Here is a 55,150-nt window from a genome sequence, read left to right as displayed (position 1 = left end):
CTTTTCCATGTCCAGATTGTCGTCCGGCTTGATCTGGATGGTGATCTCGCGGGAAATCTGGCTCTCCCAGCTTGCCGCCGTCGAGCGCACCATGCTGACGCCGCCGAGCGTCAGGCAGGCGAGAAAGGCCATGATCGATATGACCACCATCAGGGCATTGCCCTGGATGTTGGAGGGCGGCAGGATCGGCGCGGTCGGCCGCACCCGCATTTCCGGCCGCTTTGGCTCAGCCTTGGCTGGCGCCGTTTCCTTGTTTCTGGACGGGGGCTCAGTCATAGATATCGAGGTGCCCCCCCGAAAGGATCATGCGGCGGGCTTCCACCTGCTCCATCAGCGCCAGGTCGTGGGTGGCGATCACCACGGCGGTGCCGAGCCGGTTCAGCTCGAGGAAAAGATTGAGCAGGCGTCTCGCCATCGGCGGATCGACATTGCCGGTGGGTTCGTCGGCCAACAGGACTTCCGGCCGGTCCATCAGGGCGCGGGCGATGGCGGCGCGCTGCTTCTCGCCGCCGGAAAGGACGGGCGGCAGCACGTTGATGCGTTCGCCGAGGCCGACCCATTTCAACAGTTCCAGGACGTCGGTCTTGTAGGAGCTTTCCTCCTTGCCGCGCACGCGTAAGGGCAGGGCGACATTTTCATAGGTGGTGAGATGGTCGAGGAGACGGAAATCCTGGAAGACGATGCCGACGCGGCGGCGCAGCAGCGGTAATTCGGGACGGGGGATTTCGGAAATATCGCGCCCGAACATGCGGATCAGGCCGCGTGTCGGCTGCAGCGACATGAAAAGCAGCCGCAGAAGCGAGGTCTTACCGGCGCCCGACGGGCCTGTGAGGAACTGAAAGGATTTCTTCGGAATGTCGAAGGTCAGGTCCCGGAGGATTTCCGGGCCCATGCCATAGCGCAAACCGACATTCTCGAAGTGGATCAACGGGCAGCTCAGTCTGTTCTTGGTTTCACCGCATGACTTGTTAACCAACACCGTTAACAGCCGGTAAATTTTGCCGGAAAGACGCCCGTTTGATGGCAATCTTTGCGAAGCATTAACCATTAAAATTTACGACTGAGGAGGATTCGTTTCAATGCCAAGATTGCTTGCGGCATCGAAACCATGTGGACATCTGCGAGGCAGCCACCATGGAAGCATCCTCCTTCAGCCGCCGGACACCGGGCCAAGCCTATGATTTCCTGCCGCCGGAGCCCGCACGCCGCCAGTATCGCTCGGCACGTCCTGCCGATATTTCCGACGCGGAATTCGTGACGGTGGGCAAAGCCTGGCCGAAGGAATTCAGTGCCAGGGTCCATAACGACAACCGCAGGCGCATGGCCGCCGCACCCCCGCCGCTCCCGTTGGCGATCGCTGCTTCCGCTCTGCGGACGGCGGAATCCTGGCTGCAGCGCGCTTCGCTGCGCAGCTTCGCGATACTGGTGCTGGCGCTCGCCGTGCTCGTCTTCGGCCTCACGGGCGGCTTTTCCGGCCTTTCCGCCGAGGGAGCCTCGTCGGGAGCGCCGCTGCATTTCACGCATGTGACCGTGACGCCGCGGGATGCGAACGGCATGCGCGTGCTCGTCATCAACGGCATCATCGAAAACGAAAGCGGCACCACGCAGACGGTGCATCCGATCCGCGCCGATCTCGTGACCGACGAACGGCTGACGGCAAGCATCGTCATCGATGCGCCCGCCGACGTCGTCTATGCCGGCCAAAGCCGAGGCTTCTCGGCCCGTGTCCAGCATGCCGGCGGAAAGATGCCGGAGGTCCGGCTGTCCTTCCTGCCCTAGCGCATCGGGCCGAGTGACGGCCGGCTTTCGCGCCACAGGCTGCATCAATCGCGTTAATTTCATGCCCGGCGAGGCTGTTTCAGGTCCGCATATGTGCTAACGGCTTACCCTTCTTTTCATGGAGCAAGCCCCTATGCCTGTCGTGCGCGGAAAAAACATCGAGCCGCTCTTCACCGCCGAGCAGATCGCCGAGCGCAATCATTCGATGGCGCGGGAGATCGCCAACGGTCCGACCAAGGACCTGCTCGTCATCGCCGTGCTGAAGGGCTCCTTCATCTTCGCCGCCGACCTGATCCGCGCCCTGCATGACACCGGGCTTGCCCCGGAGGTCGAGTTCATCACGCTGTCGAGCTATGGTATCGGCACGGTTTCGCAGGGCGTGCGCATCGTCAAGGATATCGACAGCGACGTGCATGGCCGCGACGTCCTGTTGATCGACGATATCCTCGAATCCGGCCGGACGCTGCTTTTTGCCAAGGAACTGCTCTTCGAGCGCGGCGCACGCAACGTCACGATCGCCGTGCTGCTCGACAAGCGCGTCAAGCGCAAGGAAAAGCTGGAGGCTGACTATGTCGGCTTCGAATGCCCGGACTATTTCGTCGTCGGCTACGGCATGGATGTCGCTTATGCCTTCCGCGAACTGCCCTTCGTCGGCGTCGTTACGGGCGACGCCTGACCATTGGTGATCAAGACGGGTTGTTAACCATCCCGTCCATCGCTTCGTCATCTTTACCGATCGAAAAGGAAAGTCTGGTGATTTCCGTCGCGGGGCTGAAGACGGAGCAATGCACATATGGCAAGAATTCTGATTACGGAAGACGAGGACTCCCTGCGGTCTTTCGTAGCCCGGGCCTTGCGGCTCGACGGTCATGAGACCGATGAAGCGGCCGACGGCGCCGAGGGGCTGGAGAAGCTGAAGGACGGGGTCTACGATCTCCTGCTTTCGGATATCCGTATGCCCGTGATGGACGGCATCGAGCTCGCCCATCAGGCAAAAGACGCTTTCCCGAGCCTGAAGATCCTGCTGATGACCGGCTATGCCGAACAGCGCGAGCGGGCCGACGATCTGGCAGAAAAAATCATCGACGTCGTCGCCAAGCCATTCGCGCTTCCCGATATACGCAAGGCTGTCGCCCGCGCGCTCGTCGCTTAAAGCAACGCTCTCACCACTGCACGGCGGTACGAGGCCTACTGGATGTCCAGGAGCCGTTCGAGATACCGCCGTTCCATTTCCTGCGGCGGATTGTTGCCGAGCTTCTCGCGGATCGCATCGAGGATTTCGCGCGCGCGCTGAACGTCGATTTCATCGGGCACCTTGACGCCGTCGTCTTCGAGCGGCCCCGTGGTCCGCCGCAGCCGGCCGAGCGGGTCGCGACCGGTCTGGTCGCCTTGGCCCACCTGCCCGCCCGGGCCTTGTCCCTGCTGGCCGCGTTGCGCCTGCATCATCTGGTTCATCATGTCGCGGGCGCCCTGGCGAAGGGCTTCCAGCGCGCGGCCCTGGTTCTCGACGGCCGTGTCGCCGCGGCCCTGGCCGAGCTCGCGGCCGGCGCCGTCCATCTCACGCCGGGCCTGGCCGAAGCCCGGGCCGGGCTTCATGCCCATTTCGCCGAGTTTCTTCTGCAATTCGCCGAGTTGCTTGCCGAGCGCATCCTGCTGGGCGCGCAACTGCTTCAGCGCTTCCCTGAGCTGCTCAGCCGTCATCTGGTCGGAGGGTTGCTCGCCCTGGCGCTGCTGCCCTTGCTGCTGGTCCTGCGGCTCGCCGTTCTCTCCCGGCGTCATCTCGTCGAGCAGCGGATCGTTTTCGCCCATATCGGATTCGCCGCGCTGCATGCGGTCCTTGAGCTGCTGATCGAGGCGGAAGGTCTCTTCCATCAGCTTCTGCTGGTCGCGCAGGATCTCGCCGAGCTTGTCGATCTGCTTGCGGGCTTCGCTGTTCTCCTGGCCCTGCTGACCCCGCTGCGGGCGGCCCGCCTGCAGGTTGTTCATCATACGCTGCAATTCCGAGAGCATCTGCTGGGCCGCGTCGCGATTGCCGGAGCGGGCGAGATTTTCGATCTGGTCCATCATCCTTTCCAGATCCTGCTGGCGCAGGATGTTCTGCGCATTCTGGTTCGGCTGCATCATCGGCGCGTTTTGCATGCGCTGGGCGAGCTCGGTCAGGTACTCCTGCATCGCCTTGCGCAGTTCGTCCATCAGCTTCTTGATCTCCTCGTCGGGCGCGTTTCGGTTCAACGCGTCGGCAAGCTTCTGCTGGGCTTCACGCAGCTTGCGCTCGGCGAGCGAAAGATCGCCGTCCTCCATGCCAAGCGCAATCTCCCAGAGATACTGGGCCGTATCCTTCAGCGCGTCCTCGCCCTTTGCGAGCTTCATGCGCGCCAAGGCCGATTCCAGCAGCAGGTAGTTGGTGAGCTTGGGGATCGTCTCCTCGGGACGGATGGTCAGCGCCTCGTTCAGCGCGATCGCCTGCGGCATCTTGCGTGTATCGAGCGCGAAAACCTGCCGTTCCTCGGCGACGGCTGCGGCAAGCGGCTCGTTGAAGGGCCGCGAGGGCAATATCATTTCATAGGGCGGGCTGCGGCCGGTCTGGCCGGCGGCATCCTTGGCGACGAGGGTGATGCGCACGCGCTTGCCGGCAAGCGGATGTTCGGTCAGGTTCCGGCTGGTCACGCCCTTGGCATCACGGGCGTTGCGGCGCGGGATATCCAGCCGGTATTCCGGCAGCGGATAGAGCGGCGTCGCCGCCGGATCGCTTTCCAGAGGAACGATCTCCGCATGGGCTTCCTGGACGCCGTAGTCGTCCTTGACGGTGAAACCGATTTCCAGCGCGCCGTTGATGCTCGGCTTCGGCATGCTGTCGAAGGCGATCTCAGGCGCCTTATCGGGCAGTACCTCGAAGCTCCAGCGGCGGCCGTTGACTTCGAGTGCGCCGTTTTCCTCAAGCTTCATCACATGCGTCTGCGCGACGAGGGCATTATTGGCAGGTGCGCCCGCCGCCGGCTGCTCGACTGTCGGCGCTGCCGCCTGCTGCGGTTTCGTGTCCGCCTGCACTGATATATCCTGCGCCTCGCCGTTCGCCTTGCGGAAGACCACTTTTTCGGCCGTCTTTCCGCCGCTGACGCGCACGGTGAGGCCTGAAAATTGCGGAATGCCGATCGGTGCCTGCTCGCTGCCGTCAGCGGTGAGATAGACGGGCGCACGGCCGGTATAGGGGGGCGGCGTCACCCAGGCATCGATGCGCACCGCCGGATCGACCGTCACCTGCTCGGGAGCTGACTGCAACGCATCACCAAGCGAGCCGCCGTTGATCGACAGGGAGTAGCCGAAAGCGGTGACGAGCAGCAGCGCGGGAATGGCGCGAAGAGCGAAGCGGTCATGGGCGGCGATGTCAGGCCTCGGCATGCCGGCATCGAGTGCCGCGATCTTCTCGGCCATGCGCGCCTGGTGCTCGCGCCAGAGCGCGCGGGCAAAGGGCGTATCGAAGGCCGGGTCGTCTTCCTGGACGGTAACCGGCTGGTGCGGCAGGCCGTTGCGCTCTTCCAGCATACGGTCGGCTTCGGCGGTTTTCGGCCAGCGCAGATGGCGGAAGGGGACGAGCGAGACGAGGAAGGCGGCGGCGAAGGCGATCAGCAGCAGGATGCGAAGCCAGTCCGGCACGCTGCGGAAGATGCCGAACCAGGAGGCGGAGAGATAGAAAGCAACGACGGAGAAAACAGGCATCAGCGGCGGCAGCAACTGCTCGAAAAAGAGCACGATGCGCGCCAGCAGGCGTTTCGTCGTTACCAGCCGGGCAAGCGAGGGGCGGAGCGCAAATGCACCTTTCTTCTGCCTCGAGGGGCTTGTCATCGGTCCGGTCTCCGCGATCTGGCGTTCTGGTACAGAGGGCGCTTCCGGCGATTGCAGGGCAATACGCTCATGATTGACAAGGATAACACTCTTTATGGCGAAGGCGAGGGCGAGCGGCCGGCAATACCGGCTTTTCACGTTCGTTCGCCAAAAAGTGATGGCTTTGTCAGTCGAGCCAAGCCGGAACCGAGTCGAGACCGATCAGTTCGGCATAGGTCCTGCGCGGGCGAATCACATGGAAATCGCTGCCCTTGACCAGAACCTCGGGCACCAGCAGGCGGCTGTTATAAGTGCCGGCCTGCACCGCGCCATAGGCGCCGGCGGTGCTGACGGCCATCAGATCGCCGGGCTTCGGCATCGCCATCTCGCGGTCGAGCGCCAGGTAATCGCCGGTCTCGCAAACGGGGCCGACCACGTCCGCACGGATGCGCGGGGCGTTGGCCGCCGAAATCGTCACCGGGCGGATCTCGTGATAGGCCTCGTAGAGGGTCGGGCGGATGAGATCGTTCATCGCGCCGTCGACGATGACGAAGGTCTTCTCGCCGCCGTCCTTCACGTAGAGCACTTCGGTCACCAGGATGCCGGCATTGCCGACGATCAGGCGGCCGGGCTCGGTGACGATCTTGCAATCCAGGCCGCGCAGCTGGTTCTTGACGATCGCCGCATAGGCATCCGGCAGCGGCGGCGGATTGTTGTCGTCCTTATAGGGAACGCCGAGGCCGCCGCCGATATCGACGTGATGGATGGTGTGGCCGTCGGCCCGCAGCGTCGCGACGAGATCGCGCAACAGCTTGAAGGCGTCGTCGAAGGGCTGCAGCTCGGTGATCTGGCTGCCGATATGCATGTCGATGCCGGTGGCTTCGATGCCCGGCAGCTTGGCGGCATGGGCATAGATGGCGCGGGCGCGTTCCCAGGAGATGCCGAACTTGTTTTCCTTCTTGCCGGTCGAAATCTTCGAATGCGTCTTCGCGTCGACATCCGGATTGATGCGGAAGGAGACCGGAGCTTTCTTGCCCGCGTTGACGGCGCGCTGGTTGAGGATCTCGAGCTCAGGCTCGGATTCGACGTTGAAGCAGTAGATGCCGGCCTCGAGCGCGAAATCCATTTCCTGCGGCGTCTTGCCGACGCCCGAAAACATGATGCGGCTTGCCGGAATGCCGGCGGCGAGCGCGCGGCGCAGTTCGCCTTCCGAGACGACGTCGATGCCGGCGCCGAGGCGGCCGAGCGTCTTCAGTACCGCCTGGTTCGAATTCGCCTTCATCGCGTAGCAGACCATGGAGTCGACATCGGCGAAGGCTTCCGAGAAGACGCGGTAATGGCGTTCCAGCGTCGCCGTGGAATAGACGTAGAAAGGCGTGCCGACCGCCTTGGCGATCTCGGGAACGGGGACATTCTCGGCGTGAAGGATGCCGTCGCGGTACTCGAAATGGTTCACGGGCTCATGCCTTAAAGAAGGGGATCGAGAAGGAAGGGCTTGTCGACGGTTCCGGGCTGTTTCGTCGGTTTGGAAACGTCGCCTTCCTTCGTTGCCGCAGCACTCGGCGGATCGAGATCGCCCTTGCGCCCGCATCCGGCAACGGCAAGGCCGATGACGGCGAGCACCGCCGTTAGGCGGATGAGGTGCGGCAAGCTCTTCTGCATGGATATCCTCTTGTGCGGCGTATGACTGACTTCATTTCGAACGATGGGCATCTTCATAGCGAAGTTTATCCGCCTTGTGCACCCTGATTGTTGGGCGGTCCTCCCGCGTCGGCGGGAAGGGTGAGGCGGGCTCACCCGCCCGCAATTTGTCAGTTACGGGCGCGCCAGAAGGCGATCTGCTTGCGCACTTCGGAGGGGGCGGTGCCGCCGAAGCTCTTGCGGCTGGCGACGGAGGCCTCCACCGTCAGCACGTCGTAAACCTTGTCGGTGATCGCGGAATGGATCGCCTGCAGATCGGAGAGCGGCAGCTCGGCAAGATCGCAGCCCTTGCTTTCGGCAAGCGCCACGGCGCGGCCGGTCACGTGATGGGCATCGCGGAAGGGCAGGCCCGCTTCGCGCACCAGCCAGTCGGCAAGGTCGGTCGCCGTCGAATAGCCGGAGCCGGCCGCAGCCTTCATGCGCGCGGTGTTGACGGTCAAGTCGCGCACCATGCCGGTCATGGCGGCGATCGCGAGTTCCAGGCTCTCTGCGGCGTCGAAGACCTGTTCCTTGTCTTCCTGCATGTCCTTGGAATAGGCGAGCGGCAGGCCCTTCATGATCGTCAGCAGTGCCACCAGCGAGCCGTTGATGCGGCCGGTCTTGGCGCGCACCAGCTCGGCCGCATCAGGGTTCTTCTTCTGCGGCATGATCGAGGAGCCTGTGGAGAAGGCGTCGGAGAGACGCACGAAGCCGAATTGGGGGGTCGACCAGATGACGATCTCCTCGGCCAGGCGCGACAGATGCATGCCCGTAATCGCGGCGATCGACAGAAATTCGATGGCGAAGTCGCGGTCGGAGACCGTGTCGATGGAATTGCGGGTCGGCTCACGGAAGCCGAGAGCCTTGGCCGTCATGTGGCGGTCGATCGGATAGCCGGTGCCGGCAAGGGCGGCAGCACCGATCGGGCTTTCGTCCAGGTGCTCGATGGCATGGCGCACGCGCGAGCGGTCGCGGCCGAACATTTCGACATAGGCCATGCAGTGATGGCCGAAGGTGACGGGCTGGGCGGTCTGCAGATGGGTGAAGCCCGGCATGACGCTTTCGGCATGTTCCTCGGCGCGGTCGAGGAAGGCCGCGATCAGGCCGGTCAGCATCTGTTCGGTCTTCTGCAGTTCTTCCTTCACCCAGAGGCGGAAATCGAGCGCCACCTGATCGTTGCGCGAGCGGGCGGTGTGCAGCCGTCCGGCTGCCGGGCCGATCAGCGTCGCCAGGCGCGCTTCGACATTCATGTGGATGTCTTCGAGCTGGCGGGAGAATTCGAAATTGCCGCTTTCGATTTCTGACAGGATCGTGTTTAGCCCGTGAACGATCTTGTCCTTATCGTCTGAAGAAATGATGCCCTGATGGGCAAGCATCGTCGCATGGGCGATCGAACCGCGGATATCCTGCGCGAATAGCTTCTTGTCGAAACCGATCGAGGCATTTATCTCCTCCATGATCGCGTCCGGGCCGGAGGCGAAGCGCCCACCCCACATCTGGTTGGAGGATTTGGTGTCCGTGTTGCTCTCGGCCATGGAAGATGCCCGTCCTGGAGAATGAAATGACGACGAAAAAACCTTTCGGCCTGCCGTCCGTAAAACTGATCGCAATCGCCGCCGTCGCAGGCGTCGTTGCCGGTGCGGCAGCGGTATACGTGAAGGAGACGGGGATTGGCAATGGTGCCGGCAATACGGCTTCGGCCGAATGCTCGCTGGCCAAGGAGCGCGCCGCCAATCTGACGCCGCTGATGAAGGGGCAGGTTGCCGCCATGGTTGCCGCCAATGAGCCGCGCAAGCTGACCGCGGTTTCCTTCAACGGAGCTGATGGTAAGCCGATGGCGCTCGATCATTTCGCCGGCAAGACCGTGCTTCTCAATCTCTGGGCGACATGGTGCGTTCCCTGCCGCGAGGAAATGCCGGCGCTGAACGCGCTGGAAAAGGAGATGGGCGGTGAAAAGTTTCAGGTCGTAACCGTCAATATCGACAGCGGCGACGACGAAAAGCCGAAGACTTTCCTCGCCGAGACCGGCGTCGACGCGCTGCAGCTCTACCGCGACAACACGATCGGCGTCTTCAACAGCCTGAAGAAGGAAGGCCTCGCCTTCGGTCTGCCGGTAACGCTGTTGCTCGACGACAAGGGATGCCTGATCTCCGCCATGAACGGCCCCGCCGCCTGGGACAGCGAAGATGCCAAGGCGCTGATCAAGGGTGCGATCGGATCGTAAGGATATCGCTCAGGAGTCCCCATCTCCCCTTATGAGGAAGACGCCCGCGATTCCAATCAGGACGCAGCATTGCAGCAGGAACATGGGTGTTTCGGTCGACATGGCGTTTCCTCCCGTTCACGGCAAGGAAAGCATTTCGCCGGCGTTTGTTCCATTCGCCTTTTTAGGCGATGACGTGCGTTAGCGCGTCGGAACCGGCACTTCGCCGCGATAGTCATAGAAGCCGCGGCCGGACTTGCGTCCGAGCCAGCCGGCTTCGACATATTTCACCAGCAGCGGGCAGGGGCGATATTTCGAGTCCGCCAGACCGTCATGCAGCACCTGCATGATCGAGAGACAGGTGTCGAGACCGATGAAATCGGCAAGCTGAAGCGGTCCCATCGGGTGGTTGGCACCGAGCTTCATCGCCGTGTCGATGGCATCGACCGTGCCGACGCCTTCGTAAAGCGTGTAGATCGCTTCGTTGATCATCGGCAGCAGGATACGGTTGACGATGAAGGCGGGGAAATCCTCGGCGACAGTGATGGTCTTTTCCAGCGTGCCGACGAATTCCTTGGCGGCGGAGAAAGTCTTCTCATCGGTCGCGATGCCGCGCACGAGTTCGACCAGCTTCATCACCGGAACCGGGTTCATGAAGTGTATGCCCATGAAACGTTCGGGGCGGTCGGTGGCCGCGGCAAGCCGGGTGATGGAAAGGGAAGAGGTGTTGGTGGCAAGCAGCGCCTCCGGCTTCAGCACGGGGCAGACCTGGGTATAAATCTTGCGCTTGACGCTTTCGTCCTCGGTGGCGGCTTCGATGACGAGATCGGAGGGGGCGAGATCGTTGACGTCGGCGGAGCCTGATATGCGCGACAAGGTCGATTTGCGTTCCTCGTCGGTCATCTTGCCGTTCGTCACCAGGCGGGCGAGATTGCCGTTGATGGTGGCGAGGCCGGATTCGATGCGGTCCTGCGAGAGATCGTAGATGTGAACCCTGTAACCTGCGGCGGCCGAAACATGCGCGATGCCGCAGCCCATCTGGCCGGCACCGATAATCCCGATATTCTTCAACACCGCACTCATCTCCAAACCCCCGCTCGGCAGCCGCCCCCGCGTTGCCGCATTATTTTAGCATTACTGCCGGACGAAAGATCGCCCGGCAGCAGATAAAAGACAATTTTCCAGTCATTCGCAAGTGCGAAAGAAAAGCATGGAGCCCGCTCAGAGCGCCTTTTGCAATTCCGGCAGTGCGTCGAAGAGATCGGCGACGAGGCCGTAGTCGGCGACCTGGAAGATCGGCGCCTCCTCGTCCTTGTTGATGGCGACGATCACCTTACTGTCCTTCATGCCGGCCAGATGCTGGATCGCCCCGGAAATGCCGGCGGCGATATAGAGATCGGGCGCGACCACCTTGCCGGTCTGGCCGACCTGCCAGTCGTTCGGCGCATAGCCGGCATCGACGGCGGCACGGCTTGCACCGACCGCGGCGCCGAGCTTGTCGGCAACCGGCAGGATGACTTCCTTGAACTTCTCGGCAGAACCGAGCGCCCGGCCGCCCGAGATGATGATCTTCGCCGAGGTCAGTTCCGGACGTTCCGAGGCCGACAGCGCATCGGAGACGAAACGCGACAGGCCGGGATCGGAGACAGCCGGGATTGCTTCGACGGAGGCAGATCCGCCTTCACCAGCGGAGGCGAAGGAAGCGGTGCGCACGGTGATGACCTTCTTGGTATCGCTTGCCTGTACCGTCTGGATGGCATTGCCGGCATAGATCGGACGCTTGAAGGTATCGGATGAAACGACCTCGATGATCTCCGAGACCTGGGCGACGTCGAGAAGAGCGGCCACTCGCGGCAGCACCGTCTTGCCGACCGAAGTCGCGGCCGAGAGAATCGTGTCGTAGGAACCGGCCAGCGAAACGATCAGGTCGGAAAGCGGTTCGGCCAGATTGTTGGCAAGTTCGTCGCTTTCGGCGAGCAGCACCTTCGAGACGCCGGAGAGTTTTGACGCCGCATCGGCCGCAGCCTTGGCGCCCTTGCCGGCAACGAGAATGTGGATATCGCCGCCGATCTGGCTTGCAGCCGTCAGCGCCTTGGCGGTCTGGTCGGAAAGGCTGGCATTGTCATGATCGGCCAGAAGAAGAATGGTCATGGTGATATTCCTTTCGAACCTTAGAGCACGCCGGCTTCGTTCTTGAGCTTGTCGACGAGTTCGGCGACCGACTTGACCTTGACGCCGGCCTTGCGGCCAGACGGCTCCTCGGTCTTCAGCACCTTCAGCCGCGGTGTCGTATCGACGCCGAAATCGGCCGGGCTCTTCTTGTCGAGCGGCTTCTTCTTCGCCTTCATGATGTTCGGCAGCGAGGCATAACGCGGTTCGTTCAGACGCAGATCGGTGGTGACCACCGCCGGCAGCTTGATCTCGATCGTCTGCAGGCCGCCGTCGACTTCGCGTGTCACCGTCGCCTTGCCGTCACCAATCTCGATCTTCGAGGCGAAGGTCGCCTGGGCGGTGCCGAGCAATGCTGCCAGCATCTGGCCGGTCTGGTTGCTGTCGTCGTCGATCGCCTGCTTGCCTGTGATGATCAAACCCGGCTGTTCGGCATCGGCGACCGCCTTCAGGATCTTGGCCACAGTGAGCGGCTCGACGGCATCGTCGGTCTCGACCAGGATCGCCCGGTCGGCGCCCATGGCAAGTGCGGTCCGCAGCGTCTCCTCGGCCTTGGCAGGACCGATCGACACGACCACCACTTCCTCGGCCTTGCCGGCTTCCTTCAATCTCAGAGCTTCTTCCACCGAGATCTCGTCGAACGGGTTCATCGACATCTTCACATTGGCAAGCTCGACACCCGTGCCATCCGGCTTCACCCGGATCTTCACGTTGTAGTCGACAACCCGTTTGACTGGGACGAGAATCTTCATGGGGTCCTTCCTTCAAGAGAGAACTGGCTTCAGCGAGGCTGTGAGGAAAATGCGCGCTCGGGCGCCGCTCCGATTGTCGAATGGCGACATGGATACGCGTTTTTCCTCCAAATACAACGCTTCCATGACGCCGACAGGCAATTTGCCGGCAATATATGGACGTTTACGTCCACGTCAATATAGGAGTCAGCGTCGACCCCAGGGAAAGCGCTGTGCCGTCCGTCCGCCTGTGCCGGCAGCGATGGTCTGACCGGTGGCAGGTTCGTTTCTGACGGCGCGGGGTGTCACGATTTCCCGATCGAAGAGCGGCACGCCCGGCCGGCGCAGGACGAAGATCAGAAGGGCGCCGGCAAGGATGCCGCCGACATGGGCGCCCCAGGAAACGTCGCCACCGGAAGCGATCACAAGCATCAGGAACTGCTGGCCGATCCACAAAAGCAGCGGGACGAAGGCCGGCAGCGGCAGGGGCACGCGGAAGAACACCAGCACCCAGACCCTGACGCGCGGATGCAGCATGACATAGGCGGCCACGACGCCGGATATCGCCCCCGATGCGCCGACCAGCGGCGCTTCCGACGTCATGCCGAGCAGCCCGTGGCAGAGCGCGCCGGCGGCGGCGCAGGCGACGTAAAAGAGCAGAAAGCGCAGATGCCCCATCGCATCCTCGACATTGTCGCCGAAGACCCAGAGGAAGATCATATTGGAAGCCAGATGCCAGAAACCGGTATGGACGAAGGCATAGGTGAGATAGGTCGCCGGCTCCGGCACGATTTCGAGGCCCTGCGCCAGCACCGCATGCCCGAAGGCGATCGCCGGGATATAGCCGAGACCGACGGTCGTCGCCTGGGCCGCCTGTTCGCTCTCCAGGCTGGTGAAGAGCCAGATCGCGACATTCAGGGCGATCAGTGCGAGCGTCACCCACTGGACCTTGATGTGTTTCAGCGTATTGGCATCATGGAGTGGTATGAACATTAAGGCCCCCCGGCGATCGTGATCGCGGCAAGCCTATCTGTTTTTTCCCGGAACCCAAAGCACATCCGCACGGCCTTGGTCATTGGCGTGGCGGGCCGCGACGAAGAGGAAATCGGAGAGCCGGTTGACATATTTCATCGCGGCCGCGCCGACGATTTCGCCGTCCGTGCGGGCAAGCGCCACCATCAGGCGCTCGGCCCGGCGCGCGATCGTCCGGGCCAGATGCAGATGCGCGGCGGCCGGGCTGCCGCCCGGCAGGATGAAGGATTTCAGCGGCTCCAGGCGGGCATTCAACCGGTCGATATCACGCTCGATGCGTTCGACCTGCGTCTCGACGATCCGCAGCGGCTCATAGGCCGGCGGCTCGCCGGTATCGGGGGCGGCGAGATCGGCGCCGAGATCGAAGAGGTCGTTCTGGATCAGCATCAGCATGGCGTCGAGATCGGGCAGGCCTGATGTGTGCAGGCGCGCCAGGCCGATCGCGGAATTGGCCTCGTCGATCGTACCGTAGGCTTCGACGCGCAGGTCGTCCTTTCTTCGGCGCGGGCCGGAAACCAGGCCGGTCGTGCCGTCATCGCCTGTTTTCGTGTAGATCTTGTTGAGTTTCACCATGCGGCACCGCCCATATTTACTCCTCTATCGTCAGGTCAGCTCGGACGGCCGCCGCCGGTCAGCCAGAGCGTCAGCATGATCAGGATGACGGCGATCGCCTGTAAGAGGACGCGAAGCTGCATCAGCTTGTTGGAAAGGTTGGCATCGCCGCCCTTCATCATGTTGAAGAGGCCGCGGATCAGGACGAGGGCGACGACGCCCATGACGATGATCGCGAGGATATAGGTAACCGTGGACATGGCATTCGGCTTTCTCAGTCCGTCCAGCGCATCAGGCGGTAGAAGAGATCTGCCGGGAGCAGCCGCTTCAGAACCATGCCCTGTTTAGCCGGAGTCGTTACAGGATAATGTGGTCTCGGTTTTTTCGAGTTCAATGCGTGCTTCAATACCGAATAGACCGCGTCCGGGCCGAGCTTATGGCGGCTGACCGGTCCTGATCCTTCGAGCCTCGCCAGCTGCCTGACATAATCGGCCGCGTGCGGCGAATTCTCAAGATCGATATGTTCCTTGATCTTGGCGAGCGCATTGGCGGTGAAACGCGTGGCGATCGGTCCCGGCTCGATCAGGCTCACATGGATGCCGCTGCCCTGCAGTTCCATGCGCAAGGTGACGCTGAGGCCTTCGAGCGCAAATTTGGAGGCGGTGTAGGCGCCGCGATAGCGGTAGGGCACCACGCCGAGGATGGAGGAGCATTGCACGATCCGCCCCTCTTTGCGTTTTCGCATCGGCGGAATGACCTGCCGCGTCAATTCATGCCAGCCGAAGAAATTCGCCTCGAACTGTTCGCGCAGCGCCGCCGTCGAGAGGTCTTCGACGGCGCCCGGCTGACCATAAGCGCCATTGTTGAAGAGCGCGTCGATGCGACCGCCGCTGCGTTCCAGAACCGTGCCGACCAGGTCTGAGATCGTCTCGGCCCTGGCATAATCCATCAGGAAGGTTTCGATGCCGTCCGCTTCCAGCCCGGCCAGATCTTCCGTCTTGCGCACCGTCGCGAAGACACGCCAGCCATCGGCTTTCAGCGCCCGCGCGCAGTAAGCGCCGATGCCGGACGAGCATCCGGTCACGACGATGGTGCGCTCTCCCGCCATGGAATGATTCCTGTACAAAATGGGACTCGTTTCCCATATTCGGCCACAGGATACAATCTGGAAAGCCGGGGACGGAATGCCGAAGGTGCTGCGCACGATTTACGACGTGGTCTATGATGCGATCTGTCACATGGTCGAAGATGACGGATTTGCCATGGCGAGCCACGTAGCGCTCTCGAGCCTGCTTGCGGTTTTCCCTTTCCTGATCTTCGGCACGGCGCTCGCAAGCTTCCTCGGCGCCGATCAATTTTCCTCGACCGCCATCCATCTGATCTTCGACACCTGGCCCGAGGCGATCGCCAAACCGCTCGCCGACCAGGTGCTGCAGGTTCTGACCATTCCGCGCGGCGGGCTGCTGACGATCTCGGTGCTGGCGGCCGCCTATTTCGCCTCGAACGGCGTCGAGGCGCTGCGCATTTCGCTCAACCGCGCCTATCGGGTGCAGGAGACGCGGCCGTGGTATTTCACCCGCCTCGCCAGCCTCGGCTACGTGCTGATCGCCGTCATCATCTTTGCCGCGATCAGTATTCTCCTCGTCGCCCTGCCGCTGGCGCTCGATTATGCGCGCGGCTGGTTTCCGCTGTTTGCCGATACGCTCGACATCGTCTTCAGCTGGCGCGTCTACGGCACGCTGGTGGTGCTGACCGTCGGGCTGCTCGTCGTGCATCTCTGGCTGCCGGCGGGCAAAAGGCGCGTCTTCGATGTCATTCCCGGCGTGCTGCTGACGCTGCTTCTCTGGCTCGCCGGCGCGCTGATCTTTGCCTATTATCTCGCGACCTTCGCCAATTATACGGCGACCTATGCCGGTCTCGCCTCCGTCATGATCGTGCTGATCTTTCTCTATATGGTCGGGGTCATCTTCATCATCGGAGCGGAGATCAATGCGGCGCTGATCAAGTTCCGCGTTTTCCGGATGTTCTCCCATACGCTTTCGATCGTCGGCAGAGAGCGGGTGGAAAGGCAATCAAAGCCCGACAAGGCGGCGAACATCCATCCCTGACATGCCCTGGGCACGCAATTCGCCAAGTCCGCTGGCGCCGTCGCTTTTCGAAAGCTTGCGGCCACCCGCATCCAGAATGAGGCGGTGATGGTGATAGATCGGCTGCGGCAGGTCGAGCAGCACCTGCAACAGCCGGTGCACGGAGGTCGCATGGAAGAGGTCGAGCCCGCGCACGACATGGGTGACGCCCTGCAGAGCATCGTCGACGACCACGGAAAGATGGTAGCTCGAAGGGGCGTCCGAGCGCGACAGGATGACATCGCCCCAGACCTCGGGTTCGGCGGCGATCTCGCCTGACCTGCCGTCGCCGGTTTCCGTCCAGAACAGGAGTTCGCCGATCAGGTCGAGCGCCTTGCGCATATCGAGCCGCCAGGCATGCTTCATGCCCGAGGCGAGCATTTCCTGCCGTTCGTCCTCCGGGCGCTCGCGATCGGTCGCCGGATAATGCGGGGTGCCGTCTGGATCGCGCGGCCAGGATTCACCCGCTGCCTCGTAGGCGGCCACCCGCGCCTTCACCTCGCCGCGCGTGAGAAAGGCAGGATAGACCAGGCCGCGCTCGATCAGCGCATGCAGCGCCGCCTGATATTCCGGGAAATGTTCCGACTGGCGCCGCACCGGGCTTTCCCAATCAATGTCCAGCCAGTCGAGGTCCTTGAAGATGCCGGCCTCGAATGCCGGCGTGCAGCGCGTCAGGTCGATATCTTCGATGCGCAGCAGAAGACGGCCGTCCTCGGCTTCGGCCATATCACGGTTCAAGAAGGCCGAGAGGGCATGGCCGAGATGCAGCGCTCCGTTGGGGCTCGGCGCAAAACGAAAGACAGGTTTTTGACGCTCGCTCGTGGTCATGCTTTCTTCTGCCACGAATCCGGTTTCTGAACCACTGCGAGGTAACGTGCAGATCATCCGCAACGAGGACGATGTCAGGCAAGGGCTCGAAGCGCTGCTTCGTCTCGATCCACGCCTTGCGCCGATCGCGGCGGATGCGGGGCCGTTGCCGCTACGGCTGCGTGAGCCCGGTTTTGCCGGCCTTGCGCATATCATCGTCTCGCAGATGGTGTCGCGCGCCAGCGCCGAGGCGATCTGGCGGCGCATGTTGCCGGCGGACGGCCTGCTGACCGCGGAAGGCTACGCGGTGCTTCACCCCGAGGCATGGCGGGAATTCGGCCTGTCGCGCGCCAAGGCCGAAACCTTGTCGCGGATCGCCGAAGCCGCCGCCTCCGGCAGCCTCGATCTCTCTCGTCTCTGCCTGAAGCCTCCCGGCGAGGCGCTTGGCGAACTCACCGCGCTGAAGGGGGTGGGCCCGTGGACTGCCGAGGTCTATCTGATGTTCTGCGGCGGCCATGCCGACGTCTTCCCGGCCGGCGATGTCGCGCTGCAGAACGCCGTTGGCACGGCCTTCGGCCTTGCGGCGCGGCCGCAGGCAAAGGCGCTTGCTCTGCTTGCGGAAGCCTGGTCGCCGTGGCGTTCGGTCGCGGCGCGGCTTTTCTGGGCCTATTACGCCGCGAAAATGCGCCGCGACATGGTGCCGATCGGCTGATCGGCCACACTCTTCAAATTGCCTTTATCCTCTGAATTTATTGGACTTCACAATCCTGTAACAACCGGCCTAATATACAGGTGCAGATGCCGAATCGATCAGGAGAGTCCCTTGACGATTGCAGTCTCCCCGCAGGCCCTGCCGGCGCTCGTCCTGAACGCTGACTACCGGCCGCTGAGTTATTACCCCTTGTCGCTATGGTCCTGGCAGGACGCGATCAAGGCGGTATTTCTCGACCGCGTGAACATCATCGCAGAGTATGAACATTCGGTTTCCTCGCCGAGCTTTTCGATGCGGCTTCCGAGCGTCGTATGCCTCAAGACTTATGTTCAGCCGTCCCGCAATCCTGCTTTCACCCGGTTCAACGTCTTCCTGCGCGACCGGTTCGAATGCCAGTATTGCGGCGCCCGTGACGACCTGACCTTCGACCATGTCATCCCGCGCGCCCATGGCGGCGAGACGACCTGGGAGAATGTCGTGGCGGCCTGCTCGCCCTGCAACCTGCGCAAGGGCAGCAAGCTTCCGAAGCAGGCGGGCATGTTCCCGGCGCAGAAGCCTTACCAGCCGACGGTGCAGGATCTGCACAATAACGGCCGGCTGTTCCCGCCGAACTATCTCCACGACAGCTGGCTCGACTATCTCTACTGGGATACCGAGCTGCAGCCCTGATCGACCAGCCGAGAGCGCGTCGCGATCTTTCAGATTCGCTCGCGCTTCACGTCTTTGCTTTACGCGTGTCATTGGCGCAAAACCGCCGGACGGTTTTGCGCGACATGCTTAAGCGGATCTGCGGACGCCGACGAAGGCGAAGGCTGCGAGCAGAATTCCCGCGATTACGTTCCAGCCTGCAAAAGACAGGCCGAGTACCCTCAGCGCCGCATCGGTGCAGGACGGGCCTTTGATCGTATTGAGCTCGGTGAGCAGATCGCCGGCATTGCTCGTCATGCTGTTTGCCGTCGTCGAGCAGGTGGCGGGTCCCGGCCAGAAATGCCATTCGACGCCGGCGTGATAGACGCCCATGCCCGCCGTCACCAGCATCAGGATGCCGGCTGCGAGAATGAGCGCGCGGGTGATCCAGTTCGGCAGGCCGACGAGCGAGGAGATCGCTGCGATTATGGCGATGGGGATGGCGTAATAATAGGGCTGGCGCTGCAGGAGGCAGAGCGCGCAGGGAATGTAGCCGCCGATATATTGGAAGCCGAGCGCCGTGCCGACTGCCGCCGCCATGCCGATGGCGAGCAATAGGGAATAGGTGAAGCCGGGGCGGGCGAGCGGCGAGGAAGTGGCAGTCATGGCGGAGCTCCGCAAGGTGGGCCTGGAGCATGTCGCGCAAAACTGTGCAGCGGTTTTGCGAGAATGACATGCGTAACAACAAAAACCTAAAGCGCGAGGAGCAGATCTGAAAGATCGCGACGCGCTTTAGTGAGCGAAAGAGCGGTAGCCGACATATAGCACGATCACGGCGCCGGCGCCGATGCCGACGATCTGGCCGAGGCGCTTCTCGATGAAATCCCGGATCGGCTCGCCGTAGCGGCGCAGCAGCCAGGCGAGGAACAGGAAACGCGCACCGCGCGCAACGATCGCCGAAACGATGAAAAGACCCAGATTGACGTGGATGACGCCGGACAGGATGGTCACGATCTTGATCGGCGGCAGATGTGCGAGACCTGACGTGACGAGCAGCAGCAGGATCGTCTCGTAGGTGACATAGGCCTTCATCTGCTCGAAAGCATCGAGCTTGCCGTAGAATTCGAGAACCGGCCGGGCCACCGTCTCATAGGCGTAATAGCCGAGCGCCCAGCCGGCAATACCGCCGAGAACGGAGGCCGCCGTTGCAACCAGCGCGTAGCGATAGGAGCGTTCCGGCTTGGCGAGTGCCATCGGCAGAAAAAGTACGTCGGCGGGGACGAGAAAGACGGAGCTTTCGACGAAGGCGATGACGGCGAGCCAGACTTCGGCCGATTTGCGCGCGGCCAGAGACATGGTCCAGTCGTAAAGTCTGCGGAGCATTCCGTTTCCTTCCTGTTGCGATGCAAAAAAGCTTTAGGTGCCGTGCGCGGCGCTGTAAATGCTTGCCCCGTGTCCTTCGCGCCACCGCGGCTTAAAAAAATCGTGATCCGGGGCTTTCCGCCCCTCCCAAGATTTCATGGGATTGCGAATCGGCCATTGTGAGGCAGGTTGTTTTTGTCGGCATGCAGGGTGGCGCGAGATGATATTCAAAGTGATCGAGGGTGGCCGTGGGCAGGCCGCGCGGGCGGATGTGTATCATGAGGCGGATTGCGGACCGAGCCGGGACGACGTGCGCCGGGAAGCGGCGCGGCGGCTCGACGAAAGCGGCTATCATATATCCCGCGTCCGGGAATTTGCGACCGGCGCGCCGATGCCGACAGCACTCAGATATTTGTCGCTGCAGATCGATTTCGTCGCCGAGGCGCTGTCGCGGCTCGATCCGATCCCTTTGGATTTTCGCTCCGACGCTTACTGGCCTGCCTTCTCCTGAGGTCGTCACGGAAGATCGCGTTTCAGGACAGATCCATCGATTTTTCCCATTGCTGGCGCAGGACGTTCATTTCCGTGCGTTTCTGCGCCATTTCGCTGACGACGGCGCGCAGATTGGGATGGTGTGACATGAACATGTTGAAGTCGCGCCGATCGAGCACCTCGAACTGGCAGAAATCGACGGCGATGACGTCGGCCGTGCGCCGTCCGCCGCTCAGCAGCGCCATCTCCCCGAAAAAGGCGCCGGGCTCCAGGCGGATCGCGCCGCTGGCGAGCCGCACCTCCACGGCGCCTGAGGAGATGAAATACATGCTGTCGCCACGATCGCCGCGGCGAATGACACGTTCGCCGGGAGGGGCTGATTTCGCCTTGAAGAGCAGCAGCAGCTCCTCCTGCGCGTCCTCGCCGACCTGGGAGAATAGCGGAAAGGTTTCGATCAGCTGCTGCATCTTCAACTGGTGCTGGCGCTCGCGCTCCTCGCCGAGTGCCCTAATCTTTTCCAGTTCCCTGCCGAGCGTCTTTTGCCTCTTCCTGCCGTAGCTCTCGAAGAGGGCGGGCCATTTCGAATGGATATGTTTCTTCAGGCCGTCCGTCGCGAAGATTACGATCGGGTTGAGTGTGATCGACAGGATCGCGGCGGCAAGGATCAGATCCTGGCCCTCATGCGGCAGGAGCCCGAGCGAGACGCCGAGTCCGGCGAGAATGAAGGAAAACTCGCCGATCTGGGCAAGGCCGCCGGCCAGCGTCAGCCCCATGCCGATCGGATAGCGCAGCAGCAGGACGATCGCGAAGGTGATGATGGCTTTGCCGAGGATGACGAGCGCCAGCGCGCCGATCACGGCAAGCGGTTGGCGCACCAGGATCGAGGGGTCGAAGAGCATGCCGACGGAAACGAAGAACAGCACGGAGAAGGCGTTCTGCAGCGGCAGTGAATCGGCGGCCGCCCTGTGGCTGAGCTGGGATTCGCTCATGACGACGCCGGCGAAGAACGCGCCGAGCGCGAAGGAGACGCCGAAGATCGCCGCCGAGCCGAAGGCGATGCCGAGTGCGATCGCCAGCACCGTCAGGGTAAAGAGTTCGCGCGAGCCGGTGCGGGCGATCATCGTCAGCAGCCAGGGCACGATGCGGGGGCCGAGGAAGATCGCCATGGCGGCGAAGGCGGTCACCTTCATGAGCGTCAGGGCGATCGTCAGCGCCAGCGGCAGCTCGCCGAGACCGTGATTTGTCGCTTCGACCGCGTGGCCACCGAGGAGCTCGGCGAGCGCCGGCAGCATCACCAGCGCCAGCACCATCACCAGATCCTCGACGATCAGCCAGCCGACGGCGACGCGCCCGCTCGGCGCGTTGACGAGATTGCGCTCCTCCAGCGCCTTCAGGAGAACGACGGTACTCGCCACCGACAGGCTGAGGCCCAGCACGAGGCCGGCGCCGAGGCTCCAGCCCCAGAGTTTGCAGAGACCGATGCCCAGCAGGGTGGCGAGGATGATGCGTCCGATCGCGCCGGGCACGGCAATCCCGCGCACGGCGAGCAGATCGGAGGCTGAAAAATGCAGGCCGACGCCGAACATCAGCAGGATGACGCCCATTTCGGCAAGCTGGCTGGCAAGGGCGGTATCGGCGACGAAACCAGGCGTGAACGGCCCCATCAGGATGCCGGCCATCAGATAACCGACGAGCGGCGGCAGCCGGAGCCGGTCGGCGCCGTAACCGAGGATCGCCGCGAAAACGAAACTGACGGCGACCGTTGCGATGAGCCCTACTTCCTGATGCACGTCTGTTTCTTCCTCGTGATAACGGTCGCCACTCTGTACGAAGTGCACGTAAAATTAAACAGCTGATTCGCGTGATATGGCGTCTGTTCAGCGCCTAAATTAATCTGACGGAATCGGCCATTTCCTCTCCGTTCACGTGTAATCCGACGGTCGCCGCCGTTGGAACCACTTATGGCCTGTCTCGTTGCTCTTTCATCAGGAGAAGGAGAAACGACATGCGAAAGATCATCCTGAACTGTACTGTGACGGCTCTTGCCGTCTGCTCGTTTGCCGCGCCTGTTCTTGCCGACAGCATCTATGTCAGGGAGCGTTCCTATGACGATGGCTACCGCCATGAGCGGGTGCGACCGGGCGTCACCATCAGCGAACGCGGCATCACTTTCGGCGCGGTGCGCGAACGCGATCACCGCCGCTATCGCGACGACGGCTGCGAAACCAGGAGCGTCACCCGCCAGACCGAGGATGGCGAAGTCACCAGGACGGTCAGGCGCTGCTACTGAGGGAGAGATACCCGATAAAGACGAAGCCCGGTTCCACGAGCCGGGTTTTCGTCTTTCATCGCATAGATATCGCAATGCGGTGGTGGAAGTCGCCAGTCGGTGTTATGAGCACGCCTTCGGTCGAGGCGCGACCCCGCGCCAGGGCCTCCGCACAGGATTTTTCAGTATGATTGAGCTTACCCCGTCCCAGATCGCTGCACTCAAACTCGCCAGGGATGGAGATCTTTATCCTCAGCCGGCCAATAAATGGACGCATCAGAACGCGACCGTGACCTACGCAAAAAACGACCGTTGGAAAGAGCGGCCCCAGAAAATCAAATCGGTCACGGCGAAGACGCTGGGTGAGTTGAAGGAGCCAGGTTTCCTCGAGCGACGGCACATGGACGACGACGCATCAAAGGACGTCTACGGCATTACCATGGCCGGCAAGATGTGGCTGTTGAAGAACAAGTAGTTTCGGTCGGATTCGAATTCGTTGCATGCTGCCGTGTTAGCGCTTTGAAGCAAAGGGCTACGCGGCGGCATTCGAGATGATGGTGTTGCTAACCGCAGGACTATCGAACCAGTCCGCCTCCGCTTGGCTGCTCTTCGGCTCGCCGAGCCGAAGTCACAGAGCGTAGGCTGGTGCCCCATGCCGGGGTCGAACCAGCACTTCTTTCGAAACTCGATTTTGAGTCGAGCGCGTCTACCAATTCCGCCAATGGGGCAACGGATACGGGCGGCTGTCTAACATGCGAGCGGGCGCAGATGCAAGACGGGCAAGCCAAGTTATCAGACTGATCCGGTAGCGAGATCCGGCTCGTTTCGAGGCCGGATTCCCTTGATATCAATGGGCGGCGGCAGGGACAGGGTTGGTCAGGCCGGACTTCTTCAGCGTGATCGCCAGGATCGAGGCCAGCAGGCAGAAGGCGCCGGCGACGATGAAGGCAGGAAGGTAGCTCGAAAGCTCGGTGCGCGAGAGGCCGGCGCCATAGGCGGCGGTGGCGGCTCCCAGCTGATGGCCGGCGAAGACCCAGCCGAAGACGAGACCGGCCTTTTCGCGGCCGAAGCGGTCGGCGGCTATCTTGACGGTCGGCGGCACGGTGGCAATCCAGTCGAGGCCGTAGAAGATCGCAAAGATGGAAAGGCCGTAGAAGCTGAAATCGCTGAAGGGCAGATAGAGCAGCGACAGGCCGCGCAGGCCGTAATACCAGAACAGCAGCCAGCGATTGTCGAACCGGTCGGACAGCCAGCCGGAGCCGATCGTGCCGAAGAAATCGAAGATGCCCATGACGGCAAGCACGCTGGCGGCGGCCACGGGGACGATGCCGAAATCGCCGCAGAGGGTGACGAAATGCGTCTGGATCAGGCCGTTGGTGCTGAGGCCGCAGATGAAGAAGGTGGCGAACAGAATCCAGAAGGTCGAGGTCTTCGAGATTTCCTTCAGGGTAGTGATCGGCGTCATCAGTGCCGCGCCAAGCGTGGTGCTGGCCGGCGCGGGCGCGACATGGGTTTCTCCAAGCGACGGCAGGTTCACGTCCGAGGGGCGGTCACGCATCAAGAGAAGGACGAAAAGGGCCGCAACCATGATCATGGCGCAGACGAAGAATACGGTGGCGCGCCAGCCATAGCGTTCGGTGAGTTCGGCCATCAGCGGCAGGAAGACGAGCTGGCCGGTTGCCGAGCTAGCCGAAAGCATGCCGACGACGAGGCCGCGATGCTTGACGAACCAGCGCGTGGAAACCGTTGCCGCCAGCACCATGGCGGTCAGGCCGGTGCCGAAGCCGACGACGACGCCCCACAGCGCCAGCAGATGCCAGAGCTTGGTCATGAACAGCGAGCCGATGAAGCCTGCGCCGATCAGGGCGAGCGCGAAGACGATGACCTTGCGGACGCCGAAATAATTCATGAAGGCGGCGGCAAACGGTCCCATGAAACCGAAAAGGATCAGGCGGATCGCGAGTGCCGAGGAAATCTGCGACGTTTCCCAGCCGAACTCGTCCTGCAGCGGCTTGATGAGAACGCCGGGGGCGCCCATGGCGCCTGCTGTTACCAGCATGGTGAGGAAGGTCGCGGCGACGACGACCCAGCCGTAGTGGATGTTGCGCCGGGCAAGGGTGGAGGCAAGGGCTGCGGAAACCATGGGCACGATTCCGTTCGAATTGAGCTTCGGAAAGATACAGGAGCGATTTACATGATGGTCATCATATTTCTTGCTTATTGATGATGGACGTCATATATTTTGTCAAGCGCCTATTTCTGGAGACGAAGATGCGGGTCAGCCGCGAAAAATTTGCCGAAAACCGCGAGAGGATCTTGAGCGTTGCCGGTGTGCTGTTCCGCGAGAACGGTTTCGACGGCGTCGGCGTCGCCGACATCATGAAGGCGGCGGGGCTGACCCATGGCGGCTTCTACGGTCATTTCAGTTCGAAGGACGATCTGGCGCTCGAGGTCAGCCGCAAGCTGATCGACAAGGTCGAGACGCGGTGGAAGGAACATATAGCCGAGTCTCCGGACCGGCCGCTTGAAGCGCTTCTAGACCATTATATCCACTGGCGCACGGTCGACGATCCCGGCGGCAGCTGCGTTTTCGCGACGCTGATCCAGGAGGTAAGCCGCAGCCGCGGCGCCGTCCGAGAGGTCTTCAGCGATGGATTGTCGGTGCTGGTCGATACACTCGCCGATATCGTTCCCGGCGAGAGCGAGGAGGAACGCCGCGCCAATGCCGCCACGACGCTTTCGTCGATGATGGGCGCCGTCATTCTTGCCCGCGCGGTCGAGGACAGGGCGCTTGCGGAGCATTTTCTAGTGACGATGCGGCGGCAGCTCGATCCCGGTAGCCGGAGATAATCTCAGTTGGGGCATGGTTTCGGCTTCCTCTCCGTGTGGGCGGAGAGGAGTTTTATTTTGTACAAGGCCGGAAGCGTCCGGTGACTATTTGAAGCCGGCCACAGCATGCGGGATGTAGGGTGCTTCCAGTGCCGCGACTTCCTCGGCTGTCAGTTTGACCGAGAGCGAGGCAACGGCGTCCGCTAGATGGCCTGGCTTGGACGCGCCGATGATCGGGGCGGTCACGGCGCTCTTCTGCAGGATCCAGGCGGTCGCGACCTGGGCGCGGGAGATGCCGCGGGCTTTTGCGATTTCGGCCACTGCCTTGACGATCCGGCGGTCGGCATCGATGGATTGCGTATAGAGCGTCTTGCCGAATTCGTCGGTTTCGCTGCGTGCCGTCGCCTCGTCCCAGTCGCGGGTGAGCCGGCCTCGGGCGAGCGGGCTCCAGGGAATGACGGCGATCTTCTGATCCTCGCAGAGCGGCAGCATTTCGCGCTCTTCCTCACGGTAGAGCAGGTTCAGATGGTCCTGCATGCTGACGAATTCGGTCCAGCCGTTCAGCCGGGAGACGTAAAGCGCCTTGGCGAATTGCCACGCATACATGGAGGAGGCGCCGATATAGCGCGCCTTTCCTGATTTGACGACATCGTGGAGTGCTTCCAGCGTTTCCTCGATCGGCGTCGTGTAGTCGAAACGGTGGATCTGGTAGAGGTCGACGTAATCGGTGCCGAGGCGGCGCAGGCTGTTGTCGATCTCATCGAAGATCGCCTTGCGCGACAGGCCGGCGCCGTTCGGGCCAGGCCGCATGCGGTTGAACACCTTGGTCGCCAGCACGATGTCCTCGCGCTTGGCGAAATCCCGGATGGCGCGGCCGACGATCTCTTCGGATGAGCCGTTGGAATAGGTGTTGGCGGTGTCGAGAAAATTGATGCCGAGATCGATCGCCTGCCGGATCATCGCCCGGCTTTCCTCTTCCGGCAGGCTCCAGGCATGGTTGCCGCGGCCGGGATCGCCGAAGGTCATGCAGCCCAGGCAGATTTTCGAGACTTCGAGACCGGTCTTCCCAAATTTTGCATATTCCATGAAACGACTCCGTGGTGAATTCGATGGCCCCCCGGCGGCTTTCCCTGATCTAGCGCGAAAGGGCGAAAGTCGCAGAGGCGCCGAAAGAAGAATCTATGCTGCATGTGCGTAATGAAAGCGCTATTTGAAGCCGCGCCTATCCCTGCCGTTTCCGGCTTCGGCTTGCGCATCCGCGCCGCAAGGTGTTAGCTGGTGCAGCATTTCACCGGAATTCGACCATGCAACTGCCGTCTCACGATCGTTATGACGATCTCTATCGCGATTTCTCCTGGCGGATTCCCGAGGATTTCAATATCGGCCGCGCGGTCAGCGACGATTGGGCCGCCAGAGATCCGGAGCGCGTCTGCCTTGAGCATTTCGACCCTGACGGTGAGCATCTTTCGCTGACTTACGGCGAGCTTTCCGGTTGCTCCTCCATGTTCGCCAATGCGCTGGCTTCGCTCGGCATCCAGCGAGGCGATCGCGTCGCCCTGCTGATGCCTCAGTCCTTCGAAACCGTCGTCGCTCATGTCGCGATTTACAAAATGGGTGCAATCGCCTTGCCGCTGGCGCTGCTCTTCGGCATCGATGCGCTCGAATATAGGCTGAGGACTTCGGGTGCGGCGGCAATCATCACCAATGATTTCGGCCTCGATCGTATCCGGCAAATTCGCGATCGGCTGCCGGAGCTCAAACATGTGATCAGCCTCGATAGTGCTTCCGACGCTCTTTCCTTTGCCGATCTGATCGTGTCGTACGAGCCTTCCTTCAAAGGAGAGAAGACCACTCCCGACGACCCGGCGCTAATGATCTTTACGTCAGGCACGACGGGCCCGCCCAAGGGCGCGCTGCACGGCCACCGCGTTCTGCCCGGCCATATCCCCGGCATGCAGTTCGCCCATGAGGGGTTTCCGAAAGTGGGCGACAAGGTCTGGACGCCGTCCGACTGGGCCTGGGCGGGCGGTTTGCTGAATGCGCTGCTGCCAAGCCTTCTTCTCGGGATTCCGGTCGTCTCTTCGCCGGCGCAGAAATTCGATCCCCATATGGCCTATCGGATCATGGCGGAGATGGATGTGCGCAACGCCTTCATTCCGCCGACGGCGCTCAGGCTGATGCGGTCCGTCTCCGATCCGCGCTCGAAATACGATCTGGTGCTGCGCACCATCGGCTCGGCCGGCGAAGCGCTCGGCCGCGAGACTTATGAATGGGCGCGGCGCGAACTCGGCATTACGGTCAATGAATTCTACGGCCAGACGGAGTGCAATTTCGTGCTGTCGTCGAGTGCTGCCCATGGCGTGACCAAGGCCGGCGCCATCGGCCGGGCGGTGCCGGGACATCGCGTGGCGATCGTCAACGACACGGGCGACGAGCTGCCGCCCGGTGAGCCGGGCCAGATCGCCATCGCCAGTCCCGATCCCGTCATGTTCCTCGGCTATTGGAACGATCAGGCGGCGACCGAGAAGAAATTCGTCAAGGGCTGGCTGCTCACCGGCGATATCGGCCGGCAGGACGAAGACGGTTACGTTACCTTCGAGGGCCGCGACGACGACGTCATCACCTCGTCCGGATATCGTATCGGCCCGGCCGAAATCGAAGACTGCCTGATCGGCCATCCCGCCGTGCAGCTTGCCGCTGCCGTCGGCAAGCCCGATGCGGTGCGCACCGAGATCGTCAAGGCCTATATCGTGCTGTCGGCGGGCCATTCGCCAAGCGAGGCGCTGGCCGCCGATATCAGGGAATGGGTGAAGATGCGGCTTTCGATGCACGAATATCCGCGCGAGGTGGAATTCATCGACGCCTTGCCGCTGACGACGACCGGCAAGGTGATCCGCCGGCTGCTGCGCGAAAGGGCTGCCGCCGAGATCAACTCCGGCCGGCGAGCGACATGATCTTCTCGCGCAGCATCTTCGCCATGTTGCGGGTGCTGCGGTACATATGAAGCTGGGCGGCGACCTGGCGCATGTCGCGGTCGCCGTTCTGCGTCAGCCCGATCACCAAGGTTCCCATCTCCTCGCGCTCCTGCCAGAAGCGGCTCATGATCGGATGGTCGGAGACGGCGCAGGAATCCGAGCGCACGATATTGGCGTCGTCGAGATGCCATTCGGTGAGTTCGCTCATCAGGAGCTTGCCGGGCGAATAGCGGGCGTAATTCTCGTCATAGGCGGTCTTCCAGGTGTAGGCCTCGCCACCCATCATCAGCACGACGATGGCGGCGATCGCCTTGCCGTTGAGGTCGATCGTGTGAATGCGCACGGCGTCGACGGCGGCAAGGTTCGATACGGCCTCGCGGGCGAAGGCGGTGTGATAACGATCAGTGACGAGGGCGCTCCGGCGCTTGCCTTTCCAGCCGCCGGCCTCCATCGCCAGGAATTCCTCGAAGCGGACATGGACTTCGCGTGGCTGGCGGGCAACGGCGTAGACGGCGGTTCCCTGTTCCTCCAGCAGGCGCCACTGACGCCGCATCTCGCGCATATGCGAAGAAGAGATGGTCTTGCCGAGATAGACAGGCGCCTCCTCCTCGCTCTGCAGCATCGGGCGCAGAAAGGGATTGGTCACGGTGAGCGGCAGGTTGCGGCTGAGCGCCACGGCCTTGAGCATGCGCACGAAAATACCGTTCAGCCGCAGATCCGGCAGAACCAGCGTTGTCGGCAGGTTGAGGTCGGGAGCTGTCAGTCCCTCGAAGAAATTGTCGAGGGTTTCGGCGGCATCCTCGCTGTCGACGAGGGGTGTTCCGAGCGGGCCGAAGCTGTTCGACCAGCCGCGGATGATCGAGGGGCCGACGGCAAAGCCGGGCTTATCGACCGAAAACGGCAGGAGGAAGCGCATGCGGCTGCGGCCGGCGCTGTGATCGCGGATGAGGGCGAAATTCACCTGCCGGTCTTCGAGCCGCGGCATGGCGGGAGCGAGGAAACGGCCGGAGAAGAAGACGTTCGGCTCCATCGCCCGGTTGGAGAGGAAGTCGAGTTCTTCCTGCAGCTCGTAGCCGAGCTTGCCGGGATAGAGGCAGAGCTCGCGCCCCGGCCGGCCGATTTCGGCGCGGGCCTCGGCCTGCGGCGCTTCGAAATGCAGCGAGGCGAGATCATGCACCATCCGGTTGGTGATTCTGTCGGTGCTTTCGGTGACGGGGGGCAGGCGCACCATCTATCGAACTCTCATTTCTGGCGTTGCGGCGGAGGGGCTGGCGAAGGCGAAGAGGATGATGCCGAGCGCGCGGCGCACGGCGACATGCAGGAGGATCGCCTCGACCGCCATGGCCGAGGCGGTGGCGATGGCGGTGCCTTCGATGCCGTAGTGGGGGATCAAAGCGAGGTTGAGGCCGACATTGGCGGCCAATGCGCCGGCATAGAGCGCCACGCAGAGGTTCTGTTTGCCCGCCATCATCAGCAGCGTTTCGGCCGGGCCGACCAGCGACTTGGCGAGGATGCCGGCAAGCAGGATCGCCATGACGAGATAACCCGACGTAAAGGCGCCGCCGAAGAGCGACAGCAGCAGATGGCCGGCCGCGAGCACCACGAGGCCGACGCCGAGTGCGGGCCAGAAGGTCCAGCGGGCGGCGTCCGTGGCGGCGACTGCCAGCTGCGCATGGTCGCCTTCGGCGATGATCGAGGAGAAACGCGGGCCGGAGGCCGCCTTGACGGAGAAATTGATGAAATGCACCAGAGCCATCGTCTTGGCGGCGGCGAAATAGATGGCGACGTCATGCGGCTCGAGGAAAATGCCGACGACGACGACGTCCGAATTGGTGAGCAGGAAGCTGACGCCTTCGATCAGGAAGATCGGGAAGGCGACGCTGAACCATGTGAGGAAATCGACCTTGCGCGGGCCTGCGTCATAGTGCCGGCGAAGGCGGTAGAGCGTCGCGCCATACTGGCCGAGCGCGGTGACGAAAGTGGCGGCGAGCGCTGCCTGCATGGCGGTGACGGCGGTATGCTCGGCACCCGTCGCAATCGCGACCAGCATGAAGGCGATGATGAGGATCGGGCGGATGATATAGACCGGGCCCAGCGCCATCACCGGCCAGTGGTTCGCCCGCGACGTGCCTTCCAGAATGTCGCCGAGCGCGATCATCGGCATGGCGAGCAGGCCGAGGAAGATCGGGACGAGGTAATAGATCTCGATCATGTCGCCGAAGAAGTGCAGCCCGAGCATGCCGGCGGCGAGCACCATGGTTCCGGAAAGCAGCGCGAAGATGCGCGCCGTGCCGGTGAGGCCGCGGATTTCATCGAAGGCGCCCGCCGCCTTGTATTGCGGCAGGAAGCGGATGATGGCGGTGTGGAAGCCGAGGCAGGAGAGATCGCCGAAGACGACGACCAGCACCCAGACGAAGACGAAGATGCCGTATTCATATTCGCCCATCAGCCGGGCGAGCACGATCTGCGAGATGAAGGCGAGTGCGGCGCTGAGGATGCGGATCGAAAAGGCCGTCAGCGCCATGCGCTGAGCCGCCGCCTTCTCGCCGCGTTCGGTGAGCACGGCGGCAAACATGCGCAGCGTACGGCCGCCGATCGGGCGCAGGCCCGCGGGCAGCATCTTCTCCGCTGTTTCTATGACCGCCATGATGAACACGCAAAACTCTGAGGTCAGGCAAATCGTCCGGGAAGTCTTGACAGAACAGGGTTAAGAAACGGTTCCGGATCAGCCTGTCGTCCAACGCTGAATTGCCTGGTTTCCAGTGCTGCCGCAGAAAAGAAAATGCCGCCCGAAGGCGGCATTTTCCAGTTTCTCGCGATTTGCCTCAGACCTGCTCGAAGGCCCCGTGGCAATGCTTGTATTTCTTGCCGGAACCGCAAGGGCACGTCTCGTTGCGGCCTACCTTGCCCCAGGTGGCGGGGTCGTCCGGATTGCGGTTCTCGGGCGCCACGATGACCTCGGAGGCCTGATAGATCGGGGCGAAATCGTCCTCGCCGGTCGTCGGATCCAGGTGGTGGGCCTGCATCACAGGCGGTTCGGGCTCGGCAGGCGCCTGCTGCACCAGTTCGACGCGCATCAGCTGGGCGGTGACGGCTTCGCGCAGATTGTTGAGCAGCGCGGTGAAGAGTTCGAAGGCTTCCGACTTGTATTCCTGCAGCGGGTCACGCTGGGCATAGCCGCGGAAGCCGATGACGGAGCGCAGATGGTCGAGATTGACGATGTGCTCGCGCCAGAGGTGGTCGAGCGTTTGCATGACGATCGAGCGTTCGACATAATGCATGATGTCGTCGCCGAAACGCTCGGCCTTCTCCGTGAAGGCGGCGTTGGTGGCTTCCGTCAGGCGCTCGCGAATATCGTCTTCGCCGATGCCTTCCTCCTTCACCCAGTCCTCGATCGGCAGATCGAGGTTCAGGATGTTGGTGACACCGGTCTTCAGGCCGGCGGCATCCCACTGTTCGGCATAGGCGCGCTCGGGAATATGCTTTTCGACCAGATCCTCGATCACTTCGCGGCGCATGTCCGAGACGGTTTCGGAAATATTGGTCGATTCCATCAGTTCGAGGCGCTGCTCGAAGATCACCTTGCGCTGATCGTTGAGAACGTCGTCATACTTCAGAAGATTCTTGCGGATGTCGAAGTTGCGGGCTTCGACCTTCTTCTGCGCGCGCTCGAGGGCCTTGTTGATCCAGGGATGGACGATCGCCTCGCCTTCCTTGAGGCCGAGCTTGGTCAGCATGCTGTCCATGCGGTCGGAGCCGAAGATGCGCATCAGGTCGTCCTGAAGCGAAAGGTAGAATTTCGAGCGGCCGGGGTCGCCCTGACGGCCGGAGCGGCCGCGCAGCTGATTGTCGATACGGCGGCTTTCGTGGCGTTCGGTGGCGATGACGTAGAGACCGCCGGCAGCGAGCGCCTTTTCCTTGAGGCTTTTGATTTCTTCGACGATCGCCTGGATCTTCGCGTCGCGCTCCGGACCCGCTTCGACTTCGCCGAGTTCGCGCTCGATGCGCATATCGAGGTTGCCGCCGAGCTGAATGTCGGTGCCGCGGCCGGCCATGTTGGTGGCGATCGTCACGGCGCCCGGCACGCCCGCCTGGGCGACGATATAGGCTTCCTGCTCATGGTAGCGGGCGTTCAGGACCTGGAAGTCGTCGAAGCCCTGCTTGCGCAGGCGATCGGCGAGCAGTTCCGACTTCTCGATCGAGGTCGTGCCGACGAGTACCGGCTGGCCGCGCTTATGGGCGTCGAGGATCTCCTCGATGATCGCCTTGAACTTCTCGTCGAAGGTCCGGTAGACCTCGTCGTCCTCGTCGATGCGCTTGATCGGCAGGTTGGTCGGAACCTCGACGACGTCGAGATTGTAGATGTTGGCGAACTCTTCCGCTTCCGTCTGCGCCGTACCGGTCATGCCGGCGAGCTTGCCGTACATGCGGAAGTAATTCTGGAACGTGATCGAGGCAAGCGTCTGGTTTTCCGGCTGGATCTGCACCTTTTCCTTGGCTTCGAGCGCCTGGTGCTGACCTTCCGAATAACGCCGGCCCGGCATCATGCGGCCGGTGAATTCGTCGATGATGACGACCTCGTCGTTGCGGACGATGTAGTCCTTGTCGCGCTGGAAGAGCTTGTGCGCCTTCAGCGCGTTGTTGACGTGGTGGACGATTGCGACGTTTTCGATGTCGTAGAGCGCGTTGCCCTTCAGCAGGCCGGCCTGGCGGAGCAAGTTTTCCAGCTTCTCGGTGCCTTCTTCGGAGAAGTTGGCGGAACGCTGCTTCTCGTCGATCTCGTAATCGCCGGGCACGAGCAACGGAATGAACGCGTCGATCGTATTGTAGAGTTCGGAGCGGTCGTCGAGCGGGCCGGAGATGATCAGCGGCGTGCGCGCTTCGTCGACGAGGATCGAGTCCACTTCGTCGACGATCGCGAAATTGTGGCCGCGCTGGACCATCTGGTTCTTCTCGTACTTCATGTTATCGCGCAGATAATCGAAGCCGAGCTCGTTGTTGGTGGCGTAGGTGATGTCGCAGGCATAGGCCGCGCGGCGCTCCTCGTCGGACAGGCCGTGGATGATCACGCCGGTGGTCATGCCGAGGAAGCCGTAGACGCGGCCCATGGTCGCGGCGTCGCGCTGGGCGAGGTAATCGTTGACGGTAACGACATGCACGCCATTGCCGGAAAGCGCGTTCAGATAGACCGGAAGGGTGGCGACCAGGGTCTTGCCTTCGCCGGTCTTCATCTCGGCGATCGCATTCGAATGCAGGATCATGCCGCCGATCAGCTGTACGTCAAAAGGTCGCAGGCCGAGAACGCGGCGCGAGGCCTCGCGCACCACGGCGAAGGCGGGAACCAGGATGTCGTCGAGCGTCTTGCCCTCGGCGAGAAGCGCGCGGAATTCCGCCGTCTTTGCCGCGAGCTGCTCGTCCGTCAGCGCCTTGGTCTTCTCTTCGATGGAGTTGATGGCAGTGACGTTCGGCTGGAACGACCGCACGCGGCGATCATTGGACGATCCAAATAACTTGCGGGCTATACCGCCAAAGCTGACCATGTGACTGGCCCTTTCTCAATATTCATCCCCGGCGTTTCTTGTTGGCGGCCCAGCCGAAAATCAGGCGCGCAGCTTGAAACGCCCGGAAACTGTTCTGGACGCGAGGTTGCGTGACAGATAAGAGGGGGGTCGAATGATGTCAACGGATTTGGCGGATACAGAAAGGCCACAATCCGGTGTTGATGGCTATTTTGAGCTGGATTCAGGGGATGCTGAAACCGGCGATGGAACTGTGAAGGGTTATTTGATGTTAAGCACCAATAAATTCGCCGTTTTGGCCTTTGCGACTTTTGTTGCGCTTCAGGCTCCGGCCTATGCCGACGACGCCGTCATTGCCAAGGTCGGCAATCTGGAGATCCACCAGTCGGAACTCGATCTCGCCGTCGCCAATCTCGATCCGCAGCTGGCGCAGCTCCCCGACGACCAGAAGAAGGTCGCAGCCCTTTCGGCCGCCATCGACGTGAAGCTGCTCGCCGCCGACGCCATCACCGAGAAGCTCGACCAGACCGACGAATTCAAGAAGCGTATGCAGTATCTCTCCGATCGCGAGCTGCACAACGCCTATTTCAAGAAGCATGTCGTCGACACCGTGACGCCTGAAGAAGTCAAGGCGCGCTACGACAAGGAAGTCGCGGCCCTGCCGAAGCAGGAGGAAGTCCACGCCCGCCATATCCTCGTCAAGACCGAGGATGAGGCCAAGGAGATCATCAAGCAGCTCGACGCCGGCAAGGATTTCGCCGAACTCGCCAAGGAAAAGTCCACCGATCCGAACAAGTCGGAAGGCGGCGATCTCGGCTATTTCACGCGCGGCCGAATGGTCAAGGAATTCGAGGACGCGGCCTTCGCATTGGAAAAGGGCACCTATTCCAAGACGCCCGTGAAGACCGATTTCGGCTATCACGTCATCAAGGTCGAGGATAAGCGCGACGCCGCGCCGCCGCCGTTCGAGCAGGTGCAGGATCAGGTTCGTCAGCTCGTCATGCGCGACAAGTATCTTGCGCTTCTCGCCCAGGCGAAGTCGTCCGCCGAGATCGAGATCTCCGACGAGACGCTGCGCAAGGGCTACGACGAAGCCAACAAGCAGCCGGAGCCGGGCAGCGAGCCCGCCGCGCCGGCGCCGAAGCAGTAATATTCGCATCAGGGCCCGGTTCTTCCGGGCCCTTCACTATCATCGTGTTGTCGCATTTCCGGAGGCCGAACGGTTTTCCTTTTGCCCGGAAATGCTCATTGGCAGGTGTCGCATCATGTCCGGTTCCGTCTCTCCGCTCGCCCCCAAATCTTTCGTCCAGATGCCTTCGCTGCGCGGCGTGCGTATGGCGACGGCTTCCGCCGGCATCAAATACAAGAACCGTACCGACGTGCTGATGATGGTCTTCGACAAGCCGGCATCGGTCGCAGGTGTCTTTACCCGTTCCAAGTGCCCTTCGGCACCGGTCGATTTCTGCCGCGCGAACCTGCCGCACGGCAGCGCCCGCGCCGTCGTCGTCAATTCCGGAAACGCCAATGCCTTCACCGGCCTGAAGGGCCGCCAGGCGACCGAGCTGACGGCGAAGTCGGCTGCATCAGCCGTCGGCTGCGGCGAAAACGAGGTTTACCTGGCTTCGACAGGCGTCATCGGCGAACCGCTCGATGCCACCAAATTCTCAGGCGTCCTGGACAAGATGCAGGCCGAGGCGACCGGCGACTTCTGGTTCGAGGCCGCCAAGGCGATCATGACGACCGACACCTATCCGAAGGTTTCGACCCGCAGTGCCGAAATCGGCGGCGTTGCCGTGACGATCAACGGCATTGCCAAGGGCGCCGGCATGATCGCGCCCGATATGGCGACTATGCTCTCCTTCGTCGTCACCGATGCCGATATCGCTCCATCAGCCTTGCAGGCGCTTCTGTCCGACGGCGTCGGCCCGACCTTCAATTCCATGACCGTCGACAGCGACACCTCCACCTCCGATACGCTGATGCTGTTTGCGACGGGTGCGGCGGCCGAGGACGGTCAGGCCCGCGTCGAACGCGCCGACGATCCGCGTCTTGCCGCTTTCCGCGCCGCGCTCAACGAAGTGCTGAAGGATCTTTCGCTGCAGGTGGTGCGTGACGGCGAGGGTGCGACCAAGATGCTCGAAATCACCGTGACGGGCGCCGAAAGCGATGCCGCCGCCAAGCGTATCGCGCTGTCGATCGCCAATTCGCCGCTGGTCAAGACGGCGGCTGCCGGCGAAGATGCCAATTGGGGCCGCATCGTCATGGCCGTTGGAAAGTCCGGCGAGATGGCCGACCGCGACCGGCTCGCCATCTGGTTCGGCGACGTCAGGGTCGCCGTCAACGGCGAGCGCGATCCCGATTATTCCGAGCAGGCGGCCTCCGACGTCATGAAGGCGCAGGATATCCCCGTCAAAGTCGATATCGGCCTCGGCGCTGGGTCGGCAACCGTCTGGACCTGCGACCTCACCAAGGAATATGTTGCGATCAATGGCGACTATCGGAGCTGATCGTTCATTGGCGCAGATATCCATTTCCCAACAGAATCTGCCGCTGGTCCGCAGGCTGGAGGCCGTCGGCTTTCGCGCCTGGCCGGCGGCATCCGTGCAATATGACGGCAGCTGGCAGGTGCGGCTGACGGCGGGCCATCCGTCCAATCGGCTGAATTCCATCGTGCCGCTCGATCCCTCGGATCATCGCGACGTCGAAATCCGCCTGGAAAAGGCAAGCCGGAAGTTCGAGGCCTATGGCCGTCCCGCCGTGGTTCGCCAGACGCCGCTTGCCTCGCCGGTGCTGATCGAGCTCCTGCGCGCCCAGAAGTGGACGCAGTTCGACGAGACCGTGGTAATGACCTGCGACCTTGCCGAGGCGGAACTGCCGGATACGCTCGATCACCTGCCGACCCATGATATCGGCCGCTTCGTCGACGCAAACCTTGCCGTTGATGGGGCGCCGTCGACGCTGAAGCCGGCGCTTGCCGAAATCATTTCGGCGATCAAGCCGCCGTCGGGTCTGTTCATGATCGAGAATGCGGTCGAAGGTCCGCTCGCGACCGTGCTTTGCGTCCAGGATAACGATCTTGCCGGCATCATGTCGCTTTCGGTCTCCGAGGCGCGGCGGCGGGAGGGACTCGGCACCGAGATTCTGGTCTCGGCGTTGCGCTGGGCGCGCATGCGCAGCGCCCGCTCGGCCTGGCTGCAGGTGAAGCTTTCCAACCGTCCGGCCATCGCACTCTACGAGCGCCTCGGCTTCCGCGACGCCTATCATTATTGCTATTGGCAGCAGGAGCCGCGATGAGCGAGCCTCTCATACAGTGCAATGGCCGGAAGATATTGCTGGTCGCCGCCTGCGCGCTGATCGATGCCGATGGGCGTATCCTGTTGGCACAGCGCCCCGAGGGAAAGTCGCTTGCCGGGCTCTGGGAATTTCCCGGCGGCAAGGTGGAGCCCGGCGAGACGCCCGAGGAAACGCTGGTGCGCGAGCTCGAAGAGGAGCTCGGCATCAAGACCAAGATCGCCTGCCTCGCACCGCTCACTTTCGCCAGCCATTCCTACGAGACATTCCACCTTCTGATGCCGCTTTATATCTGCCGGCGCTACGAGGGCATCCCGCAGGGCCGCGAGGGGCAGGCGCTGAAATGGGTGCGGCCGCAGGCGCTGCGCGACTACCCGATGCCGCCGGCCGACGAGCCGCTCATCCCGATGCTGCAGGATCTACTTTAGCATTAGCTTATTATTATTGTGCCACGTCGTTTTCGGCTGTGGATATTAATGGATCGTTTAACACCTTCTGCCAAAGATCGGCCTCAATCAAGCATCTGGCGTGCGTGTATTAAAAGGCTTGACGTCATGGACGATGATTTCTGGAAAGCTGTCCGGGAAAAGGAACGGGCTTCGTCTGCCTCGCGCAGGACGGGTGCGCTCAATATCGCCCTTCTGTTCGGTACGGCGGTGGTCGCGCTGACACTCATCCTGACGCCGATGCTTGCGGATTCCTCGAAGAAAAGTGTCTTCGCCAGCGCGCCGGTTGATTTTGATACGATCACGACCGGATCGATCCCGAAGGACGAAGGCGGCAAGCGTTATACGATCCGCCGCAGCGTCCTCCAGGATACGCCGGGTTCGGTCTGCGTCGTCCAGGGATACGGCGTCGGCGCCGGTTGCTGAATATGCCGGCCATCATTCGATGGCCGTGGAATTGATGGTTGCAGTCGGTTCGCGCAGAGGGTTGGGGCAATGCGCCTTTTGAAAGCATATCTTACAGATCGCAGAGGTGCGACGGCGGTCGAATACGGCCTGATCGCCGCCATCATCTGCACTGCGCTCATCGCTGGTCTCGGCGCCTTCACCGGCAGCCTGCAGAACGTTTTCAACGTGATCATCGACACTCTGCCCGGGGACTGAAGAAGCAGCCTGCTCAATCAAGAGTGAGAGCATGACGTTGTCCGAAAATGGCTCACACTTTTCCTGGAATTGCTCTATTGCCTGAGCTTGTGCTCGTCCACCTTCAGCGCATCGGCAAGGCGTGCCTTGGCCGAACCCGGCTGGAGCGGCTTTTGCTGGCTCTCGTGCGGAGCCCATCCTGAGACATAGATGATCGAGAAGGTCGCGCGGATGCGCCCGTCGGGATCGGAGTAGCGTTCGGCGTAGATCTCGGCCGCGCGCAGGAAGAAGGCGCGCGTCAGCGGCATGCGGGCGCGGGCTGCGAGCGGATTACTCATGCCCATCGCCCTCAGATCCCGCATCAGCGGAAAGAGCGAGTCATATCGTACCGTATAGTTCTCCGTGTCGATCACCGGCAGGGTGAAGCCGGCGCGCTGCATGAGGCCGCCGACATCACGCACATCGGCGAAGGGGATGACGCGCGGGCTTGCGCCGCCCGTGATATCGAGTTCGGCGGCCAGCAGCACCTCGCGCAGTTCCTGCAGCGTGCCGGCGCCGGGGATCGCGGCCAGGAACAGGCCGTCCGGCTTCAAGGCGCGCCGGATCTGGATGAAAACGCCAGGCGTATCGTTGGTCAGATGCAGGCTGAGCGGCGCGAAGACGAGATTGGCCGATTGCGGCTCTAGCGGCACGTCTTCGAGCGGCGCCTCGATCAAGGTTTCGCTTGGGGCCGCATAGGCCCTCTCGCTCTCGACCCGGATCATCGTACCGATCTTGCCGGTCGCCATTGCGGCGCGGGCGGCCACGCCGGTCGCGCCGTGCAGTTCGACGGCGGTCTCGAATGTCCGCTCGACGACGGCAAGCCTTTCGGCCATTTCCGCGGCGGCGATGTCGAGCAGGAAGGCGGCTTTCGGGTCGTTGTTGACAAGCGCGCGATGGCGATGTGCGGCGATCAGGGCTCTGTCGAAGATCGTTTCCATGGCGATGTCCTTAGTCCCGCGCCGTCTCAGCGGCAAGGCGATTTTCCTTTGGGAGAGAACAGGCTAATCTCGCTGGCATGAAATCGATCCATTTCGAAAGACCGATGGAATTCCTGCGGGCGCAGATCTTGCGGCCGTTTTCGGCGCTGGCCGATTTCCTCTATCCGCCCGCCTGTTCCGTCTGCGGCATCTCGACCGGCGATCATCGCGGGCTTTGCGCAAAATGCTGGTCCGGCATCCGTTTCATCGAACGGCCCTATTGCGAAGTGCTCGGCATTCCCTTCTCGCACGATCTCGGCGCCGGTATTCTGAGCGCCGAGGCGATCGCCAATCCGCCGCCCTTCGACCGGCTGCGGTCAGCCGCGACCCACGACCATGCCGTCCGCGATCTCGTTCACGGGCTCAAATACCGCGACCGCACCGATCTGGCGCCGATGATGGCGGCCTGGATGCTGCGCGCCGCCGACGGGACGGTCGAAAGCTGCGATGCGCTGATCCCGGTGCCGCTGCACCGCACCCGCATGCTGGCGCGCAAGTTCAATCAGGCGGCCGAGCTTGCCCGCCATATGGCGAAGCTTTCGGGCAAGCCGCTGCTCGCCGCGACGCTCGTCCGTGTCAAGCGCACCAGCCAGCAGGTCGGCCTCGGCGCGAAGGCGCGCGAGGACAATGTCAGAGGCGCTTTCGCGATTGCCAAGGGCTGCGAAAACGACGTTTTCGGCAAGCGCATCGTGCTCGTCGACGACGTCTATACGACGGGGGCGACGGTCGCCGCCGCAAGCCGGACACTGCGCAAGGCGGGTGCGGCTGAGATCACGGTTTTGACCTTTGCAAGGGCTCTCTCCGGGCCTATATGACAGAAATACCCCGGCACCCGTCTGGAGATATCATGGTACCCGTCACCATCTATACACGACAGTTTTGCGGCTATTGCGCCCGCGCCAAGTCCCTTCTCGAAGAAAAGGGCGTCGAATATGTCGAACACGACGCGACCTATTCGCCGGATCTTCGCCAGGAAATGATCGGCAAGTCGAACGGGCGCACCACCTTCCCACAGATCTTCATCGGCGCCGATCATGTCGGCGGTTGCGACGATCTCTTCGCGCTCGATCGGGCCGGCAAGCTCGATCCAATGCTGGCTGCTTGAGGAAGAACCGATGAGCTTCAAGGCCGCCGCCGTTCAGATGTGTTCCGGGGTCGATCCGGTGAAGAATGCCGCAGCCATGGCGCGGCTGGTGCGCGAGGCCGCGGCTCAAGGTGCTGCCTATGTGCAGACGCCCGAGATGACCGGCATGCTGCAACGCGACCGCGCCGCCGCCCGCGCCGTGCTTGCTGACGAGACGCATGACATCATCGTCAGGACCGGCTCCGAGCTTGCGATGGAGCTTGGTATCTACATGCATGTCGGCTCGACGGCGATCGCGCTTGACGACGGCAAGATCGCCAATCGCGGCTTCCTCTTCGGTCCCGATGGGCGAATCCTCAACCGCTACGACAAGATCCATATGTTCGACGTCGATCTCGACAATGGCGAGAGTTGGCGCGAAAGTGCGTCCTATACGGCCGGCTCGGAAGCGCGTGTCTTGTCGCTGCCTTTCGCGGAAATGGGCTTTGCCATCTGCTACGACGTTCGCTTCCCTGCGCTGTTTCGCGCTCAGGCCGTTGCCGGCGCCGAGGTGATGACGGTTCCCGCCGCCTTTACCAGGCAGACCGGCGAGGCGCATTGGGAAATCCTGCTGAGAGCCCGCGCGATCGAGAACGGCGTCTTCGTCATTGCCGCCGCACAGGCCGGCCGGCACGAGGACGGCCGGGAGACCTTCGGTCACTCGATGATCATCGACCCCTGGGGCACGGTGCTGGCCTCGGCCGGCGCCACCGGCGAGGCTGTTATTGTGGCCGAGATCGATCCCGGCGCGGTCAAGGCCGCTCATGACAAGATCCCGAACCTGAGGAACGGCCGGGAATTCTCGGTCGAGAAAATCGCGGGGGCAGTCGCAGGAGGCGTCGCCGCTTGATCCGCTATTCCCTTACCTGTGACAATGCCCATGAGTTCGAAGGCTGGTTTTCGGAGAGCGCCGATTTCGACCGCCAGGTCGAGACCGGTTTCCTGACTTGTCCGGTCTGCCATTCCGCCGCCGTGTCCAAGCTCCTGATGGCGCCTTCGGTGTCGACCGCGCGCAAGAAGGACGAGAGGCAGACGCTGGCGATGGATGCCATGCGCCGGGAGGCCCTGGAAAAGCTGAAAGAGGCGGTCGCGGCCGTCAAAGCCAATTCCGAGGATGTCGGCACGAAGTTTCCCGAGGAAGCCCGCAAGATCCACTACGGCGAGGCAGATGCCCGCGGCATCATCGGCCAGGCGACGGTCGACGAGGCGCAGGCGCTCGTGGAAGAGGGCATCGAGATCGCGGCCATTCCGGTGCTGCCCGAGGACGTAAACTGAGATGCCTAACTCATCCGTCGAAGGATGTTGATGTAGTCTCGCGCGCCATGCAGGATACGGATCACCTGCACGGTGGAGCCCTCAATTCGATAGAAGATGAGATAGTTTCCGAAAGGGCGCCTTCGCACTCCTCTCAGTCTTGGCAACCGAAGTTCGACGAAGGCATGCGGCATGTCCGCAATCTCCACGCATGCGGAGTGCAGTTCGTCCATGAACGGCAAAGCGCGCGTTGGATTTTGTTCAAGAATATAACGGCCGATTGCGAGCAGATCGGCACGGGCGGCCTGGGAGAAGGCCACCTTCATCGACTGCGGAGCTTGTCCAGGCCGAGTTCGGCATAAACACCGTTGAATGCGTCCTCAAGGGATAAGGTCCGCCCTGCTTCCAGATCGTCGATGCCTTTTTGCAGTTCATCTTCCAATTCGTGAACGCGTTGATCGTCATTGTAGCGGTCACGCAGCACGCTTTCGATATAGTCGCTGCTCGACTTGAAGGCGCCGCGGGCAACTTCGTCGCGCACATATTCTTCGAGACGAGGTTCCAAGGTAACGGTAATTTTTGCGGCTTCGCCCATCGAGTTTCTCCTTCGGATGAACGGATCGACCTTATCATAGTTTTCCGGATGCGAAGACTTGCTTACGCCTCGCGCTTCGCCAGCAGCATGTAGTTCACGTCCATGTCCTTGGACAGGTTCCACTGGTTGGACAGCGGATTGAAGAAGACGCCGGTGCGGTCGGTGATGTCGAGGCCGCTTGCCGTGAGCGGCTTTTCCAGCTCTTCCGGGCGCACCAGTTTTTCATACTGATGGGTGCCGCGCGGCAGCCAGCGCAGAATGTTTTCGGCGGCGAAGATGGCGAGCGCCGCCGCCTTCATCGTGCGATTGATGGTGGCGACGAAGATCAGGCCGCCGGGGCGGACCATCTTCGCGCAGGTCGTCATGAAGAGTTCGACATCGGCGACATGTTCGACCACTTCCATGTTCAGGACGATATCGAAGGTCTCGCCGGCATCGGCGAGCTCCTCGGCGGTGACGGCGCGATAATCGACCGAAACCCCGGACGCCCTGGCGTGTGTCGAAGCGATGCCAATATTCTTTTCGGACGGATCGGCGCCGACGACCGTGGCGCCCATGCGAGCGACCGGTTCGGACAGAAGGCCGCCACCGCAACCGATGTCGAGCACACGCAGCCCCTCGAGCGGGCGGGCGCTTTTCGGATCACGGCCGAAATTCTCGCAGGCCTTGTCTCTTATATAGGCGAGGCGGACGGGATTGAACTTGTGCAGCGGCTTGAACTTGCCGGTCGGGCTCCACCATTCCGCTGCCATCGCCGAGAAGCGGTCCACTTCGCCCTGGTCGATCGTGCTCCTGGCGGTTTCCGTCATCGTCTTCTCCTTGCGTTCGTGACAAGTGAAGTCGGACGATCGGGGGCATAAGTCAAGGGGCGTGGGTATCAAGGAGCGACGAGCGTGGAGGCGCTCGGCAATTGCTTTATATCGTGTGCTTGCCTCCCCCCGCCAAACTCGCTAAGAGACGCCGCAACTTGGGGCCTTCAGGGCCTGGGCTTTTAGAGCGGTTCCAGAAATTGGGGGCTTGGCTCTTTCGCCAAGCGGTCCGCCCCAGAGCTTTCGTGATGCCGGGTCGGGGTTTCCGCTTTCCGGCGCCAGTCGTGGTAGAGGCATATGGCACGCATCGTAATGAAATTCGGCGGCACGTCCGTCGCTGACCTGGACCGCATCAAGAACGTTGCCCGCCACGTGAAACGCGAAGTCGATGCCGGTCACGAGGTCGCAGTGGTGGTCTCGGCCATGTCCGGCAAGACCAATGAGTTGGTCGGCTGGGTGCAGGGCATGCCGAAGGTGATCGGCGCCAATTCTCCCTTTTACGATGCGCGCGAATATGACGCGGTGGTCGCTTCCGGCGAACAGGTGACATCAGGTCTTCTTGCGATCGCATTGCAGGCGATGGATATCAATGCCCGCTCATGGCAGGGGTGGCAGATCCCGATCCGCACCGACAATGCGCATGGCGCGGCGCGTATCCTGGAGATCGACGGCTCCGACATCATCAAGCGGATGGGCGAGGGACAGGTCGCCGTCATCGCCGGCTTCCAGGGATTGGGACCGGACAACCGCCTCGCGACACTCGGGCGCGGCGGGTCGGACACGTCGGCCGTCGCCATCGCGGCTGCTGTCAAAGCCGATCGCTGCGATATCTATACCGATGTCGACGGCGTCTATACGACCGATCCGCGCATCGTGCCGCAGGCGCGCAGGCTGAAGAAGATCGCCTTCGAGGAAATGCTGGAGATGGCCTCGCTCGGTGCCAAGGTGCTGCAGGTGCGTTCGGTCGAGCTTGCCATGGTGCATAAGGTGCGTACCTTCGTGCGCTCGTCTTTCGAAGATCCCGATGCTCCGGGCATGGGCGATCTGTTGAACCCGCCCGGAACGCTGATTTGTGACGAGGATGAAATCGTGGAACAGGAAGTAGTCACCGGCATCGCCTATGCCAAGGATGAGGCTCAGATCTCGCTTCGCCGTCTTGCCGACCGGCCGGGCGTCTCCGCCGCGATCTTCGGGCCGCTTGCCGAATCCCATATCAATGTCGACATGATCGTTCAGAATATTTCCGAGGACGGATCGAAGACCGACATGACCTTCACCGTGCCGTCTGGCGACGTCGAGAAGGCGATCAAGGTTCTCGGCGACCATAAGGAGAAGATCGGCTACGATGTCGTGCAGAACGAATCGGGGCTGGTGAAAGTATCCGTCATCGGCATCGGTATGCGCAGCCATGCGGGCGTCGCCGCGACTGCGTTTCGTGCACTTGCCGAAAAAGGCATCAACATCAAGGCGATCACGACCTCCGAGATCAAGATTTCCATCCTGATCGACGGTCCCTATGCAGAACTCGCTGTCAGGACTTTGCATTCCTGCTACGGTCTGGATAAGAATTGATTCCCAGTGGGCGGGCTGCCCCTTCAGGTTGAGGAGACGGAGGCAGGCCCGCCGGGACTGAGAGCGTTGTTTCGGGAGCTTGAGACGTCATGAGAGACCTTTCCGGCGGTCCGCGCGTGCTGCTCAGGCGGCTGCGCGAGTTGATGGCAGAGCCGCTGGAGCCGCAGGACCGTCTTGACCGGATCGTTCGCCAGATCGCCGGCAACATGGTGGCGGAAGTCTGCTCCGTCTACGTGCTGCGCGCCGACGGCGTGCTCGAACTCTATGCGACCGAAGGTCTCAACCGCGAAGCCGTGCACCTGGCGCAACTGAAGATGGGGCAGGGCCTCGTCGGTACGATCGCCGCTTCGGCGCAGCCGCTGAACCTTTCCGACGCGCAATCGCATCCGGCCTTCCGCTACCTGCCCGAGACGGGCGAAGAAATCTATCATTCCTTCCTCGGCGTGCCGATTCTCCGAACCGGCCGCTCGCTCGGCGTTCTCGTCGTGCAGAACAAGGCGAGCCGCAACTATCGCGACGAGGAGGTCGAGGCGCTCGAAACGACGGCGATGGTGCTCGCCGAGATGATCGCCACCGGCGAGCTCAAGAAGATTACCAAGCCCGGGCTCGAACTCGACCTGACGCGCTCGGTGACGATCGACGGCGATACTTACAATGACGGCATCGGCCTCGGCTATGTCGTGCTGCACGAACCGCGCATCGTCGTCACCAACCTGCTCAACGAGGATGCGGAGAAGGAAATCCGGCGGCTGGCGGAGGCCATGGGCTCGCTCAGGATTTCGATCGACGACATGCTGTCGCGCCGCGACGTGTCGATGGAGGGCGAGCATCGCGAGGTGCTGGAAACCTATCGCATGTTCGCCCATGACCAGGGCTGGGTGCGCAAGCTCGAGGAGGCGATCCGCAACGGCCTGACAGCGGAAGCGGCAGTCGAGAAGGTGCAGAGCGACACCAAGGCGCGGATGATGCGGTTGACCGACCCTTATCTGCGAGAACGCATGCATGATTTCGAGGATCTGGCGAACCGGCTGCTCAGGCAGTTGACCGGTTATACCGGCCGGACGACCGCGGAAGGCTTCCCGAACGATGCGATCATTCTGGCCCGCGCCATGGGCGCGGCCGAGCTGCTCGATTATCCCCGCTCCAACGTTCGCGGGCTGGTGCTAGAAGAAGGGGCGGTGACGAGCCATGTGGTGATCGTCGCCCGCGCCATGGGCATTCCGGTCATCGGCCAGGCGGCCGGCGTGGTGGCGCTCGCCGAGAACGGCGACGCCGTGATCATCGACGCCGACGAGGGGCATGTGCACCTGCGGCCGATGGCCGATCATCGGCGTTCCTATGAGGAAAAGGTCCGCTTCCGCGCCCGGCGGCAGGAGCAGTTCCGGGCGCTGCGCGCCATCGAACCGGTGACCAAGGACGGACACCGCATCTCGCTGATGATGAATGCCGGCCTGCTGGTCGACCTGCCGCAGCTGTCGGAATCCGGCGCGGAGGGCATCGGCCTCTTCCGCACCGAACTGCAGTTCATGATCGCCTCCACCATGCCGAAGGCGGAGGAGCAGGAGCTGTTCTACCGCAATGTGCTGAAGCAGGCGGCGGGACGTGTCGTCACCTTCCGGACGCTCGATATCGGCGGCGACAAGGTGGTGCCCTATTTCCGCGGTCATGAGGAAGAAAACCCCGCGCTCGGCTGGCGCGCCATCCGGCTGTCGCTCGACCGGCCGGGACTGCTGCGCACCCAGCTGCGCGCCATGCTGAAGGCATCGGCCGGCACCGAGCTGAAGCTGATGGTGCCGATGGTGACCGAGGTTTCCGAGCTGAAGATGGTGCGCGAACTCCTGCAGAAGGAAGTGCAGCATCTCTCGCGCTTCGGCCACGGGCTGCCGCGCAAGCTGCAGTTCGGGGCGATGCTCGAGGTGCCGGCCCTGCTCTGGCAGCTCGACGAGTTGATGGAGGCGGTTGATTTCGTCTCGGTCGGCTCGAACGACCTCTTTCAGTTTTCGATGGCGGTCGACCGCGGCAATGCACGGGTCTCGGACCGTTTCGATCCGCTCGGCAAGCCGTTCCTGCGCATCCTGCGCGATATCGTGCGCGGGGCGGACCGCAACAAGACGCCGGTGACCCTTTGCGGCGAGCTGGCCGGCAAGCCGATTTCGGCCATGGCGCTGCTCGGCATCGGTTTCCGCTCGATTTCGATGTCGCCGGCCTCGATCGGGCCTGTGAAGGCGATGCTGCTCGGGCTGGATGTCGGCGCGCTGACGAAAGCGATGAACGAGGTGCTGGACGATAACAGCGCCATGGTGCCGATGCGCGAAGTGCTTGCCCGCTTCGCCGAGAGCCACAATATTCCCCTTTAGGCCTATACAAGAAGAATCGGAGTGAAGGGTGGCGAAGCTTCCCGTTGAAAAGATGCGCGAGCTGGAACGCCGTTTCGGCGAAATCGAAGCGCGCATGTCGGCCGGCCCCGCCGCCGACGTCTATGTGAAGCTCGCATCCGAATATTCCGAGCTGCAGCCCGTCGTGACGAAGATTCGCGCCTATGAGAAGGCGGTCGCCGAGCTTGCCGATCTCGACACGCTGCTCGAAGACAAGTCGGTCGATCGTGAGATGCGCGATCTCGCCGAACTCGAACTGCCCGAGGTGAAGGAGCGGATCGAGGCGCTGGAGCAGGAGATGCAGATCCTGCTCCTGCCGAAGGATGCGGCGGACGAAAAGAGCGCAATTCTCGAAATCCGGGCAGGCACCGGCGGTTCGGAAGCGGCGCTTTTCGCCGGCGATCTCTTTCGCATGTACGAGCGCTTCGCCGCCGAGAAGAGCTGGAAGGTGGAGGTGCTCTCGGCAAGCGAGGGTGAAGCCGGCGGTTACAAGGAAATCATCGCGACGATCACCGGCAGGGGCGTTTTCGCCAAGCTGAAATTCGAATCCGGCGTGCACCGCGTACAGCGCGTGCCGGAAACCGAGGCGGGCGGGCGCATCCATACGTCGGCCGCGACGGTGGCGGTGCTGCCGGAGGCCGAGGAGATCGATATCGAGATCCGGCCGGAAGACATCCGCATCGACACGATGCGTTCTTCGGGCGCCGGCGGCCAGCACGTCAATACGACGGACTCGGCGGTGCGGATTACCCACCTGCCGACCGGCATCGTCGTCACCAGCTCGGAAAAATCGCAGCACCAGAATCGCGCCAAGGCGATGCAGGTGCTGCGTTCCAGGCTTTACGACGCCGAGCGGCAGCGGGCCGACAGCGAGCGTTCGGCCGATCGCAAGAGCCAGGTCGGCTCCGGCGACCGCTCCGAGCGTATCCGCACCTATAATTTTCCGCAGGGCCGCGTGACCGACCACCGCATCAACCTGACGCTCTACAAGCTCGACCGGATGATGGAAGGCGAGATCGAGGAGGTCGTCGATGCGCTGATGGCCGACTATCAGGCGAGCCAGCTGGCGCAGCTCGGCGAACAGCAGTGAGCCGGACGATCGCCGATATGCTTGCCGAAGCGCGCCGCCGCTTCACCGAAGGCGGTATCGCCGATCCGCTGACCGATGCGCGGCTGCTTGTCGCCGGCTTGCTGAAGCTGTCGTCGACCGAACTCCTGACGCGGTCGGCCGAGAGGCTTTCTTCCGATCAGGCCGAAGCGATTGCAAAGGCGCTGGAACGGCGGCTCGGCCATGAGCCGGTGCACCGCATTCTCGGCGAGCGGGAATTCTACGGCCTGCCGCTTCGGCTTTCGGCGGAAACGCTCGAGCCGCGTCCCGATACCGAAATTCTGGTCGATACGATGCTTCCCTATCTCAAGGACCTTGCAAAGGCCGAGGACAATCTCCATATCCTTGATGTAGGAACCGGGACCGGGGCGATATGCCTCGCGCTTTTGAGCGAATGTCCCGAGGCGTCAGGTATCGGCAGCGACATATCGTCGGATGCACTTCGGACGGCAAAGTCAAACGCAGAAAGAAACGGGTTGCAGGATCGCTTTCAGGCCGTGCAGTCGAAATGGTTCGAGAACATCCAGGGCTCGTTTCACGCGATTGTCTCAAATCCGCCCTATATTGCTTCCAATGTCATTCACGATCTCGCTCCCGAAGTGACGAAATTTGATCCGGTTGCAGCGCTGGATGGCGGCCCGGATGGGCTTGACGCCTACAAAGCCATAGCCAAGGATGCGGCAAGGTTCATGAGGCCCGATGGGGTCGTGGGACTGGAAATCGGCTACGATCAGCGAAACGATGTGACGGCGATCTTCGAAGCGAAAGGTTTCAAGCGCCTCAAATCCGTTAAAGATTACGGTCAAAACGACAGGGTGCTCGTGTTCGCGCTCGCGTAAGCGGCGATAATTGCCGGCATTGAACAGAACATTATTGCTATTGCGAAGAAAACGCTTGGATTTCCGGGGGAAGCAAGATAGGTTGCGGTCACGTGTTGGGCAGATAGGAATGAACGAGATTCGTTCGGTACTTGGTTTGCCTCGGGGGTCCGCTCTTTTAAACGAGAGTTTCAACGGTTGAACACGACCCAATGCGTGAATCAGTCAAACTGACTTGAGAACCAAGCGGCAGGTCGGCGCAAAGGCGCAGTATGCTCGCGGCACAAAGGTCCTGACCCGGTTTTCCGGTCATGGCGGTTGGTGCCATGTATCCATCACAAACAGAGAATTCAGGTGAACGATCTATGAGGCCAGGACAGCAGAACAAGCGCGGTCGAGGGCGTGGTAACAACAATAATAACAATGGCGGCGGTGGAAATAACAATAACAACAATTTCAACCGCAAGGGCGGTAACCCGCTGACCCGGACCTATGACAGCTCCGGCCCCGATGTGAAGATTCGCGGTACTGCCCAGCATATTGCCGAAAAATACGCGCAGCTCGCCCGCGACGCCCAGAGCTCCGGCGACCGGGTGATCGCCGAGAACTATCTTCAGCACGCCGAACACTACAATCGTATCATCGCCAGCGCCCAGGCGCAGATGCAGGAACGCTTCCAGCGCGACGACCGCGGCGAATACAATGATCGCGAAGCCGCCGACCGCGACAGCGACGACATCGATGCCAACGACAATGACGGCGACGACGTCGTTGTCGTCCAGCCGCCGCAGAGCAGGCAGCATCAGCCGAAGCCGGCGCCGGCCCCTGTTGCCGCAGCTGCCCCGGCCCCCCAGCCCGAGGTCATCGACGGAACCGGCCCGCAGCCGGAGATCGAAGGCATTCCGGCCGAGGTCGCCATGGACGAGGAAGGTTCCGCCGGCCAGTCGCGCGAACGCCAGCCTCGCCGCCGCAGCCCCGGCAACCGTCCCCGTCGCCCGCGCCGCGGCGCGGAAGGTGACGGTGCTTCCGAAGGCGAAGGTGCTTCCGCCGAGGCGCCTGTTCTGGCGGACGCTGCTTCGGAGTGAGGGATTTCGCCTCTTCTTTCGGGGAGAGCCGGCCGCTTATGCCATCTCTTCGAATTTCCTTGAAAATCCCCGGCCTCGTGCCGGGGATTTTCATTTTGCGGGCTCTTTAAACTCTTCGGATAGGCTACCATATTCTCCTCGAACTGCTTCGCCCAAACCCCAGATGGGCCAAGCGCGGCCTGCCTTTTCAGGGGGTCGATCTCAATCATCGGTCTGCGCCTAGAAAGGGCAGGGCGATCCAGGAGGTGGAATATGAATATCGAGAAATATTCGGAGCGGGTGCGCGGTTTCGTCCAGTCGGCCCAGACCTATGCGCTGGCGCAGGGTCATCAGCAATTCACGCCCGAGCATGTGCTGAAAGTTCTGCTCGACGACGATCAGGGCATGGCGGCGTCGTTGATCGAGCGTGCCGGCGGTGATGCCAAGGCCGCCCGTCTCGCCAATGACGCGGCCCTTGCCAAGCTGCCGAAAATCTCCGGCGGCAATGGCAATATTTATCTGGCGCAACCGCTCGCCAAGGTGTTTTCGACCGCCGAAGAGGCGGCAAAGAAGGCCGGCGACAGCTTCGTCACCGTCGAGCGCCTGCTGCAGGCGCTGGCGATCGAATCCTCGGCTTCGACCTTTTCGACACTGAAGAACGCCGGGGTGACGGCCCAAGGCCTCAACCAGGTCATCAACGACATTCGCAAGGGGCGGACGGCGGATTCCTCCAATGCCGAGCAGGGGTTCGATTCGCTGAAGAAGTTCGCGCGCGATCTCACCGGCGAGGCTCGCGAGGGCAAGCTCGATCCGGTGATCGGCCGCGACGACGAGATCCGCCGCACCATCCAGGTCCTCTCCCGCCGCACCAAGAACAACCCGGTGCTGATTGGCGAGCCCGGCGTCGGCAAGACGGCGATCGTCGAGGGCCTGGCGCTGCGCATCGTGAACGGCGACGTGCCGGAATCGCTCAAGGACAAGAAATTGATGGCGCTCGACATGGGCGCGCTGATCGCCGGTGCGAAATATCGCGGTGAATTCGAGGAGCGGCTGAAAGCCGTGCTCAACGAGGTGCAGGCGGAGAACGGCGAGATCATCCTGTTCATCGACGAAATGCACACATTGGTCGGGGCCGGCAAGGCGGAAGGGGCGATGGACGCCTCCAACCTTCTGAAGCCTGCCCTTGCCCGTGGCGAACTGCATTGCGTCGGCGCGACGACGCTCGACGAATATCGAAAACATGTCGAGAAGGATCCCGCACTTGCCCGCCGTTTCCAGCCCGTGGTGGTCGAGGAGCCGACGGTCGAGGACACGATCTCGATCCTGCGTGGCCTGAAGGAAAAATACGAGCAGCATCACAAGGTCCGCATCGCCGATGCGGCGCTGGTGGCTGCTGCGACACTTTCGAACCGCTACATCACCGACCGCTTCCTGCCCGACAAGGCGATCGACCTGATGGACGAGGCGGCCGCGCGGCTTCGCATGCAGGTGGATTCCAAGCCGGAAGAGTTGGACGAGCTCGACCGCCGCATCATTCAGCTGAAGATCGAGCGCGAGGCGCTGAAGAAAGAGACCGACGTCGCCTCCGCCGACCGGCTGAAGCGGCTGGAGACCGAACTTGCTGCTTTCGAAGAGGAGGCCGATGCGCTGACGGCTCGCTGGCAGTCGGAAAAGCAGAAGCTCGGCCTTGCCGCCGATCTCAAGAAGCAACTCGACGATGCCCGTAACGAACTGGCGATCGCCCAGCGCAAAGGTGAATTCCAGCGCGCCGGCGAACTGACCTATGGCGTCATTCCGGATTTGGAAAAACAGCTCGTCGAAGCCGAGAAGCAGGATGGCGAGCGCGGCGCGATGGTGCAGGAGGTGGTGACCCCCGACAATATCGCTCATGTCGTTTCCCGCTGGACCGGCATTCCCGTCGATAAGATGCTGGAAGGCGAACGCGACAAGCTGCTGCGGATGGAAGACGAGCTGGCGAAATCGGTGATTGGCCAGGGTGATGCGGTTCAGGCCGTGTCGCGCGCGGTGCGCCGCGCGCGTGCCGGCCTGCAGGATCCGAACCGGCCGATCGGCTCGTTCATTTTCCTCGGCCCCACTGGCGTCGGCAAGACGGAGCTCACCAAGGCGCTCGCCCGCTTCCTCTTCGACGACGAGACGGCGATGGTGCGCATGGACATGTCGGAATACATGGAAAAGCACTCCGTCGCCCGGCTGATCGGCGCACCTCCCGGCTATGTCGGTTATGACGAGGGTGGCGCGTTGACGGAAGCCGTGCGCCGCAGGCCCTATCAGGTCGTCCTGTTCGACGAGATCGAAAAGGCGCATCCCGATGTCTTCAACATCCTGCTGCAGGTTCTGGATGACGGGCGCTTGACGGACGGCCAGGGCCGGACGGTCGATTTCCGCAACACGATGATCATCATGACCTCGAACCTCGGTGCCGAATATCTGACCCAACTCAGGGACGGTGACGACAGCGATACGGTTCGCGAGCAGGTGATGGATGTCGTGCGCGGGCATTTCCGGCCGGAATTCCTGAACCGCATCGACGAGATCATCCTCTTCCATCGCCTGAAGCGCGAGGAGATGGGTGCGATCGTCGATATCCAGCTGAAGCGGCTGGTGGCGCTTTTGTCCGAGCGCAAGATCGTCATCGACCTCGACGACGAAGCCCGGCACTGGCTTGCGAACAAGGGTTACGATCCGATCTACGGCGCAAGGCCGCTGAAGCGGGTGATCCAGAAGTTCGTGCAGGATCCGCTGGCCGAGCAGATCCTGTCCGGTCAGGTGCCGGATGGATCGACGGTGAAGGTGACGAGCGGTTCGGACCGGCTGCAGTTCAGAACGCGGCAGACGGTCAGCGAAGCGGCTTAAATTGCTTGCCGAGGAATGGCAAAATGGCGGCTTCGGCCGCCATTTTCGTTTGGATTACTTGCTCGCCACCTGATCCGGCGTCTGATTGTTCAGCAGCGTATCGATGCGTTTGCGCTCGTCCTCGAATTTCGCCAGCGCCTCGCCCTGCAGGGATTTGCCGCCCGGCAGGCGGATGCGTAGCGGATCGACCTTGGTGCCGTTGACGATAAGTTCGTAATGCAGGTGCGGGCCGGTGGATTCGCCTGTCGTGCCGACCCAGCCGATCACCTGGCCCTGGCGGATCTTGGCGCCGGGAACGACACCCTTGGCGATGGCGCTCTGGTGGTTGTAGGAGGATTCATATCCATTGGCATGACGGATGATCGTCTGGTTGCCGTAGCCGCCGGAATCCCAGCCGGCTTTTTCGACCGTGCCGTTGCCGGCGGCGATGATTGCCGTGCCGCGGGGTGCCGCCCAATCGACGCCGGTGTGCATGCGGGCGAAACCAAGGATCGGGTGACGGCGCATGCCGAAGCCGGATTTGAAGATGCCGTTCGGGACAGGGTTGCGCAGCAGGAACTGGCGGATGCTCTTGCCGTTCTCGTCGAAATAATCGACCGTGCCGTCCTCGGGGTCCTGGAAGCGGTAGAAGCGTGTCTGCGTATCGCCGAAACGGGCGTTGACGTAGAGCAGCTCGGAATCCTCGGTCGCCTTGCCGGCGCTGTCGGCGACGGAGAAGAAGGCTTCAAGAGTATCGCTCGGCCGCAGCTGCGCCTGAAAATCGACATTGCTGGCAAGAAGCTTGATGATCAGCGCCGTCATATCCTTGGTCATGCCGTAGGAAAGGGCGGCGCGATAAATGCCGTCATAGACGCGCGGCAGGTTCTGGCCGGGCGGCGGAGCAAAGGAATTGTCGTCGAAGGCCGTGGCGATGGCGTCGAGCATCGGCGGCGGGCTGCCGGTCACGTATTTGCCCTTGTCGTCAAGGGCGACGGTGGCAAGGTGGCGCGTGCCGCGATAGACGCTGGCGCGGATGATCTTTGCCTGCTCACCCTTCTGGATGATGCCGATGCGCAGTACGTCGCCGTTGTCGAGTTCGTTGGTGCCCAGTTCCTGCGCGATATAGCCGGCGATGCCATCGGCATATTGCTGCGGATAACCTGAATCCGTCAGCGCTTTGGAAATCGTCGTGTCCGTGCGCACCGGCAGGATGTCGTCGGCGAATTCCTCGGTCTGCGGCGTGATCGATTCCGGCGCGGAGACCGTCATGTTCTGTTCGAGAACACGGGCGGCGAGACCGGCGGTCAGGTCGACATCGGCATCCTCGTTGGAGAAGCGGCGCGGGTCGACGTAATAGAGGGCCGCAAGCTGCGTGTTGCCATCGGTCAAAACCGAACCGTTGGAGCGCACGTTCTCCTCGACCTCTTCGAGCGACAGGCCGGCGGCCATCTTCATTTGGGTCTTGCCGGTCGGGAAGGGAATGGTCTTCAGGCTGACTTCGGATTCGACATCCGAACCATAAAGCGCACCGGTGCGGCTTTGCGGCGCAGGCTGCGGCTCGTCGGCGGAAAAGATCGCCAGAGGATCGAAATCCGGATAGTCTTCGGTCGCGACGTGATTGGCGGCCAGCGTCATCTTCACATGGGCGAAGGGCTGGCGGCGCACGACCTCTTTCTCGCCGTCGTGGACGACGGTCGACACTTCCATGATGGCGCGGTCGGAAGGTTTCGCGGCGATGGCCGGCGCAATCAGCCGGCCGCCGCGCGCCACCGTCGTATCGACATGCGCGTCCGCTGCCGCACTGGCATAGGCTTCGGCCGGGATCGCCAGCTGCTGGCGGCCGTCGAGGGCGGCGAAAAGCGCGACACCCATCAGCACGGAAGATGTGATGCCGGTGAGGAACGTGCCCGAGAGCCAGCGCAGAGAAACCTCGCGGCGATCGGGAGCGCGCCTGCCGTCGGCCAGAAGCGGAGGCTCGTTGCCCAACGAGCGGATCATCGTTTTCTCCGTCATCATGGCAATCGGGTCCGCGTCCTTACATCAGGCGTCTCTGGGAGCATGGGTGGCCATTCTGGCTGGGGCAAAAGATGTGCATATTTTAGGCATGGAAGTCAAATCGCTCACGAAACGGCAGTCTACCGGCCTTTGCCTGTGTGAATCGTGCGTCTCTTAAGACCAGCAGATTGTGATCAAGTCGCGGCGCCTGGGACGAAAGAGCGTTCTTTCCGCGATAAAGTCGCAAGCCCTTCGTTTTTCCCGCTCTCTCGGGTGGGTCGGAATCCGGAAAACGACCGTATTTTGATGCCGGTCGAAAATTTCGATGCAAAAACAATGAATTGAAAGAAATATCATTTTTTTCAAAAAGCGCTGTTGACTGTTTGGGAGGGTTAGTTCTATAAGCCCACTCACTGACGAGGGCGGCGGCGCTGCTGGCGACGAAGTTACTCGTTCTAGTGAAACTCAAGCGGATTGGCTGATGCTGGTTTGTGTTCTGG

56 protein-coding genes and 1 tRNA gene (1 of these 57 cut by a window edge) are annotated in these 55,150 nt (G+C 62.2%); 28 read left to right on the top strand and 29 right to left on the bottom strand.

Annotated features, from left to right (window positions below; all coding sequences use genetic code 11):
* On the bottom strand, positions 1–276 hold the 5' portion of the coding sequence (locus tag ATY78_RS13705) for an ABC transporter permease (protein WP_088682880.1). 738 nt of this gene lie to the left of the window's left edge; only the first 276 of its 1,014 coding nucleotides appear in the window; the start codon lies at positions 274–276; the stop codon falls past the left edge of the window.
* Complete coding sequence (gene ftsE, locus ATY78_RS13700) at positions 269–928, bottom strand: cell division ATP-binding protein FtsE (protein WP_008527718.1); 660 nt, start codon at positions 926–928, stop codon at positions 269–271. Before ftsE ends, ATY78_RS13705 begins: the two co-directional genes overlap by 8 nt.
* 206 nt (positions 929–1,134) lie before the next feature.
* On the opposite strand from ftsE, the gene ATY78_RS13695 reads away from it, so the two are divergent.
* From ATY78_RS13695 to ATY78_RS13685, 3 genes are all read left to right on the top strand, one after another.
* Entirely contained in the window at positions 1,135–1,779 is a 645-nt protein-coding gene (locus tag ATY78_RS13695; RefSeq protein ID WP_088682925.1) for a hypothetical protein, read from the top strand.
* A 133-nt stretch (positions 1,780–1,912) separates the two neighbouring features.
* Complete coding sequence (gene hpt, locus ATY78_RS13690) at positions 1,913–2,455, top strand: hypoxanthine phosphoribosyltransferase (RefSeq protein ID WP_088682879.1); 543 nt, start codon at positions 1,913–1,915, stop codon at positions 2,453–2,455.
* A gap of 117 nt (positions 2,456–2,572) precedes the next feature.
* The gene (locus ATY78_RS13685) at positions 2,573–2,932 is read left to right on the top strand and encodes a response regulator (protein WP_018495840.1); all 360 of its coding nucleotides are present in this window, start codon (positions 2,573–2,575) and stop codon (positions 2,930–2,932) included.
* A 35-nt stretch (positions 2,933–2,967) separates the two neighbouring features.
* Here ATY78_RS13685 and ATY78_RS13680 read toward each other — a convergent pair whose 3' ends face one another.
* The 4 genes from ATY78_RS13680 to argH all read right to left on the bottom strand — a co-directional run bounded on the left by ATY78_RS13680 (position 2,968) and on the right by argH (position 8,816).
* Complete coding sequence (locus ATY78_RS13680; RefSeq protein ID WP_088682878.1) at positions 2,968–5,622, bottom strand: TIGR02302 family protein; 2,655 nt, start codon at positions 5,620–5,622, stop codon at positions 2,968–2,970.
* A gap of 166 nt (positions 5,623–5,788) precedes the next feature.
* Positions 5,789–7,057 (bottom strand): diaminopimelate decarboxylase, encoded by a 1,269-nt coding sequence (gene lysA, locus ATY78_RS13675; RefSeq protein WP_088682877.1) that lies wholly within the window; start codon positions 7,055–7,057, stop codon positions 5,789–5,791.
* Between the two features lie 11 nt (positions 7,058–7,068).
* A complete protein-coding gene (locus tag ATY78_RS13670; protein WP_003582619.1) occupies positions 7,069–7,263 on the bottom strand; it encodes a lipoprotein in 195 nt (64 codons plus the stop codon).
* 149 nt (positions 7,264–7,412) lie between these two features.
* The gene (argH, locus tag ATY78_RS13665; RefSeq protein WP_088682876.1) at positions 7,413–8,816 is read right to left on the bottom strand and encodes an argininosuccinate lyase; all 1,404 of its coding nucleotides are present in this window, start codon (positions 8,814–8,816) and stop codon (positions 7,413–7,415) included.
* A 26-nt stretch (positions 8,817–8,842) separates the two neighbouring features.
* On the opposite strand from argH, the gene ATY78_RS13660 reads away from it, so the two are divergent.
* On the top strand, positions 8,843–9,505 hold the full coding sequence (locus ATY78_RS13660; protein ID WP_088682924.1) for a TlpA disulfide reductase family protein: 663 nt from the start codon (positions 8,843–8,845) through the stop codon (positions 9,503–9,505).
* Positions 9,506–9,685: 180 nt separating this feature from the next.
* Here ATY78_RS13660 and ATY78_RS13655 read toward each other — a convergent pair whose 3' ends face one another.
* The 7 genes from ATY78_RS13655 to ATY78_RS13625 form a co-directional block, all read right to left on the bottom strand.
* A complete protein-coding gene (locus ATY78_RS13655; protein ID WP_088682923.1) occupies positions 9,686–10,567 on the bottom strand; it encodes a 3-hydroxybutyryl-CoA dehydrogenase in 882 nt (293 codons plus the stop codon).
* A 138-nt stretch (positions 10,568–10,705) separates the two neighbouring features.
* Positions 10,706–11,635 carry an electron transfer flavoprotein subunit alpha/FixB family protein gene (locus ATY78_RS13650; protein ID WP_088682875.1) on the bottom strand — a complete coding sequence of 310 codons (930 nt, stop codon included), beginning with the start codon at positions 11,633–11,635 and terminating at the stop codon, positions 10,706–10,708.
* Between the two features lie 20 nt (positions 11,636–11,655).
* Positions 11,656–12,405, bottom strand: a complete 750-nt coding sequence (locus ATY78_RS13645; protein ID WP_088682874.1) for an electron transfer flavoprotein subunit beta/FixA family protein — start codon at positions 12,403–12,405, stop codon at positions 11,656–11,658.
* A gap of 186 nt (positions 12,406–12,591) precedes the next feature.
* Positions 12,592–13,377, bottom strand: coding sequence for a rhomboid family intramembrane serine protease (locus tag ATY78_RS13640; RefSeq protein ID WP_088682873.1), 786 nt, complete (start codon positions 13,375–13,377; stop codon positions 12,592–12,594).
* A 33-nt stretch (positions 13,378–13,410) separates the two neighbouring features.
* On the bottom strand, positions 13,411–13,989 hold the full coding sequence (locus ATY78_RS13635) for a cob(I)yrinic acid a,c-diamide adenosyltransferase (protein ID WP_088682872.1): 579 nt from the start codon (positions 13,987–13,989) through the stop codon (positions 13,411–13,413).
* Between the two features lie 35 nt (positions 13,990–14,024).
* On the bottom strand, positions 14,025–14,228 hold the full coding sequence (locus ATY78_RS13630; protein WP_088682871.1) for a twin transmembrane helix small protein: 204 nt from the start codon (positions 14,226–14,228) through the stop codon (positions 14,025–14,027).
* Between the two features lie 14 nt (positions 14,229–14,242).
* On the bottom strand, positions 14,243–15,076 hold the full coding sequence (locus tag ATY78_RS13625) for an SDR family oxidoreductase (RefSeq protein ID WP_088682870.1): 834 nt from the start codon (positions 15,074–15,076) through the stop codon (positions 14,243–14,245).
* Positions 15,077–15,152: 76 nt separating this feature from the next.
* On the opposite strand from ATY78_RS13625, the gene ATY78_RS13620 reads away from it, so the two are divergent.
* Positions 15,153–16,076 carry a YihY/virulence factor BrkB family protein gene (locus tag ATY78_RS13620; protein ID WP_088682869.1) on the top strand — a complete coding sequence of 308 codons (924 nt, stop codon included), beginning with the start codon at positions 15,153–15,155 and terminating at the stop codon, positions 16,074–16,076.
* Here the strand turns inward: ATY78_RS13620 and gluQRS are convergent.
* Positions 16,041–16,922, bottom strand: a complete 882-nt coding sequence (gluQRS, locus tag ATY78_RS13615) for a tRNA glutamyl-Q(34) synthetase GluQRS (RefSeq protein ID WP_088682868.1) — start codon at positions 16,920–16,922, stop codon at positions 16,041–16,043. The two genes, ATY78_RS13620 and gluQRS, sit on opposite strands and share 36 nt — an antisense overlap.
* Between gluQRS and ATY78_RS13610 the strand changes: the two genes are divergently transcribed.
* On the top strand, positions 16,921–17,613 hold the full coding sequence (locus ATY78_RS13610) for a DNA-3-methyladenine glycosylase (protein WP_088682867.1): 693 nt from the start codon (positions 16,921–16,923) through the stop codon (positions 17,611–17,613). The genes gluQRS and ATY78_RS13610 overlap by 2 nt on opposite strands.
* Before the next feature lie 111 nt (positions 17,614–17,724).
* The gene (locus tag ATY78_RS13605) at positions 17,725–18,282 is read left to right on the top strand and encodes an HNH endonuclease (protein WP_088682866.1); all 558 of its coding nucleotides are present in this window, start codon (positions 17,725–17,727) and stop codon (positions 18,280–18,282) included.
* Positions 18,283–18,390: 108 nt separating this feature from the next.
* On the opposite strand, the gene ATY78_RS13600 is transcribed toward ATY78_RS13605, so the two are convergent.
* Together ATY78_RS13600 and ATY78_RS13595 are read right to left on the bottom strand one after the other, a co-directional pair.
* On the bottom strand, positions 18,391–18,906 hold the full coding sequence (locus tag ATY78_RS13600) for a disulfide bond formation protein B (RefSeq protein ID WP_088682865.1): 516 nt from the start codon (positions 18,904–18,906) through the stop codon (positions 18,391–18,393).
* A gap of 126 nt (positions 18,907–19,032) precedes the next feature.
* Positions 19,033–19,623 carry a YqaA family protein gene (locus ATY78_RS13595; RefSeq protein ID WP_088682864.1) on the bottom strand — a complete coding sequence of 197 codons (591 nt, stop codon included), beginning with the start codon at positions 19,621–19,623 and terminating at the stop codon, positions 19,033–19,035.
* A gap of 199 nt (positions 19,624–19,822) precedes the next feature.
* On the opposite strand from ATY78_RS13595, the gene ATY78_RS13590 reads away from it, so the two are divergent.
* A complete protein-coding gene (locus ATY78_RS13590) occupies positions 19,823–20,113 on the top strand; it encodes a hypothetical protein (protein WP_088682863.1) in 291 nt (96 codons plus the stop codon).
* 22 nt (positions 20,114–20,135) lie between these two features.
* On the opposite strand, the gene ATY78_RS13585 is transcribed toward ATY78_RS13590, so the two are convergent.
* Positions 20,136–21,884 carry a cation:proton antiporter gene (locus ATY78_RS13585; RefSeq protein WP_088682862.1) on the bottom strand — a complete coding sequence of 583 codons (1,749 nt, stop codon included), beginning with the start codon at positions 21,882–21,884 and terminating at the stop codon, positions 20,136–20,138.
* 215 nt (positions 21,885–22,099) lie between these two features.
* On the opposite strand from ATY78_RS13585, the gene ATY78_RS13580 reads away from it, so the two are divergent.
* Together ATY78_RS13580 and ATY78_RS13575 are read left to right on the top strand one after the other, a co-directional pair.
* A complete protein-coding gene (locus ATY78_RS13580; protein ID WP_088682861.1) occupies positions 22,100–22,384 on the top strand; it encodes a hypothetical protein in 285 nt (94 codons plus the stop codon).
* Between the two features lie 166 nt (positions 22,385–22,550).
* Positions 22,551–22,838 (top strand): hypothetical protein, encoded by a 288-nt coding sequence (locus tag ATY78_RS13575; protein WP_088682860.1) that lies wholly within the window; start codon positions 22,551–22,553, stop codon positions 22,836–22,838.
* A gap of 168 nt (positions 22,839–23,006) precedes the next feature.
* Here ATY78_RS13575 and ATY78_RS13570 read toward each other — a convergent pair.
* Positions 23,007–23,091 (bottom strand) — tRNA-Leu (locus ATY78_RS13570).
* Positions 23,092–23,210: 119 nt separating this feature from the next.
* Positions 23,211–24,506: an MFS transporter gene (locus tag ATY78_RS13565; RefSeq protein ID WP_088682859.1), complete on the bottom strand. Its 1,296-nt coding sequence runs from the start codon at positions 24,504–24,506 to the stop codon at positions 23,211–23,213.
* Positions 24,507–24,634: 128 nt separating this feature from the next.
* Between ATY78_RS13565 and ATY78_RS13560 the strand changes: the two genes are divergently transcribed.
* Positions 24,635–25,213 carry a TetR/AcrR family transcriptional regulator gene (locus ATY78_RS13560; protein ID WP_088682922.1) on the top strand — a complete coding sequence of 193 codons (579 nt, stop codon included), beginning with the start codon at positions 24,635–24,637 and terminating at the stop codon, positions 25,211–25,213.
* Between the two features lie 84 nt (positions 25,214–25,297).
* On the opposite strand, the gene ATY78_RS13555 is transcribed toward ATY78_RS13560, so the two are convergent.
* Complete coding sequence (locus ATY78_RS13555; protein ID WP_088682858.1) at positions 25,298–26,278, bottom strand: aldo/keto reductase; 981 nt, start codon at positions 26,276–26,278, stop codon at positions 25,298–25,300.
* A gap of 218 nt (positions 26,279–26,496) precedes the next feature.
* On the opposite strand from ATY78_RS13555, the gene ATY78_RS13550 reads away from it, so the two are divergent.
* A complete protein-coding gene (locus tag ATY78_RS13550) occupies positions 26,497–28,146 on the top strand; it encodes an AMP-binding protein (protein WP_088682857.1) in 1,650 nt (549 codons plus the stop codon).
* Here ATY78_RS13550 and ATY78_RS13545 read toward each other — a convergent pair.
* The 3 genes from ATY78_RS13545 to secA form a co-directional block, all read right to left on the bottom strand.
* Positions 28,121–29,398, bottom strand: a complete 1,278-nt coding sequence (locus ATY78_RS13545) for a GNAT family N-acetyltransferase (protein WP_088682856.1) — start codon at positions 29,396–29,398, stop codon at positions 28,121–28,123. The genes ATY78_RS13550 and ATY78_RS13545 overlap by 26 nt on opposite strands.
* Entirely contained in the window at positions 29,399–30,814 is a 1,416-nt protein-coding gene (locus ATY78_RS13540) for a lipopolysaccharide biosynthesis protein (RefSeq protein ID WP_088682921.1), read from the bottom strand.
* Positions 30,815–30,992: 178 nt separating this feature from the next.
* On the bottom strand, positions 30,993–33,707 hold the full coding sequence (secA, locus tag ATY78_RS13535; RefSeq protein WP_088682855.1) for a preprotein translocase subunit SecA: 2,715 nt from the start codon (positions 33,705–33,707) through the stop codon (positions 30,993–30,995).
* Between the two features lie 247 nt (positions 33,708–33,954).
* Here secA and ATY78_RS13530 point away from each other — a divergent pair, with 247 nt between their 5' ends.
* The 6 genes from ATY78_RS13530 (at position 33,955) to ATY78_RS13505 (ending at position 38,086) form a co-directional block, all read left to right on the top strand.
* Positions 33,955–34,836 carry a peptidylprolyl isomerase gene (locus ATY78_RS13530; protein WP_088682854.1) on the top strand — a complete coding sequence of 294 codons (882 nt, stop codon included), beginning with the start codon at positions 33,955–33,957 and terminating at the stop codon, positions 34,834–34,836.
* Positions 34,837–34,951: 115 nt separating this feature from the next.
* Positions 34,952–36,193 carry a bifunctional glutamate N-acetyltransferase/amino-acid acetyltransferase ArgJ gene (gene argJ / locus ATY78_RS13525; protein ID WP_088682853.1) on the top strand — a complete coding sequence of 414 codons (1,242 nt, stop codon included), beginning with the start codon at positions 34,952–34,954 and terminating at the stop codon, positions 36,191–36,193.
* Positions 36,174–36,980 (top strand): GNAT family N-acetyltransferase, encoded by an 807-nt coding sequence (locus tag ATY78_RS13520; protein ID WP_088682852.1) that lies wholly within the window; start codon positions 36,174–36,176, stop codon positions 36,978–36,980. Before argJ ends, ATY78_RS13520 begins: the two co-directional genes overlap by 20 nt.
* Positions 36,977–37,405 (top strand): 8-oxo-dGTP diphosphatase MutT, encoded by a 429-nt coding sequence (gene mutT, locus ATY78_RS13515; RefSeq protein ID WP_003590017.1) that lies wholly within the window; start codon positions 36,977–36,979, stop codon positions 37,403–37,405. The genes ATY78_RS13520 and mutT overlap by 4 nt, the downstream gene beginning before the upstream one ends.
* Positions 37,406–37,531: 126 nt before the next feature.
* On the top strand, positions 37,532–37,849 hold the full coding sequence (locus tag ATY78_RS13510) for a hypothetical protein (protein WP_088682851.1): 318 nt from the start codon (positions 37,532–37,534) through the stop codon (positions 37,847–37,849).
* Between the two features lie 69 nt (positions 37,850–37,918).
* On the top strand, positions 37,919–38,086 hold the full coding sequence (locus ATY78_RS13505; RefSeq protein WP_088682850.1) for a Flp family type IVb pilin: 168 nt from the start codon (positions 37,919–37,921) through the stop codon (positions 38,084–38,086).
* A gap of 74 nt (positions 38,087–38,160) precedes the next feature.
* On the opposite strand, the gene ATY78_RS13500 is transcribed toward ATY78_RS13505, so the two are convergent.
* Positions 38,161–39,045 (bottom strand): methyltransferase domain-containing protein, encoded by an 885-nt coding sequence (locus ATY78_RS13500; protein ID WP_088682849.1) that lies wholly within the window; start codon positions 39,043–39,045, stop codon positions 38,161–38,163.
* Positions 39,046–39,122: 77 nt separating this feature from the next.
* Between ATY78_RS13500 and ATY78_RS13495 the strand changes: the two genes are divergently transcribed.
* Genes ATY78_RS13495 through ATY78_RS13480 form a run of 4 tightly spaced genes read left to right on the top strand, consistent with a single transcriptional unit; the run spans position 39,123 to position 41,482 of the window.
* A complete protein-coding gene (locus ATY78_RS13495; RefSeq protein WP_088682848.1) occupies positions 39,123–39,899 on the top strand; it encodes a ComF family protein in 777 nt (258 codons plus the stop codon).
* A gap of 32 nt (positions 39,900–39,931) precedes the next feature.
* Positions 39,932–40,189, top strand: a complete 258-nt coding sequence (gene grxC, locus ATY78_RS13490) for a glutaredoxin 3 (RefSeq protein ID WP_088682847.1) — start codon at positions 39,932–39,934, stop codon at positions 40,187–40,189.
* A gap of 10 nt (positions 40,190–40,199) precedes the next feature.
* A complete protein-coding gene (locus tag ATY78_RS13485) occupies positions 40,200–41,057 on the top strand; it encodes a carbon-nitrogen hydrolase family protein (protein WP_088682846.1) in 858 nt (285 codons plus the stop codon).
* On the top strand, positions 41,054–41,482 hold the full coding sequence (locus ATY78_RS13480; protein WP_088682845.1) for a DUF1178 family protein: 429 nt from the start codon (positions 41,054–41,056) through the stop codon (positions 41,480–41,482). Before ATY78_RS13485 ends, ATY78_RS13480 begins: the two co-directional genes overlap by 4 nt.
* A gap of 5 nt (positions 41,483–41,487) precedes the next feature.
* Here the strand turns inward: ATY78_RS13480 and ATY78_RS13475 are convergent, their stop codons facing one another.
* The 3 genes from ATY78_RS13475 to ubiG all read right to left on the bottom strand — a co-directional run bounded on the left by ATY78_RS13475 (position 41,488) and on the right by ubiG (position 42,865).
* Positions 41,488–41,787: a type II toxin-antitoxin system RelE/ParE family toxin gene (locus ATY78_RS13475; protein WP_088682844.1), complete on the bottom strand. Its 300-nt coding sequence runs from the start codon at positions 41,785–41,787 to the stop codon at positions 41,488–41,490.
* A complete protein-coding gene (locus ATY78_RS13470) occupies positions 41,784–42,056 on the bottom strand; it encodes a hypothetical protein (RefSeq protein WP_088682843.1) in 273 nt (90 codons plus the stop codon). Before ATY78_RS13470 ends, ATY78_RS13475 begins: the two co-directional genes overlap by 4 nt.
* 62 nt (positions 42,057–42,118) lie before the next feature.
* Positions 42,119–42,865, bottom strand: a complete 747-nt coding sequence (gene ubiG / locus ATY78_RS13465; RefSeq protein ID WP_088682842.1) for a bifunctional 2-polyprenyl-6-hydroxyphenol methylase/3-demethylubiquinol 3-O-methyltransferase UbiG — start codon at positions 42,863–42,865, stop codon at positions 42,119–42,121.
* Between the two features lie 297 nt (positions 42,866–43,162).
* On the opposite strand from ubiG, the gene ATY78_RS13460 reads away from it, so the two are divergent.
* The 6 genes from ATY78_RS13460 to clpB all read left to right on the top strand — a co-directional run bounded on the left by ATY78_RS13460 (position 43,163) and on the right by clpB (position 52,676).
* A complete protein-coding gene (locus tag ATY78_RS13460) occupies positions 43,163–44,437 on the top strand; it encodes an aspartate kinase (RefSeq protein WP_064686444.1) in 1,275 nt (424 codons plus the stop codon).
* An 89-nt stretch (positions 44,438–44,526) separates the two neighbouring features.
* On the top strand, positions 44,527–46,794 hold the full coding sequence (gene ptsP, locus ATY78_RS13455; RefSeq protein WP_088682841.1) for a phosphoenolpyruvate--protein phosphotransferase: 2,268 nt from the start codon (positions 44,527–44,529) through the stop codon (positions 46,792–46,794).
* A gap of 28 nt (positions 46,795–46,822) precedes the next feature.
* Positions 46,823–47,902 carry a peptide chain release factor 1 gene (gene prfA / locus ATY78_RS13450; protein WP_088682840.1) on the top strand — a complete coding sequence of 360 codons (1,080 nt, stop codon included), beginning with the start codon at positions 46,823–46,825 and terminating at the stop codon, positions 47,900–47,902.
* Complete coding sequence (prmC, locus tag ATY78_RS13445; protein WP_088682839.1) at positions 47,899–48,759, top strand: peptide chain release factor N(5)-glutamine methyltransferase; 861 nt, start codon at positions 47,899–47,901, stop codon at positions 48,757–48,759. Before prfA ends, prmC begins: the two co-directional genes overlap by 4 nt.
* 344 nt (positions 48,760–49,103) lie before the next feature.
* Positions 49,104–49,823, top strand: a complete 720-nt coding sequence (locus ATY78_RS13440; RefSeq protein ID WP_088682838.1) for a DUF4167 domain-containing protein — start codon at positions 49,104–49,106, stop codon at positions 49,821–49,823.
* Positions 49,824–50,075: 252 nt separating this feature from the next.
* Complete coding sequence (clpB, locus tag ATY78_RS13435) at positions 50,076–52,676, top strand: ATP-dependent chaperone ClpB (protein WP_088682837.1); 2,601 nt, start codon at positions 50,076–50,078, stop codon at positions 52,674–52,676.
* Between the two features lie 54 nt (positions 52,677–52,730).
* Here the strand turns inward: clpB and ATY78_RS13430 are convergent, their stop codons facing one another.
* Complete coding sequence (locus ATY78_RS13430; RefSeq protein ID WP_088682836.1) at positions 52,731–54,671, bottom strand: M23 family metallopeptidase; 1,941 nt, start codon at positions 54,669–54,671, stop codon at positions 52,731–52,733.
* A gap of 82 nt (positions 54,672–54,753) precedes the next feature.
* Positions 54,754–55,150, bottom strand: a 397-nt coding sequence (locus ATY78_RS28720; RefSeq protein ID WP_210191802.1) for a hypothetical protein, incomplete at its 5' end; no start/stop codon positions are given.

The sequence above is a fragment of the Rhizobium sp. R635 genome, assembly GCF_002211285.1.
GTDB lineage: Bacteria > Pseudomonadota > Alphaproteobacteria > Rhizobiales > Rhizobiaceae > Rhizobium.
This window is presented reverse-complemented; position numbering and strand designations above follow the sequence as displayed.

What these genes read in the sequence shown, in the direction of transcription:
- grxC (WP_088682847.1), top strand. Translation starts at nt 39,932, where the DNA reads ATGGTACCCGTCACCATCTATACACGACAGTTTTGCGGCTATTGCGCC.
- ATY78_RS13595 (WP_088682864.1), bottom strand. Translation starts at nt 19,623, where the DNA reads ATGCTCCGCAGACTTTACGACTGGACCATGTCTCTGGCCGCGCGCAAA.
- ATY78_RS13520 (WP_088682852.1), top strand. Translation starts at nt 36,174, where the DNA reads ATGGCGACTATCGGAGCTGATCGTTCATTGGCGCAGATATCCATTTCC.
- ATY78_RS13645 (WP_088682874.1), bottom strand. Translation starts at nt 12,405, where the DNA reads ATGAAGATTCTCGTCCCAGTCAAACGGGTTGTCGACTACAACGTGAAG.
- ATY78_RS13555 (WP_088682858.1), bottom strand. Translation starts at nt 26,278, where the DNA reads ATGGAATATGCAAAATTTGGGAAGACCGGTCTCGAAGTCTCGAAAATC.
- ATY78_RS13540 (WP_088682921.1), bottom strand. Translation starts at nt 30,814, where the DNA reads ATGGCGGTCATAGAAACAGCGGAGAAGATGCTGCCCGCGGGCCTGCGC.
- ATY78_RS13640 (WP_088682873.1), bottom strand. Translation starts at nt 13,377, where the DNA reads ATGTTCATACCACTCCATGATGCCAATACGCTGAAACACATCAAGGTC.
- ATY78_RS13685 (WP_018495840.1), top strand. Translation starts at nt 2,573, where the DNA reads ATGGCAAGAATTCTGATTACGGAAGACGAGGACTCCCTGCGGTCTTTC.
- ATY78_RS13530 (WP_088682854.1), top strand. Translation starts at nt 33,955, where the DNA reads ATGTTAAGCACCAATAAATTCGCCGTTTTGGCCTTTGCGACTTTTGTT.
- ATY78_RS13475 (WP_088682844.1), bottom strand. Translation starts at nt 41,787, where the DNA reads ATGAAGGTGGCCTTCTCCCAGGCCGCCCGTGCCGATCTGCTCGCAATC.
- ATY78_RS13620 (WP_088682869.1), top strand. Translation starts at nt 15,153, where the DNA reads ATGCCGAAGGTGCTGCGCACGATTTACGACGTGGTCTATGATGCGATC.
- ATY78_RS13440 (WP_088682838.1), top strand. Translation starts at nt 49,104, where the DNA reads ATGAGGCCAGGACAGCAGAACAAGCGCGGTCGAGGGCGTGGTAACAAC.
- argH (WP_088682876.1), bottom strand. Translation starts at nt 8,816, where the DNA reads ATGGCCGAGAGCAACACGGACACCAAATCCTCCAACCAGATGTGGGGT.
- ubiG (WP_088682842.1), bottom strand. Translation starts at nt 42,865, where the DNA reads ATGACGGAAACCGCCAGGAGCACGATCGACCAGGGCGAAGTGGACCGC.
- ATY78_RS13510 (WP_088682851.1), top strand. Translation starts at nt 37,532, where the DNA reads ATGGACGATGATTTCTGGAAAGCTGTCCGGGAAAAGGAACGGGCTTCG.
- ptsP (WP_088682841.1), top strand. Translation starts at nt 44,527, where the DNA reads ATGAGAGACCTTTCCGGCGGTCCGCGCGTGCTGCTCAGGCGGCTGCGC.
- ATY78_RS13580 (WP_088682861.1), top strand. Translation starts at nt 22,100, where the DNA reads ATGCGAAAGATCATCCTGAACTGTACTGTGACGGCTCTTGCCGTCTGC.
- ATY78_RS13495 (WP_088682848.1), top strand. Translation starts at nt 39,123, where the DNA reads ATGAAATCGATCCATTTCGAAAGACCGATGGAATTCCTGCGGGCGCAG.
- ATY78_RS13550 (WP_088682857.1), top strand. Translation starts at nt 26,497, where the DNA reads ATGCAACTGCCGTCTCACGATCGTTATGACGATCTCTATCGCGATTTC.
- ATY78_RS13470 (WP_088682843.1), bottom strand. Translation starts at nt 42,056, where the DNA reads ATGGGCGAAGCCGCAAAAATTACCGTTACCTTGGAACCTCGTCTCGAA.
- ATY78_RS13590 (WP_088682863.1), top strand. Translation starts at nt 19,823, where the DNA reads ATGATATTCAAAGTGATCGAGGGTGGCCGTGGGCAGGCCGCGCGGGCG.
- ATY78_RS13505 (WP_088682850.1), top strand. Translation starts at nt 37,919, where the DNA reads ATGCGCCTTTTGAAAGCATATCTTACAGATCGCAGAGGTGCGACGGCG.
- ATY78_RS13695 (WP_088682925.1), top strand. Translation starts at nt 1,135, where the DNA reads ATGGAAGCATCCTCCTTCAGCCGCCGGACACCGGGCCAAGCCTATGAT.
- ATY78_RS13430 (WP_088682836.1), bottom strand. Translation starts at nt 54,671, where the DNA reads ATGATGACGGAGAAAACGATGATCCGCTCGTTGGGCAACGAGCCTCCG.
- gluQRS (WP_088682868.1), bottom strand. Translation starts at nt 16,922, where the DNA reads ATGACCACGAGCGAGCGTCAAAAACCTGTCTTTCGTTTTGCGCCGAGC.
- ATY78_RS13660 (WP_088682924.1), top strand. Translation starts at nt 8,843, where the DNA reads ATGACGACGAAAAAACCTTTCGGCCTGCCGTCCGTAAAACTGATCGCA.
- ATY78_RS13680 (WP_088682878.1), bottom strand. Translation starts at nt 5,622, where the DNA reads ATGACAAGCCCCTCGAGGCAGAAGAAAGGTGCATTTGCGCTCCGCCCC.
- ATY78_RS13600 (WP_088682865.1), bottom strand. Translation starts at nt 18,906, where the DNA reads ATGACTGCCACTTCCTCGCCGCTCGCCCGCCCCGGCTTCACCTATTCC.
- ATY78_RS13625 (WP_088682870.1), bottom strand. Translation starts at nt 15,076, where the DNA reads ATGGCGGGAGAGCGCACCATCGTCGTGACCGGATGCTCGTCCGGCATC.
- secA (WP_088682855.1), bottom strand. Translation starts at nt 33,707, where the DNA reads ATGGTCAGCTTTGGCGGTATAGCCCGCAAGTTATTTGGATCGTCCAAT.
- ATY78_RS13545 (WP_088682856.1), bottom strand. Translation starts at nt 29,398, where the DNA reads ATGGTGCGCCTGCCCCCCGTCACCGAAAGCACCGACAGAATCACCAAC.
- mutT (WP_003590017.1), top strand. Translation starts at nt 36,977, where the DNA reads ATGAGCGAGCCTCTCATACAGTGCAATGGCCGGAAGATATTGCTGGTC.
- ATY78_RS13650 (WP_088682875.1), bottom strand. Translation starts at nt 11,635, where the DNA reads ATGACCATTCTTCTTCTGGCCGATCATGACAATGCCAGCCTTTCCGAC.
- ATY78_RS13460 (WP_064686444.1), top strand. Translation starts at nt 43,163, where the DNA reads ATGGCACGCATCGTAATGAAATTCGGCGGCACGTCCGTCGCTGACCTG.
- ATY78_RS13565 (WP_088682859.1), bottom strand. Translation starts at nt 24,506, where the DNA reads ATGGTTTCCGCAGCCCTTGCCTCCACCCTTGCCCGGCGCAACATCCAC.
- argJ (WP_088682853.1), top strand. Translation starts at nt 34,952, where the DNA reads ATGTCCGGTTCCGTCTCTCCGCTCGCCCCCAAATCTTTCGTCCAGATG.
- ATY78_RS13560 (WP_088682922.1), top strand. Translation starts at nt 24,635, where the DNA reads ATGCGGGTCAGCCGCGAAAAATTTGCCGAAAACCGCGAGAGGATCTTG.
- ATY78_RS13635 (WP_088682872.1), bottom strand. Translation starts at nt 13,989, where the DNA reads ATGGTGAAACTCAACAAGATCTACACGAAAACAGGCGATGACGGCACG.
- ATY78_RS13575 (WP_088682860.1), top strand. Translation starts at nt 22,551, where the DNA reads ATGATTGAGCTTACCCCGTCCCAGATCGCTGCACTCAAACTCGCCAGG.
- clpB (WP_088682837.1), top strand. Translation starts at nt 50,076, where the DNA reads ATGAATATCGAGAAATATTCGGAGCGGGTGCGCGGTTTCGTCCAGTCG.
- ATY78_RS13485 (WP_088682846.1), top strand. Translation starts at nt 40,200, where the DNA reads ATGAGCTTCAAGGCCGCCGCCGTTCAGATGTGTTCCGGGGTCGATCCG.
- hpt (WP_088682879.1), top strand. Translation starts at nt 1,913, where the DNA reads ATGCCTGTCGTGCGCGGAAAAAACATCGAGCCGCTCTTCACCGCCGAG.
- ATY78_RS13630 (WP_088682871.1), bottom strand. Translation starts at nt 14,228, where the DNA reads ATGTCCACGGTTACCTATATCCTCGCGATCATCGTCATGGGCGTCGTC.
- ATY78_RS13670 (WP_003582619.1), bottom strand. Translation starts at nt 7,263, where the DNA reads ATGCAGAAGAGCTTGCCGCACCTCATCCGCCTAACGGCGGTGCTCGCC.
- ATY78_RS13500 (WP_088682849.1), bottom strand. Translation starts at nt 39,045, where the DNA reads ATGGAAACGATCTTCGACAGAGCCCTGATCGCCGCACATCGCCATCGC.
- ATY78_RS13655 (WP_088682923.1), bottom strand. Translation starts at nt 10,567, where the DNA reads ATGAGTGCGGTGTTGAAGAATATCGGGATTATCGGTGCCGGCCAGATG.
- ATY78_RS13610 (WP_088682867.1), top strand. Translation starts at nt 16,921, where the DNA reads ATGCTTTCTTCTGCCACGAATCCGGTTTCTGAACCACTGCGAGGTAAC.